The sequence below is a fragment of the Nostoc sp. DedQUE07 genome, assembly GCF_034530975.2.
Classification (GTDB): Bacteria; Cyanobacteriota; Cyanobacteriia; order Cyanobacteriales; family Nostocaceae; genus Nostoc.
The window spans coordinates 1-57,671 of the sequence record NZ_JAVRCC020000021.1; the positions used below are offsets into that span (position 1 = coordinate 1).

Sequence of the window (57,671 nt, forward strand, 5' to 3'; positions counted from 1 at the left end):
TGGATTAACATCGGAGCTTAATCGTAAGTGATTTACCGGACATGATATGAAATCTAGTTTAATCCTGAAACTAATCGTTACACTACTATTCCCAATCATTCTGGTGATATGCCAGAAGGAACATTACGTGCAATTTTAAAGCAAGCTGGTATTGAACCTGAAGATTTTATTAACCGCTCTTAGTAATAAAGGACGTTTATATTCATTTTGATTAAGCTTGTTTTTACTATTCTAACCAAGCTATCAAATCAGCAACTTCAGAAAAATCAAGCAACTCTTCGCCCAACTCCTCTAACTGTTCAGTAGATAAATTTTTAACCTGCTCAACTAATGATACATCAATATCATCAAAGCGCCGTTTAAGCTGACGACTAATCAATTTAAACGCTTCTTTTTGAACGATATCTTGATAAATTACAGACTCTTCCATATTATCTGCAAAAATTTTAGTCCCTCTTCTGCTCGTCTAACCAAGCTACTAAATCAGCAACTTCAGAAAAATCAAGCAACTCTTCGCCCAACTCCTCTAACTGTTCAGCAGATAAATTCCTAACCTGCTCAATTAATGATCCATCACTATCACTAAAACGCCGTTTAAGTAGACGACTTATTAATTTAAACGCTTCTTTTTAAACGATATCTTGATAAATTACAGACTCTTTCATAATATCCTCCCGCAAAAATTGCCGAATCAAATCCTTATCAAACCGCAAACCCACCAGAATTTCTACACAACCCGCAATATTTTGTCGCTCCTCCCTATCTGAAATTGTAGCGACTTGTTCAGCTACTTGTACCAGTAAAGTTTGCGGCGAGTCAGTTCACGTCAAACTTGCTAAAAGTGAAGTATTTACTAGAAATGTTGCTAAGTCTTGCTCCCATAGGCGAACTACACGAATGAAATTGCTTGAGTTTATAAAAATTACAAAAAGCAGCTACTTTTTGATACAAGTAGCTGCTTTGAGAGATAAAAGATAGTAACAAATAAACTATTTAAACGTAGAAAAGTTGGTTGTATAAAAATAAGGTATTAACATCTAAGAATCTTGCCCAATGTAGGATAGAGTAGTCTAACAATCGTATTCTTCTTTCCACGTCGAGAGGTATATAGGGACTTGTTGATAATTGTTGTCTAAATTTACTTGTAATAGATGTTAATTTACAAGCATCACCATATCTCAAATACACAAGCTGATCTCGTATATCCGAACTTAGACTTTTATCATTATCAACTGCATCAATAAAATCTTCTAATCTTTGATTGATATTTTTTCTAGCATAACTTGCTTGTGTTTCTAAGATGTAATTCATGGTGAATGTGATTTATTAAATATTGATATTATAACTGTTATTTTTATACTGTTTATTCATTAGCAGAATATTTGTACTACTATTTTCGCGCCCTTTGTGTTCTAGTCTGCTGCAACGGCTTCACCAACCAAGCGCGTTTCAAACAAAAAAACAGCTGCATCTATTAGGAAGCAGCCGTTTTCACAAATTATGTAACTACAAAGTATTAGTAATCGAAGTCGCCACCGCCAGCACCAGCACCAGCAGGAGCGCTATCTTTAGGTTCGGGCTTGTCAACTATAATACATTCGGTTGTCAACACCATACCAGCGATGGAAGCAGCGTTTTGCAGAGCAGAACGAGTCACCTTGGCAGGGTCAACAATACCAGCCGCTAACAAATCAACAAACTCGTTGGTTGCAGCGTTGTAACCAATATTGAAGTCTTTTTCTTTCACGCGTTCAGCAATAACAGCACCATTCTGACCGGCATTTTCAGCAATCCGCTTCAGAGGTGCGGGTAAGGCACGAACGACAATCAAAGCACCAATCAACTCTTCATCCTTAAGGTTGCTCTTTGCCCACTCTTCCAAGTCGGGAGCCAGGTGAGCCAGAGTTGTACCACCACCAGGAACGATACCTTCTTCTACAGCAGCTTTGGTGGCGTTGATAGCGTCTTCTAGGCGCAGTTTCTTATCTTTCATTTCGGTTTCGGTTGCTGCACCAACTTTTACTACAGCAACACCACCAGAGAGTTTAGCAAGACGCTCTTGTAATTTCTCTTTGTCGTAAGAAGATTCGGTTTCATCGATTTGACGACGAATCTGTTCGACACGAGCCTTAACAGCAGCTTCGTTACCTTCGGCAACAATTGTAGTGCTGTCCTTGGTGATAGTGATCCGGCGAGCTTTACCCAGGCTATCCAGCTTGGTGTTATCTAGCTTCAAACCAGCATCTTCGGTAACTAGTTGACCACCAGTTAAAACGGCGATATCTTCTAATAGTGCTTTGCGGCGATCGCCAAAGCCAGGAGCCTTAACAGCAGCCACGTTGAGTACGCCGCGCAAACGGTTTACTACCAAGGTTGCCAAAGCTTCTTTTTCAATATCTTCGGCGATAATTACCAAAGGACGACCAGCACGAGCTACTTGCTCTAACACTGGTACAAGGTCTTGTACCAAAGCAATTTTCTTATCAGTCAACAGTAGGAAAGGTTCATCAAAAACCGCTTCCATCCGTTCAGCATCGGTAGCGAAATAAGGAGAGATGTAGCCTTTATCAAAGCGCATCCCTTCAGTGATTTCCAACTCGGTGAACATAGATTTCCCTTCTTCTAGGGAAATTACGCCTTCCTTACCCACCTTGTCCATTGCTTGGGCAATCATCTGACCAACTTCTTCGTCGTTACCAGCCGAGATCGCACCAACTTGGGCAATGGCTTTGGAATCTTCCACTGGACGGGCGTGTTCAGCAATTTTTTCTACCAGGAAGCTGGCAGCTTTGTCAATACCACGCTTCAGTGAAATCGCGTTAGCACCAGCTGCAACGTTCCGCAAGCCTTCTTTGACGATCGCATGAGCTAATACGGTAGCGGTGGTAGTACCATCGCCCGCAGCATCATTGGTCTTAGAAGCAGCTTGACGAATCAGAGCTACACCAGTGTTTTCAATGTGGTCTTCTAATTCGATTTCTTTGGCGATCGTTACACCGTCATTGACGATTTGCGGTGCGCCAAACTTCTTTTCTAGGACTACGTTACGACCTTTGGGGCCAAGGGTAACAGCTACAGCCTCAGCCAGGATGTCAATGCCTCGTTCTAAGGCGCGACGGGCGTTTTCGTTGTAGATAATGCGCTTTGCCATAATTTATTGTTAGTTGTCCTTTGTCATTTGTCATTTGTCTTTTGTTCTACCCTTCGGGAAGCCGCCCGGAGGGCATCTACGTCATTTGTCATTTGTCCTTTGTCATTGGCTAATGACTAATGACCAATGACCACTAGATAACAACTGCTAAAATATCTTTTTCAGAAAGCAGTACATATTCTTCAGTGCCGAGCTTGATGTCAGTGCCAGCGTACTTAGAGTACAGCACCTTATCGCCGACTTTAATTTCTAATTCCTGACGGTTTCCGTCGTCATTACGCTTGCCAGGGCCAAGAGCCACTACTTCCCCTACTTGGGGCTTTTCCTTGGCGGTATCGGGCAAATACAGACCACCTGCGGTCTTCTCCTCAGAGGCGCTCACTTTTACGAAAACGCGATCGCCTAAAGGTTTAACTGTAGAAACGCTTAGAGATAAAGCTGCCATAATTATTTTCTCCAGAGTTTAGCACTCTCAACTCCTGAGTGCTAATTTACCGAAAATTGGCGTCCAATGGCAAGAATGCCTTGAGTACGGGTTCCCGAACTAGAAGGTCATAGATGTACTTAAGTATAAATGCTTAATTATTTATACCTTGCGGGTTTTGTTCTGTAAGTTACGAAGAGAGTAGGGAGTGGAGAATTAAGAGTTATGAAAATTCTTCCCTATTCCCCATTCCCTACTCTCCAGTCAACTTTATTTGCAAAGCTTGCAAATTGTTATGGAACTGTAATCAGGGAGCCACTCGATGAGTAACAATACAGTGACAGCGATCCAGTCCAACCATCAAATCCCTAAAAAAACTCAATCTTTGGAACATGAGACCCTGAGTAATTGTGTAGAAAGTTTAGGACTTGCAAAAATTCAGCGAGACATTTTTATTTGCGCTGACCAGGCAATTGCTGCTCAAAACGAGCTAGTCTGGAATTCTGGGATTACTTAAAAAAGCGACTTAAAGATTTAAAACTCGATGAGCCGTACTAAAGTCATTCTATTTGCGTCTATAAAACTAAAGCCAACTGCTTGCGTGTTTCTGGTTCTAGATCCATAATGGTGATTTACCCTGATGGTGTCTGGTATCGCCAAGCAAACCCGGAAGTTACTCTGCGGATCGTCCGAGAACACTGAATAGGTAATAAGGTGGTAGAAGAATATGCGTTTTCAATCCATCTTTTGCCTGAAACTTCCCTAGTTTCTTGTGAACACCTCATAGAGGCTTAACAACGAAAGGATATGGTATAGCAGTAGGCTTTAAGAAAGTGCGGGTTGGTTTTGAGGTAGGGTCATCTTTAAGCCAATACTTACTTGTCAGTCCGAAAGATTATTATTTAATCAGTGTTTTTTACCCCGCCCCTTTCAAAGCGATATATAATAGCGCATTATAGATACTACTGCTATACGTATCCTTGCTGGACTTTTGCTATCGAGCTACTAGTCTATTGAAAGTGCTCGGCATTTTTGAGACTTCGAGACAGCAAAGGCAAGTTAAGTAGGAAAAAGGACAACATCTCGAATAACCCACCATAGAGGATAAATATTCAAGACTTTGATGGACCGAAGCGCGACAAGTGCCACTGCTATGAAAGAGCCCAGCATGAAAGATCACAAACGACTTCTATTGATTGATGATGACCCTAACCTCATCTTGCTGGTGAAGGATTACTTAGAATTCCGGGGATATGAAGTCATCACCGCTGAAAATGGACGTGAAGCTCTGGAAATTTTAGAGCAAGATGTTCCAGACATGATCATCTGCGATGTGATGATGCCGGAAATGGACGGATATACTTTTGTGGAACAAGTCCGGCAAAACGAACGCACCAGCTGGATTCCGGTTCTTTTCCTTTCAGCTAAGGGACAAAGTGCAGACCGAGTTAAAGGTCTGAACAAAGGTGCTGATGTTTATATGGTCAAGCCCTTTGAACCAGAAGAACTCGTAGCGCAAGTTGAGTCCTCGCTGAAACAAACTATCCGTTGGAAAGAACACCAAGCTAAAGGAGGCGAAAACGGTTCCCGCATCCAGGTTCCCTTCGATGTGCAATTAACCCCAACCGAACTGAAAGTAGTCCAGTTCGTTGCTAGGGGTTTAGCTAACCGGGAAATTGCTGAAGAACTAAATGTTAGTCAGCGCACAGTTGAAAGCCATGTGTCCAATATGTTGGGCAAAACCAATCTCCACAACCGCACTGAACTAGCGCGGTGGGCGATTGAAAATCAAATGGCCTAAACAAAGTTAAGAGTTAAAAGTTAGGAGTTATGAATTTTTTAATTCCTAACTCCTAACTCCTAACTAATATTTACCAACCATCTTCTTCAGGGCTGGATTGGTGCAAAACTTCTAAATCCAGTTCATCCAGGTAAGTCAAGGCACTTTCAATCTGGGAAACAGTGCCCCGTAGTTCCAGATCAAAGCAGCTATATTGTGGCACGTTTGCGCTTATCTCGGCAGTAGCAATAATTACTGTGATCCCATAGTGAGAAACCAGTCGTGAAATGACTGGTTCCTCATGCAAGTCTTTAGGAATACGAACCTGGATGCGAGTTTGGGTGCGTCTATTATCTAAAATATCAGTATTATATTTTACTTGTTTATTTGGAATTGCCATTCTAGCTTCCTATTCGACTTCTGGGATGAGGGTTTGGCTTTGTACGACTTCTTTTAACACTAGCGTTACTCATCCTATGCACGCAAACAGTAGCAAATGATTCATAATTCATCATCAAGATTCGATGAGATGAATTATGGATTACTATAAAAGTGCGATCGCATTTAAGTGGATTATAAATTTATTAAGTTATAAGTTAACTTTGTTGAAAGATAAATAAACCTTTTGGAGAATAATTCTACGATTAAATTTTAATCAAGTGTTGCTTTTACTATTAACGTTTAATGCTATTGGAATTTCAATTGTAAATTCCGTTCCATGAGCAAGTTCAGACTTTAGCTGGATATTTCCCTGATGTTTCTCAATAATTTGATGGCTAATTGCTAAACCTAGTCCCGTTCCTTTGTTGATAGGTTTAGTTGTAAAAAAAGGATCGAATATCTTGCTTTGAATCTCGGAATCTATTCCATCACCGTTATCTCTAAATGTAATTATGACTGTTTCTAATTTAGTTACTTCAGTTTGAATTACAATTTGCTTTTGGATCTGATTATCTAGCTCTAGTAAAGCATCAATGCCATTACTAAGGATATTCATGAATACTTGGTTTAGTTGTGCTGGATAACATTGAACTGATGGGAGATTTCCATATTTTTTAATAATTTCAATTTTTGGTTGTAGTCGATGATTTAAAAATAATAAAGTACTTTCAATACCTTCATGAATATTCACAGCTTTTTTCTCTGACTGATCGAGTCGAGAAAAGTTTTTTAGCGATAGCACGATGTCACGAATCCGATCGGTTCCTATCCTCATGGATGAAAGAATTTTTGGTAAATCATCGCTGATGAAATCAATATTAAAGTCACCAAATTTTTCTTCAAATAAAGAATACGAATCTGGATGTTCTTGTTGATATAGTTGGATTAAATTTAAAAGACAGTTTACATGGTTATGCAGATGATTAAAATTACCGTGAATAAAATTAACAGGATTATTAATTTCGTGCGCTAAACCTGCAACCATCCGACCCAAGCTAGACATTTTCTCTGTCTGGATCAATTGAACTTGGGTAGTTTGTAATTCTCGTAAGGTATTTTCTAACTGTTGTGCTTGAAGTTGGGCAGTAGCAGTTGCAGTAGTGAGTGCTTTGAGGTTATTGTAAGCTTTGGAATGATAACGAATGCGGGCAATTAACTCAACTGGATCTGGTAATTTGATTAAGTAGTCATTAGCGCCTTCAGTAAAAGCTTCTGCTTTGAGCTTTGCTTCTTCTTTACTGGATAACATGACTATTGGTACATCACGAGTTACTGGATGAGAGCGAAACCAACGCAGTAACATTAATCCATCGATATCTGGCATGATCATATCCAAAAAGATCACCGTTGGTTCTATGGCGATCGCATCTTGAATAGCCTGAGCCGGATTGCTTGTATAGTGAAGGGAAATATCTGTTTCTGTCGCAACCATCCGACGGAAGGCTTCGCTGATAATTACCTGATCGTCAATTAGCAAAAGTCTGACTGTAGATATTTTGGCATTCAGAATAAATGGGGCAGCTTGTGGAGTTTGTGGTTGACTCCAGTTTGGTGATAATCTTGCTGTCTTTGGAGATATTTCTAAGAGTCCTGTTTCTTGCAGGTTCATTTAGTACCTCTAAATAGGTCTTTGTTTTTAATACTACAAACTAGCCAGTTAAATCTACTAATCGGCCATTGTCGCAATTATATCTCAGTATCGCAATGTGTTAGTGTTTTGCAATACTTCGTAAAGGTGTTTTAAGTATCTGCTTTCATACACATAGGTTTGTTTAAAGTATAAAATAACACTGCTTAATTAAGCATTATGCCGTAAAGTTGATGCAGGCTGATGCGATCGCCTCAACTGGCAAAACCTCTACCGCAGCTTTTAATTCCACTGCTACTTTCGGCATCCCATAAACAATGCAAGTTTTGCGATCTTGAGCAATAGTATGCCAACCTGCTTCGCGCAATTGTTTTAAGCCTTGAGCGCCATCTCCACCCATCCCCGTTAGCAACGCCCCAATCCCCTTTCCAGTCCAATTTTTAGCCACACTCTTGAAGAAAACATCAACTGATGGACTATAGAAAAAATGTAGTGGTTCTTTGTCATAGCCAAAGGTGAGGTTGGGACGCATCACTAAATGAAGATTTGTGCCAGCAAGCAGAACTTTACCAGGCTGTGGTGTAGAACCTGCGATCGCAATTTGCACAGGCAGAGGAATTTGCTCATTCAACCAGGCGGCAAAACCTTGGACAAATTGGGCATCTATATGCTGAACAACAACCACCGCCGCCGGAAAGTCTTGGGGAAATTGGCAGAGAATAGTTTTCAATGCCTGGGGCCCACCAGTGGAAGCCCCGATAACGATTAGAGGTGGAAGTGATTTTGAGTGATGGACAGGGGGCGATCGCCGATGTGAAGATTTGCCAATTAAGCGGGCGATTGTGGCAATTTTATTTATTAACCCATCATCACCTAAGATTGGCGTATTTATGGCATCCAAGGCTCCATAGCCCATTGCTTCAAAAACCTTAGCTGCATAGCGATTAACGCTAGCTGTTACCATCACAATCGCGCAGGGAGATTGCCTCATGATATGCCGTGTAGCTTCTACTCCATCCATACTGGGCATCAGCACATCCATCAAAATCAAGTCAGGAGTATCAGCCGCACACTTGCTCACAGCTTCCGCACCATCGTAGGCAACCCACGCCAGCTTATAACCTGGTATTTTTACCACAGCCCGCCGCAGTACCTCTACAGCCATTAACATATCGTTAGCGATCGCAATTCTCACAAATTATGACATTTCTCCAAAATAACGCGACAAATACAACAGATAAAAACCCAGATTAAATCTAGGATCAGCCCTTTCAAGGTGGTGAAATTTAAAACGAAAATTGGTAATTTCAATATTCAAAAAGCCCAAAATCTCGGCGGAGGATTCAAAATGGTAGGACTGAAACAATGTATCTTTGTTCGTCACCTTGAAAGGGCTAGTCCTATATAATTTAAATGCCTTTGCCATATAGTCAAAACTCCAGTTTATAAAGCATAAGGAGTAACCAATGAAGCACTTTACTCTGTTTACTTTTCTGTATCTAGCAGCGGGAGCTTGCCTAACAGCGATCTTCTTTGGAAATTCTGACATCACTCCAAACATTAAAACAATTCTGCTAATTAATGCTGGACTGTTATACCTTACCTCTGTCCTAAGTACTTTTCCATTTTGGCGCAATCGCGTACTACAAAGCGAAGCGAGACTGCGCGATAAACCTGCTTGGGATCGGAATATTGTGATGATTCTACCAATATTCATCATTGTATTGATGCTTGTTATAACCATCCCCGACCTGGTGAATCACAACTGGACAACTCCGGTAATCGCCAGAGCATCTGTAGGGCTACTAGTCATCCTACTTAATGCAGAACAACTTTTTATTAGAAACCAAATTCGGCAAGAATCCTGATTACTAGACAGACAGTACAAGGAGATGGATAAGATTTTTTGTTAATGCGTAAGTCCTAGATTAAGCCCTTTCAAGGTGGTGAAATTTGAAACGAGAATTGCTAATTTCAACATTCAAAAAGCCCAAAATCTGAGCGGAGGATTTAAAATGGCAGCACTGAAACAACGTATCTTCGTTTGTCACCTTGAAAGTGCTAGTCCTAAAATCTTACTTTCTTAATTACGAATTACGAATTATTATCAAGCCTCTCCAATTAAATCAATCACCGCCTTTAACAGAGTGTCATCATGAAAGCTGCTCTTAGTTAAGTAGTAGTCTGCACCTGCTTCTAATCCTTGCAGTCGGTCTTCTTCCCGGTCTTTGTAAGAAACAATAATCACGGGTGTTTGCTTCAACTTGGCATGAGTTTTGATCTGGCTGGTGAGTTCAAAGCCGTTCATCCGGGGCATATCAATATCTGTCACCACCAAGTCATAATCGCCACTGCGGATTGCATTCCAACCATCAATGCCATTAACCGCTACTTCCGCTTTGTAACCGTTGTTTTCTAAGAGTTTGCGCTCCATTTCGCGGACAGTGATTGAATCATCCACCACTAATACTCGCTTGTAAGTTTTGGTAACTGCCTGATGAGCAGACTGATTTACCTGAGAAAGTTGTCCGCTGGAAAACACCTTCGCAATAGAACGTACCAAATCTTCAACATCGACAATCAACACTGGCGAACCATCATCCATCAGGGCAGCGGCGCTAATGTTGGCGACTTTACCAAGACGGGGATCTAAGGGTCGGACAACCAAATTGCACTCACCGAGAAACCGATCTACAACTAATCCGTAACGATTGAGGCGATCGCTAATCACAATAACTGATAGCGATTCTATATTTACCGCAGGCGAGGCTAACTCTAAAACTTGACTTGCTAAAATCAACTCCACAGGTTGATTATTCATCAGGAAAAATGGGCGATTTTCCGATACAGCAATCTTAGACTTCGATAATATCAACACCTGTTCAATGCGCGTTAGCCCAAAAGCATAGGGTTCGCCAGCAATTTCTACCAACAGGGTGCGAATCACAGATAACGTCAATGGTAACTGCAAGTGAAAGGTCATACCCCTTCCCAACACAGAAACCGCCCGTAGTGTGCCGCCAACTTCCCGCACTGTGCTATGGGCGATATCCAGCCCCACACCTCTACCCGAAATTTCGGTGACAGTTTGGGTTGTGGAGAAACCAGGCAAAAACAGGAATTCCATCAACTCAACTTCGGTAAGTTGGGCTGCCATTTCCGGGTTTGTCAGTTGTTTGCTGATGACAACTTGGCGCAAAAACTCGATATCGATTCCCCGTCCATCATCTGCAACGGTGATAAACAGCATTCCGGCGCGATGGGTAACTTCAATCCGAATAATTCCTTCTTCTGGCTTTCCTGCTGCTAGACGTTCCTGGGGCAATTCAATGCCATGATCGATCGCATTCCGCAGGATATGAGTTAATGGAGCTTCCAGACGTTCTAAAATATCTCGATCTACCAAAGTAGATTTCCCGACGATTTCCAGTTTCACCCGTTTACTCAATTGTCTAGCTAAGTCGCGCACCATTCGCGGAAATCCCTGTCCCCCATCTGCAAAGGAACACATTCGAGTAGCAATAACTTCCTGATATAAGCGCTGGGAAAGGTTAGCAGAACGCTGAGAAAATTGTTCCAGTTCGTTTTGGCGATCGCTCATCATCTGATAACATTCGTGAGCTTTTTGATGAGTTGCGCTCAAGGTTTCCTTAATTTGCCGATCCAGATGATACTTGCCCAATAACTCCTGCAACTTCTCCAGTAAGTTGGACAATTCCCCCTGATTGCTTCTCAGTTTCAGCAAAGAGTTAGCAAATGGTTCTAATAAATTCGCCTCAACTAAAGACTCTCCTGCTAAACCCATTAAGCGATTCAAATTTTCAGTACTCATTCGCACCGCCCGATTTTGGGTGATGCCCAGTTCTTCTAATGGGGATGGGGAAATCAGGGTTGTCTGTTGGTTGTCTTCTAACTGCGCTGTTGTGATTAGGGGATGAATTTCTGTAGAGGTTGCCTCTGGAGTTAGGATATTAGCGATCGCACTTATCAATGATTGAATGCCAACATCTTCTAACAGCTGTAAATTTGGGTTGGCTGTAACCATTTGAGCTATCCGCAAGAGCATATCTACCCCTTGCAGCAATACATCAATGCGATCGGCAGTTAAGGTAACTTTTCCCTCTTGAGCCGCCACAAAGCAGTCTTCCATGACGTGAGCAAGGTTGACAGCCGGATCGATTTGGACAATTCGCGCAGCGCCTTTGATGCAATGGGCTGCGCGCATTAAAGCTGCCAGTTCTTCTTGGGGATCGGGCTTAGTTTCCAGTGCCAACAGGCGATCGTTCAATACCACAACTTGGGCTTTTACTTCCATGTTGAATAAATCAAGCAAGGAAAGATTGCTGACATCAAATTCTTCTAACATTACTACACCTTCCTAGAACACCGATTCATTAATCCTGGAAGAACCTCTCCCTCAACCCCTCTCCTCATAAGCTACGGTGGCGTACACAAGTCTCTTAATCTGCACCTTTGATGCATCGCCCTGCACGTTTGTTGTATTGACTCGCACGTTTGTTGCATCGCCCTGCACGTTTGTTGTATCGACTCGCACCTTTGTTGCATCGCCCTGCACATTTGTTGTATCGACTCGCACCTTTGTTGCATCGACCTACAAAAATTAACCCACCCTACATTCCGCAGCAACTTTAAAAGACTTGTGTACACCACCGTAGCCTACGACGAGAGGGGAGTTTAGCTCCCCCTTCCCTTGTATGGAAGGGTTGGGGGGTTAGGTCTTTGATTACAGCACCTTCCTAGCTAAGGTGGTAAATAACAATTCATCATCCAAATAGCTGACACTGTGGGATCGCTCCATTTGCGCGCCAGGTTGCCAGTGAAATAACCCTTTTGTATAAGTTTGAGTCAGACTCTTAGGCGGATCTTGTAACTCATCCCGGTGAAATCGGTGTACTCCATAAAGCTCATCGACACCAAACACCCAAGTTTTATCTGCCTTTTCCAGCACCACCATGCGCGAATACACTACTGGACTGAGCGTTTGTACTGCTGTATCGGCAGTTTCCAGATTCAACAAATCGCTCAAAGAAATACACAATAGTAATTCGCCTCGGATACTTACCAATCCGCGCAAGATTTGGTTGCTGCGATGCGGTATGGTATGAACCACGTTCGCAGGAGAAATTTCTTTGAAGATTTGGGCAGAAAGTGCCAGCCATTCCCGTTGCAGACGAAAAATCACAACCGTGATTTGAGTTGTGGCTAAAGTATGGGATATCTGGGAATTTTCATCAGTTCTAGATTTAGCCAGTAACTCAGTCCACTGATGGCGATAATCTTCAGGTATGGAGCGCTCTAGCAAATAGCGTCCAGCAGTAGAGTAAACGGGACAATTGCGGCAATGGGTATAAGTGGCTAATTGGGGACAGGAGCGATCGCCCTCAATGCCGATAAAATTCCAACAACGTTCAATATTTAATGGCGTAGCGGGGTTCATAAGGGCTGCTCAAGAGAATTGGTGCAGGGGTATAATGTCTTCTGTTTTCACCTGAAAGCGGGCAATCTCTTGACGCAATCCCTGCGCTACTTGGTTAAGTTGGGTTATGGCATGATTAATTTCCCGCAAGGAATCCGTACTTTGCACGGAGGTAGTACTCAACTGCACCATCGTCTCACTAATTTGTTGCGCTCCCACAGATTGGGTTTCCATAGCCTGGTTGACAAACTCAAATCGCGGATTCAGGTCTTGCACTTGCTGGATAATTTGCCCAACCTGTGTACTAATACTGGCAACATCTTCTATATTCCGCCCAACTTCTGCGGCAAACTTGTCCATCTCCATCACACCTGTAGAGACTGACGATTGCATCTGCTTCACCATCTGCTCAATATCGAGGGTAGCAACGGCGGTTTGATCTGCTAGTCGGCGAATTTCTCTAGCAACGACAGCAAAGCCCAAGCCATACTCTCCAGCTTTTTCGGCTTCGATCGCCGCATTTAACGACAGCAGATTCGTTTGGTCTGCCACCTTGGTAATTGTGACGACGATAGTATTAATGCTATTTGCCTTTTCGCTAATTACTCCCAATCGAGCTGCGATCGCATTAGTGGCTTCTGCTAACTGCCGCATAGTGGTTTCCATCCGCACTATGTCTTTTTGGCTATCATTGGCTGCTGTCGTTGTGATTTGGGAAATAGTCGCAACTTGTTCCATTGCACTGACTAATTCCCTAGAGGTAGCGGAAATTTCTTTAGTAGCGGCAGCCACCTCATTAGTTGAGGCTACTTGCTCAATGAGCGTCCCTTCTAATTGTTTACCTGAAGCTGCTATTTGAGTCGCTGAGGAAGTAACCTGTATGCCTGAATGCTGTACCTGACGAATCAGAGTGTTCAGATTCTGAGTCATAGTTTGGAAAGCTGTTAAGAGTGTATTCATTTCATCTTTGCTGTTGGAGTCAGCCGCAATTTTAGTTGTTAAGTTTCCCAGAGAAATTTGCTCTGCAACTCTAATAACACTAAAAATCTGAGAAGTAATTTGTCGAGCGATTACAAACCCAAGAATAATCGCAGTTATCGGGCCAATAGCAATTCCTACAGAAATCCAGAAAATACTGCGACCCACATTCTGTTCGACTTCTTTTTGTGTATCTGATATGAAATTTTCATTGAAATTTACAACTTTTTTTGCTTGTTTTATAGTTATTTTAAATAATGCTTCTTCCCGTTTTTTTATATCAGAATCAATTTGATTGCGTAACTCAAACACCTTTTGAATATTAACTGGTATAGCTTTTTGTTGTCCTTGAATAATTAATTCAAGCTGTTTTTTCCAAGGATTCTTAACTCCATCTTGATTTATTTTTTGCTCAAATTGTAATAATTGTTCATGGACTTTTTTCCAATTTTCCAAGTTTTCTTTAAGTAAATTATACTCTTTTAATTCTTCTTCAGTGGATGGAGTTGCGTCGTACTGTGCAATACCTTCGTTAATCTGTTTCCAAGCGTTCTGGATTTCAGCGATCGCACTCTCTCTTTCACTAACAGTAATTTCAGGATTAAATAATAATCGTTGTGCGGATTGAATTTGTGTTTGGCCTTCCTTAATCTTCCATACCCCAGACAAGCTGGGGATGTCATTCAAGGTTAGTGAGTTAATTGACTGATTTAACTCGTTGGTAACGAACCATGCCACCAAGGCCATTACGAATACAATCAGTCCTATGAATAAAAATGAACCGATCAACCGTGTTTGCAAGGTGATGTTCTTGAACATTGGATATCCTACTGTTCCTCTGCTGCTGTAAAATTCATTCGTTTATTAGAATTCCCAAATCACAAGCAAGATGAACAGTTTGTATTTTTATTTTTAAACAAATTATTAAGTAGGTAGTTTAGTTCAGAAACTAGATTTTACTGACGATCTAAAAGTATTGAAATATTTCCTCAATTGTTGATTAAATTGATTGCTGAGGAATTAAACTAGAATATTCTGTTTTCACCTGAAAGCGGGCAATCTCTTGACGTAATCCTTGAGCAACTTGATTGAGTTGAGCGATCGCACTATTAATTTCTCGCAGAGAATCGGCTGTTTGCACTGAAGTACTACTCAACTGCACCATCGCATCACTAATTTGTTGCGCTCCCACTGACTGGATTTCCATACCTTGGTTCACAGACTCAAAGTGAGGGGCCATGTCTTGCACTTGTTGGATAATTTGCCCAATTTGAGAACTAATGCTGGCAACATCTTCTACACTTCGTCCAACTTCAGCAGCAAATTTGTCCATCTCCATCACACCTGTAGAGACTGACGATTGCATCTGTTTTACCATCTGTTCAATGTCGAGAGTAGCAACAGCAGTTTGATCTGCCAGCCGGCGGATTTCTCTAGCAACAACCGCAAAACCCAAACCATATTCTCCAGCTTTCTCGGCTTCAATAGCAGCATTTAACGACAGTAGATTTGTCTGATCTGCCACTTTCGTAATCGTGACAACAATGTTGTTAATGTTATTCGCCTTTTCGCTAATTACTCCCAGTCGAGCAGCGATCGCATTGGTGGCTTCTACCAACTGCCGCATAGTGGCTTCCATACGAACCAAATCTTTTTGGCTAGTGCTAGCAGCCGTCGTCGTGATTTGTGAGGTAGTCGCAACTTGTTCCATAGTATTTACCAGTTCCCTAGAAGTTGCAGCAATTTCTTTAGCAGTAGCAGTTACCTCATTCGTAGAGGCTACTTGTTCAGAAATTGTCGCTTCTAATTGTTTACCAGAAGCGGCAATTTGAGTAGCCGAAGTAGTTACCTGAATACCTGAATTTTGCACCTGACGGACAAGAGTATTGAGGTTAGCAATCATGTTTTTCAATGCAGCCATTAACTTGCCAATTTCATCATCTGAGGTAACTTCAACCTGGGTTGTCAAATCACCGGCAGAAACCTGTTCTGCTAGACTAAATGCTGACTGCAAAGAGCGACTCAAGGAAAGACTGAGAATGCGGACAATAACCAGTGAAACAATGAATGCAACAATCATAATACAGAAGAAAGTAGCGAAATTAACGAAATTTGCAAATGCCTGAAATTGACTTGCTTGCTTTTGCCTCTCTTCTAAAAGTTGCCCTTCTGTTTGCAGCATCTCAATAAGCTTTTGTCTGATTGCATCCATAATATTTTTACCTTTATCTGAAAGAATCAGAGCTAGTACTTCTTGCTCTTTACCAGCTTTTTTGAGAGCGATCGTTGTTTCTAACTCGCTCATCTTTTCTTGGGATAACTCCTCAAATTTATCTAAACTCTGGACTTGCTTTTGATTGTCTGAAATTTTTTGTCTTAAATATTTAAATTTATCCTTCAGGTTATTTCTAGCAATTTCATAAGGCTCTAAATATTGTTGTTTGTTTGTAATAATAAATCCTCTTTGGCCAGTTTCAGCATCAACTAAAATTTTTTCAATTTCTTTTAAATCCAATTTAACTGAATAGGTATGCGTTACTAAAGTAGCAGAATTAGCTAGAGAATCGTTTGCTGATTTAGACACAAAACTAGCAATACCTGTTAAGATAACAATGATTCCAAATCCACCAATGACAAATTGATTAATTCTAATTCCTTGTTGCATATATTTTTGATGTTTGACTTTTTCCAAATAGGTGTATTAGGTAAAATGCGGAAGTCAGCTTTTAAAATTGGATAACTATTTCCACCACGCTATACTAAACCACATCTATTTTGAGAACCATATTTTTCAAGTAGTGTGAGTATCTTGCTTCCTGCTGATATTAGCGGACAAGATGTCCGCACTACTCCAAGTTTCCAAATGGATGAGGTTTTAATGTACGTTTCTGGATGGATAAGAATTGCTTGAGGTTTACCCAATTCGCCAATTATATTTTTTGCAAAAGTAAATTTTGCCAGAGGCAGATGAAGGTTATATAGCAAAACAGTTCAGAATGAGCAACAAAACACTTGTAGAGACGGCGATTTATCGCGTCTCGAAAACCCAAAATTGTTGCCAGTAACCCTTAACTAAACCAGATTGGGTTATACGGTTAGGCTCATATAGATATAAGCCTTTATGACTGATTAATTTGTTGTAAATATTTTTGAACATGATGTCAAAAGTCTTTTGAAATACTTGCAATTCTTAGAGTTCCCAGATCGTAAACGAGATTAACAGTTTGCATATTCAATTTTGAAACAAATTATTAAGCGCTATCCTGATTTCACTTCTTCTTTAGTCGGTGAATTCGCTGCCAAAGGATGTTTGCGCTACCATTATTTCCTTGATGTTCTCTGAGTAATGCCAAATGAATAAGTGCCTCTTCATGGGTAGGTTGCAGGTAGATTGCTTTTTGAAAAGATTGTTCCGCCTGCTCATTTTGTGCCATTGCTTGCTGTACCTGACCAAGTAGAAGATACGCTTCAATACTGACCTGATTTTGGTTCAGATAGTCATTGCATAATTTAGCAGCCTCATTCAATTGACCTTGATTAGCTAAGTTTCTGGCTGTTTCTAACAAATTTTCCTTCAGGTCTTTTGGTAATATGGGGTTTTGAGGAGGAAGATTCAATCTCGGTTGTGCGGCAAACTTGGAATGGTTTTTGTTGGGTAGTTGTCGCTTGTTGAGAACATCGATATTTTTGCTTGTAAAGTCTTGTTTGTGAAGATTGGGATGATGATTTTTGCGAATATTTTCGCACGCTGGGGACTTTCGATGAGCAACTACTGAATCTTGACGAACTGAAACAAATTCAGTTTTCGATAATAACCAAGCTTCAGCATGTCCAACAAATAGCAAACCTTGCGGGTTTAGCAACCTTTTTAGAACTCCAATAGTATGTACCTTGGTAGCACTATCAAAGTAAATCAGCAGGTTACGACAAAAGACAATATCATAGGGCGGCGTACCCAATAAAAAATCGGTATCTACTAAGTTACTGTGCAGAAAATTCACCATACATTTTACCTGTTCGCACAGGCGATATCCTGCCTCAGTTGCCTGAAAATAGCCCTCTTGAAACGATTGGCTATTGCCGCGAAACGAGTATTGATGGTAGATTGCTCGTTGCACTTTTAGTAGGCACTTGTTGCTAATATCAACAGCATCGATGTGAATGTTCGTCGGATTTAATCCTGCTTCCAAAAGAGCGATCGCAATGGAATATGGTTCTTCACCCGTTGCACAAGGTACACTCAAAACCCGCAGTACATTTTGGGGATTTTTTGGCAACCACTCAGATAATACGTAATGCTTTAGAAACGCAAAGGATTCTGGTTCTCGAAAAAACCAAGTTTCTGGAACAATTACGCTGTCAATCAGTGCTTCCCATTCCTGGGTAGATCCCTGTAACTTACCTAGATAGTGGGCAATATCCGTGATGCCGCAATCTGCCATGCGTTGATAAATTGCACTAGCGATCGCATCAGCACCAATAGAATTTGCATCTAAACCAATCTTGCTTTTTAGTAAAGCTTGAATAACAGATTGTGCCATTTATAGAGTCTTCAGACCAATCTAAAATCTAGTATTGTGATGACTTTCTGGCAAGAGATTGACTTGCTGCGCTTCTGACAACAAGTACTCAATGCGAAGGCACTGAATCATCCCTCGATCATCTACAATCATTTTGCCCAAATATGGCGCTGTATCTATCTGAATATTGGGATCGACAAATTCAGACTCAGACTGATGTAATGTTTCTACAACTTGTTCTGTCATCAAACCCAAAATATAGGGAGCCTGAAGTTCTGTATTATTACTTCCCCAATAATTGACTAGGACAATTCTAGTACTCAGATACTCACTGGAGGGTTTACCACGCATCAACTGACATAAATCAATTACTGGTACAATGCGTCCGCGATAGTTAAAAACACCAGCGATATGCTCAGGCTGGTGGGGCAAACTTTTGAGTACAACAAGTGGTATTACTTCTATAACCTGTCGGCTTTCTATGGCATATCGCTCATTCCCAATATTGAGAAGTAGCATTAACACTAATTTACATCTCCATTGCTAACTTTGATGTTCCTTGTCGGCTATGCAAGACACCTATCCTACGATGTCTAGTAATAGTAGGTTGGATTGACGCAAGGAAACCCAAGACTAACAAATTTAATTTTTATCAGCAATACATGATACCCATTCTTGAAAGCTGCTATGTATGACAATATCTGTAAATTTATTGCCGAAAACTTCAAAAATTACTTGTAGACGTGATTTATAATCGCCTGGGTTTCAAACTAAAACTCAGTACTTTGTGGTGTACGCGGAAACGGAATTACATCACGAATATTTCTTATACCCGTCATCAATTGCACGAGTCATTCAAAACCCAACCCAAAACCCGTATGGGGAACAGTTCAATAACTATATAAATAAATGATCTGAGAATACCTAATATTTATCAATCATTATCATTGTTCATAATCCTTAACCCAAGGATAGTACATAAAGCTATTGCCAATTCATCTAAATAATTATCATCCAAATGACCAATCACTCTGATAATTCTTGATTTATCAACAACCCGAAGTTGCTCACAAAGCACAACAGAATCTTGGTTTAAACCACCGATGCCAGCAGGTACAAACACATGAGAGGGTAAAATAGCACGTCTAATTTTTGAGGTGAATGGTGCGATAATGGTATGGGGACTAACAGCATTTGCCCGATCAATTTGCACTACTACGACAGGTCTAATCCCTGCTTGTTCTGTACCAATAACAGGATTTAGATCGCACAAAACTACATCTCCTCTTGAGATATCTACCACTGGATTTCTCCACGCGCCAAGCGTTCTTCATAATCTTCTAAATTAGATAAATATTCTGAAAAATCTGATTCTACTATTTCTAACGACTCGCTAAACTGAAGCCATAGTTCCCAGTTTTTACCGCTATGCTTCATTAATAGGAAGTCGATAAAATCACTTACTTCCTGAACTAAAGCTTCTGGCATTTGCCGGATTTTACCAATAGTTTGGTCTTGTATGCTCATGATAAATATTCTCAGATGGATTTCTGTTTATCCACAAAAGTCAAAAACCTGGCGATTAGAAATGGCCAGGTCTAAAATTTAAACTAAAACTCAGCACTTTGGGGTGTACGCGGGAACGGAATCACATCACGAATATTTCCCATACCAGTCATAAATTGCACGAGTCGTTCAAAACCTAGTCCAAAACCCGCATGAGGAACAGTACCATAACGACGCAAATCAAGATACCACCACAAGTCTTCTGGGTTTAATCCTTGCGCTAACACACGGCGTTCTAGAACTTCTAAACGTTCTTCGCGCTGAGAACCGCCGACAATTTCGCCAATTTTCGGTGCGAGAATATCCATTGCGCGGACGGTTTTTTCATCGTCGTTTAAGCGCATATAAAAGGCTTTGATTTGCGCTGGGTAATCTGTGACAATTACTGGCTTTTTAAACTGTTGTTCAGCTAGGTAGCGTTCGTGTTCTGATTGTAAATCTAAACCCCAACTCACTGGATATTCAAATTTAACATCAGCTTTTTCTAAAAGTTTGATGGCTTCTGTATAAGTTAACCGTTCAAACTGATTATTAATAATATTTTCGGCTGTCGCTAACACAGATTTATCAATGCGTTCATTAAAAAATTCCATATCTTCTGGGCAGGTTTCCAACACATATTTAAAAATGTATTTGAGAAAAGCCTCAGCCAAATCCATATCGCCTTCTAAGTCACAAAAAGCCATTTCTGGCTCAACCATCCAAAATTCTGCTAGGTGACGGGAGGTGTTGGAATTTTCTGCACGGAAGGTAGGGCCAAATGTGTAGACGTTAGAAAACGCCATCGCCATAACTTCCGCTTCCAACTGGCCGCTAACTGTTAAATATGTGGGTTTAGCAAAAAAGTCTTGGCTGTAATCTACTGCTTGGTTTTCTGTGCGGGGAATATTCTTTAAATCTAAACTGGTAACGCTAAACAATTCACCCGCGCCTTCGCAATCGCTAGCAGTAATAATGGGTGTGTGTACCCACAAAAAGCCTCTTTCTTGGAAAAATTGGTGAATTGCTGTCGAACAAGCATTTCTGACACGGAAAACTGCACCAAAGGAATTAGTTCGCGATCGCAAATGTCCAATGGTTCGCAGAAACTCAAAGGAATGGCGTTTCTTTTGCAGGGGATATGTATCGGGATCGGCTTCCCCGTAAACTTTCACGGACTCGGCTTTCAACTCAATCCGTTGTCCTTTACCAAGAGAAGCCACTAGTACCCCTGTTGTCTCAACAGCAGCACCCGTATTCAATTTTTTCAATATAGCTTCGTAATCTGGCAAATCCTGATTAATGACGACTTGCAAATTAGCTAGTGATGAGCCGTCATTGACTTCAATAAAAGCAAACCCTTTGGACTCGCGCTTCGTCCGCACCCAGCCTTGCACTTGGAGGGACTCATCAGGTTGGCCACTTCGCAATATTTCTGCAATCCGTCGATTTACCATATTTACCCAGCATAAGACTTTAATATCCAGCCTATGATAACGCCCATTCCACCAAAGCGGACGACTTGCCAGAAAGGTTTTTTGAGGCTACGCCAAGAAAATAACTGGCTTTCTAAGTTCACTTCTAGCCTTTCTAACTGCTGTTGAATGTGCCGTAACTCTGCTTTGATTTCTGGTGTCTGAGATTTATTGTGCTTTAGTCGATCCCTATGCTGTTGCCATTGTGCCTGTTGTTGGCGATCGCGTTGCACTCGATCGTAACGTTCTTTTAAGGATAGGAGCGATCGCTCTACTTCCTCTAATTCTTGTTCAAAATCTGGTTCGGGATTTTCTGCTGACGGCTGTGATTGTTTTGGCGGCTTCATTTACAAGTAGTAAACTAAAATTAAATATTAATCAATTGTCATTAGTCATTAGTCATTTGTAATTTTTCAAAGGACGAAGGACAAAGGACGAAGGACAAAAGACAAAGGACTCATAATTATGTCTCAATCTACTCAGCTGCCTAAAACCAGTCAACTGAATGAATTTAGTACTCTGGAACTAGCTCAAGCCCTCATGGAAAGGCTGACTATTTCCCCTAACGATTGGCATCGCCTCAAGTCTAACCGCAATTCCCGCGCTAATGAACAAGTGGCAGCAGCTATTGTGTATCTTTTAAAGAATCAGCCAGAAGAAGCTCAAGCTAGATTACAACAAGCAGTTGGTTGGTTAGATCGCTCCATTTCTGCCCCTCCCTGTCAAACTCACGGAAAAAGTTAAAAGTTAAGAGTTAGGAGTTATGAATTATTATTCAACTCCTAACTTTTAACTCCTAACTCCTAACTAAGTTACCGCCGCAGAGATAATCCCCGGCGATTTTCCATTTGTTTACAAAGTCTCAATTCTGTGCCTTTTCGGTTCCACTCTACCCGATCAAAAATTTGATGTAGAAGACATAAACCACGACCATTTTCTGACTCATCTGGTGGAAGATAGTCTGTTGGTTCTTCATTACTAGTAGATGAAGGAGTAAAACCACTACCCTGGTCTGATATTATCCACCAATATTGATTATCTATTACGGAAAAACGAACTACAACTGTTTTACTCGGATCGAGATTATTACCATGTTTAGCTGCGTTGACTAGGGCTTCTTGAAGTCCTAGCCGCAGTTCTGCTTGTAATCTTGCTGGAATTTCTGCCAACAATAAGTCTAATATGGGACAAAGGTAGAGGGTTGAGGCAAAACTAATAGTGCCCCAATAACGTCCAACTGGACGGAGTGAAATAGTAATCACAAGAGAAACCCCATAGCTTTCAGTTAGCTAGACATCAGTTTGCTATTACAGTCACCCTGATAAAACTTGAGGTGGTCATGCTGCCTTCAAACTTGCGTCTTTAAAACTAAATTTTGAAAATGCTAGGGAGCATTGGCTCTATAACTATGAATTGCGATTGTTTAGATATATCGGCTGGAAGAAATTTGATAATGAGGTCAGCAAATTAAGAATATGCTGTTAATTTTAGAGAGTATTGGCATACTCTAATTAGTTGCCGATTTATCATTCACACAATCTTCTTCATATTTTTCAGAACCTATGCTACTTGAATTTATTTAAACAAAATGAATTTTTATTTTTCGCTTAATTCAATTTTAGCATCTTTAGTATGCACTAGACTAAAAATTTCAAATTTCAGTTTTTTTGAAGGAATTACTAACCTTGTCAACAATGTGATAACACAAGAAAGGCGGCAGCTTCAACATGAGCAGTTTGAGGAAAAAAATCAGCAGGTTGTACCCGTGTGATGGTATATTGCCCATCTTGACAAAGCAATTTCAGGTCGCGGGCGAGGGTAGCTACTTTACAGCTGACGTAAACGATCCTATATGGTTTCAATTGCCGTAAAGTGTCTATGACTGCGCGATCGCACCCCTTACGTGGCGGATCGAGTATTACTACTTCTGGTATTGTGCCCATTTGGGGAAGCAATTTCTCTACTGCCCCGACAAGGAAAGTCACATTATCAATTCCGTTGCGGTGGGCATTCAAAATTGCTTGTTCTACTGCTGCTGGTTGCACTTCTAATCCTGTAGCAATTCGTACTTTTTTGGCAAGAGGCAAAGTTAAAGTCCCAATACCACAGTAGGCATCAACTAGGAACTCATGCCCTTGAAGATTGAGTTCTGATTGAATTACCTGTAATAGTGCCTCTGCTGTTTCGGTATACACTTGGAAAAATGTATCTGGGCGTACTTGAAATTCCAGTCCAGCAAAATTTTCACGCAGGTGGGGGACTCCAGCAATGCAACGGGTTTCTGATCCAAAGATAGCATTTGTGCGATCGCTATTGCGATTGAGCGACACTCCCACTAACTGCGGATAGCGCTTTAACCATTCCTGGGCTTGGGTTTCAATTCCTGATAAATTCCAGTCCTTTACCACCAAAGTCAGCAACATTTCCCCAGTGTGTCGCCCAATGCGTAAACCGAGATGGCGAATTTTTCCTTGGTGGCGGTGTTCGTCGTAAATTTGCCAACCTTGCTGTTGAATATCCTGCTTAACTTCGGCAAGTAAGGGATTTAATCGCGCATCTTGGACTGGACATTGATTTAAATTAATTAATTGGTGACTACCTTTTTGATAGTAACCAGCTTGTACTTGTCCTGTTGCCGATAGCGAGAGAGGATATGTAGATTTGTTACGGTAGCCCAAAGCAGAAGGGGCAGCAAGTACCGGATCTACTGGTGGTTGGATAAAACCGCCAATACGTTCCAAAGCTTGGATAACTTGATTTTGTTTGGCTACTAGCTGGTAATCATAATTAATATGCTGCCACTGACAACCGCCGCACTTATCCGCCACAATACAGCTAGGTCGGATACGGTGGAGGGATGGCTCCAATAGCTCTTGGAGCTTACCGTGGCCGTATTTTGGTTTAACGTGTACCAAGCGGACAATGGCGCGATCGCCTGGGACAGTATCTGGGACAAACACTACACGCTCATCAGCGCGTCCCACACCATCACCTGTATCACTCAGGTTAGCGATCGTCACTTCAATTAATTCACCCTGTTGCCAAATTATTTTAGTCATTTGTCATTTGTCATTTGTCATTTGTTACTGGGCATTGGGCATTGGGCATTGGGTATTGGGCATTGGGCATTGGGCATTGGGCACTTGTACTGAGCGAAGTCGAAGTATTGGACATTAATTATTAATTCTTCTTCCCCTGCCTCCCCTGCTCCCCTGCTCCCCACTCCCCCAAATAGATAAATTCAATACATAAGTAGCTCCTATCCCTTCACTTGTGTACCTCCAACTCGCTAAACTAACAGATAATATTTCAGGTGATTTCAATAATCATGACTGTAATTAGCCAAGTTATTCTCAAAGCCGACGACGAACTGCGTTATCCCAGCAGTGGCGAACTTAAAAATATCAAAGACTTTTTGCAAACCGGTGTACAACGGACGCGGATTGCGGCTACCTTAGCTGAAAACGAAAAGAAGATAGTTCAAGAAGCAACTAAACAACTTTGGCAGAAGCGTCCTGACTTTATCTCCCCTGGAGGTAATGCTTACGGCGAACGCCAACGCTCTCTATGTATCCGTGATTTTGGCTGGTACTTACGCCTAATTACTTATGGTGTACTTGCCGGTGACAAAGAGCCAATCGAAAAAATTGGTTTGATTGGTGTGCGGGAAATGTACAATTCATTGGGCGTTCCCGTGCCTGGAATGGTAGAAGCGATTAATTCCCTCAAAACAGCCTCCCTTAGCTTACTGAGTGCGGAAGACGCTGCCGAAGCAGCACCTTACTTTGATTACATCATTCAAGCGATGTCTTAAGACAAAGTGTGTGCTGGTTCTAGGAATATACTTCCGGTCTACTAGAGTGAGTGCGAAACATTAGCACTCGATAGGCATAAGATCCCCAATTTGATCGTACCTTCCCCACATTTGGTAGTGGCTGTGGCAAAATCTCTGTCAAGTTACCAACCAGTTGTGGGGAAATTTTATGGATATGGGCATGGGGCATTTGACTAATGACCAATGACCAATGACCAATGACTAAGGACAAATACAAAAAACCGACAGTCCTTGATTAAGACTGTCGGCTATTAAGTGTGTTCCCTATTAATGACTCGGCTAGAGTTCAGTTGTCATTAATTATGCCTAGTTACCGATCGCTGGGGGACGATCTTAATCATCGATATGTGTGATTCTCGTCACTTGATTGTTACATCTAAACTGCATATACCCGAATAATCTCTGAGTGAGACTAGACTCACGTAAGTAAAGGAGCTAGAAATTTCACCAAGATTAAAAAATAAAGTTATCTTTACAGACTAAAGCATTTTGTGTGCTATTGATCTTCATCTTGTCTATCTCATGGTCGAAATAATCCTGTTGAGTGCATTCTGGGGTTTTACTACTCCTCCATCAAAGAAATAAGTTTGCTTGTAAAAAAGGCTGCACAAGCATTTTCTACCAATTATTTACCAAGATGGAAATACAAGTATTTAGTTAGAGTTTAAATTAAAGAGCGATCGCGCTTCAATTAAGAACTGTACTTACAGGGCAAGTAAATCGATAGAATAATGCTCTGTCCCCCCAGAGTGCATTACTTCCATGACTGCAACCTCAAAACCAGCTTTTTCCCCCCAAGAAATTGCGGCTGTTGGTCTTAAACCAGAAGAATACGCAGAAATTGTCCGTCGGCTAGGCCGTCATCCCAACAAAGCTGAACTGGGAATGTTTGGTGTCATGTGGTCTGAGCATTGCTGTTACAAAAATTCTCGACCTCTACTCAAACAATTTCCCACCGATGGCCCCCGCATCCTCGTGGGGCCTGGTGAAAATGCTGGTGTTGTAGATTTGGGTGATGGACTCCAACTAGCTTTTAAGATTGAATCTCACAACCATCCCTCAGCAGTCGAACCCTTTCAAGGAGCTGCAACGGGAGTCGGAGGTATTCTCAGAGATATTTTTACAATGGGTGCGCGTCCCATTGCCCTATTAAACTCGTTACGCTTTGGTTCCCTAGAAGATCCCAAAACTCAACGGCTGTTTAGCGGTGTGGTGGCAGGAATCTCTCATTATGGTAACTGTGTGGGAGTACCCACCGTTGGCGGCGAAGTCTACTTTGACTCTGCTTACTCTGGTAATCCTCTGGTGAACGTTATGGCATTGGGGTTGATGGAAACCTCAGAAATCGTCAAATCTGGAGCATCTGGCTTAGGCAACCCCGTGCTGTATGTTGGTTCCACCACTGGGCGCGATGGTATGGGAGGCGCGAGTTTTGCTAGTGCAGAATTGAGCGATCAATCCATAGACGATCGCCCTGCTGTGCAAGTGGGCGATCCCTTTTTGGAAAAGTCGTTAATTGAAGCTTGTCTGGAGGCGTTTAAAACGGGTGCAGTTGTCGCCGCCCAAGATATGGGAGCTGCGGGAATCACCTGTTCTACTTCAGAGATGGCGGCAAAAGGCGGTGTGGGAATTGAACTAGATTTAGATAAGATTCCCGTCAGAGAAATGGGGATGGTTCCTTATGAATATCTGCTTTCGGAATCTCAAGAACGAATGCTGTTTGTTGCTCATAAAGGGCGCGAGCAAGAATTAATTGACATTTTCCACCGTTGGGGACTTCAAGCTGTTGTGGCTGGTACAGTCATCGCCGATCCTATTGTGCGAATTCTCTTTCAGGGTGAAGTAGCAGCAGAAATTCCTGCTGAGGCTTTAGCGGAGAATACCCCACTGTATAACCGAGAGTTATTGGCAGAAGCGCCAGAATATGCGCGTCAAGCTTGGGAATGGACTGCTGATTCCCTACCTCCTTCCACAACTGCTGGAATAGAACTTCCAGGAGGACTGCAAAGTTGGAATGATATTTTCTTAACTTTGCTCGATACACCCACGATCGCTTCTAAAAATTGGGTATATCGTCAGTATGACCATCAGGTACAAAATAATACAGTAATGCTTCCAGGTGGCGCAGATGCGGCTGTTATCCGCTTACGCCCTTTGGAAGAGGACAAGGGGACAAGGGGACAAGGAGGACAAGGAGACAAGGAAACCCTCAATGCCCAAAGCGGTGTGGCGGCAACGGTAGATTGCAATCCTCGTTATGTTTATCTTGACCCTTACGAAGGAGCTAAGGCAGTGGTGGCAGAAGCTGCACGCAATCTTAGTTGTGTGGGTGCTGAACCTTTGGCGGTGACGGATAATCTGAATTTTGGCTCTCCAGAAAAACCCATTGGTTACTGGCAATTGGCAGAAGCTTGTCGCGGTTTGGCGGAAGGTTGCCGAGAATTGGCGACACCAGTCACAGGCGGAAATGTCTCTTTGTACAACGAAACTCTTGATTCTCAAGGCATCCCACAACCCATTTATCCCACTCCTGTTGTCGGTATGGTGGGCTTGATTCCCGATCTAACCAAAATTTGTGGTCAAGGTTGGCAAGCATCCGGCGATCTGATTTATCTTCTGGGATTGCCTCTAGCATCTCAAATCAGTTTGGGAGCATCTGAATATTTAGCTACTATCCACGATACTGTTGCCGGAAAACCACCACGGGTAGATTTTGACTTGGAACGCCGCGTCCAGAAAGTTTGTCGTGAAGGAATTCGTAATGGTTGGGTACGTTCAGCTCACGATTCTGCTGAGGGAGGAGTGGCGATCGCACTAGCCGAATCTTGCCTTGCTGGCAACCTTGGTGCCGAAATAAATTTAGAAATAGCAGCAACACAGTTAAACCGCTTAGACGAGATGTTGTTTGCTGAAGGTGGTGCCAGAATTTTAGTTTCTGTAGCATCAGCACAACAAGAAATTTGGGAATCATATTTACAGGAACATCTCGGTCAAGAGTGGCAAAAACTGGGTACGGTTGGAAATTTTGAGACGGGTTTGGGGGTTTTCACCACTGATAACCAAATCTTAATCAAAGTTAGTATCGAAGATATGAACGATCGCTATTTCCATGCGATCGCCAAACGTCTCGCCATCCATACCACTACTTCTGAGCGCTGAATGCTGAGTATTTAGACTTCACTCACAACTTTTAGCGTCTCTGAGCAAATTTACGGTACTGTTTTAATGGATGGTTAAAGATTTGTTAAGAACTCCCCAGCCATCTAATAATCCCAGTGACTGACTACCAATTTTAGATTTTGAATTTTAAATTTTGGATTAGGGGCGTTGCTTCTAGTTCATATCTTGCTCTTACTGGGCAAAAAATCTAAAATAGCCATTCTAAAATCCCAAGCCGCATCTTTACACGGTGCGATCAATCCAAAATCGTCAATCGTTCGACTGAGCGTAGCCGAAGTCTCAAATCCAAAATTGATTGACCCCCCACCAGGAGCAAAGCTAGCATGATTTCTATTCATTCTGTCACTTCGGATGAATACCCCGACCAGACCAACAACCCAATCAATAGTCATGAAAATCAACCTGACAAGCCAGAAGAAGCTTGTGGTGTTTTTGGCATCTACGCCCCAGGAGAAAACGTTGCTAAACTGACCTACTTTGGATTGTATGCCCTCCAGCATCGGGGTCAAGAATCAGCTGGTATTGCCACTTTTGAGGGGACAAAGGTACATCTCCATAAAGATATGGGCTTGGTGTCTCAAGTCTTCAATGAATCTGTTTTGGATCAATTGCCCGGTAGTCTTGCTGTTGGTCACACTCGTTATTCCACCACAGGTTCTAGTCGCAAAGTTAATGCCCAACCCGCAGTACTAGAAACCCGTTTAGGTACAATAGCGCTTGCACACAATGGTAATTTAGTCAATACTGTGCAATTGCGTCAAGAGTTGCTTGAGAATAAATGTAACTTAGTCACAACAACAGACTCAGAAATGATCGCTTTTGCGATCGCAGAAGCCATAGATACGGGCGCTGATTGGCTAGAAGGTGGAATTCAGGCATTTCAACGTTGCCAAGGAGCCTTTAGTTTAGTTATTGGCACTCCCGTCGGCGTTATGGGTGTCCGCGATCCTAATGGAATCCGCCCCTTAGTAATCGGTACTTTGGCTGGTAATCCAGTCCGTTACGTTTTGGCTTCCGAGACTTGTGGTTTAGACATCATTGGAGCCGAATACCTGCGAGACGTAGAACCAGGTGAATTAGTTTGGATTACTGAAGAAGGTTTAGCTTCTTATCATTGGAGTCAAAAATCTGAGCGGAAATTGTGTATCTTTGAAATGATTTACTTTGCCCGCCCTGATAGCGTCATGCACAACGAGAGTTTGTACAGCTATCGAATGCGATTAGGACACCAGCTAGCTAAAGAATCTTTTGTAGATGCCGATATTGTCTTTGGTGTTCCTGATTCTGGTATACCTGCTGCTATTGGATTTTCCCAAGCGTCTGGTGTCGCTTACGGCGAAGGACTGATTAAAAATCGCTATGTTGGGCGAACCTTCATTCAACCAACCCAAACCATGCGGGAATCGGGTCTGCGGATGAAACTCAACCCCCTCAAAGATGTACTGGTAGGTAAACGAGTAATTATTGTAGACGACTCGATTGTACGGGGTACTACCAGCCGTAAACTAGTCAAAACTTTGCGTGAAGCAGGTGCAGTAGAGGTACACATGCGAATTTCGTCTCCGCCTGTAACTCATCCCTGCTTCTATGGCATCGATACCGATTCTCAGGATCAGCTAATTGCTGCTACCAAGTCAGTAGCAGAAATTGCCAAGCAACTGGAAGTAGACAGTCTCGCCTATCTGAGTTGGGAGGGAATGCTAGAAGCCACACGAGAAGACACCAATAGTTTCTGTTCTGCTTGCTTCACCGGAGATTATCCCGTGGTGATTCCTGAACAAGTGAAGCGTTCTAAGCTGATCTTAGAAAAGGTAGTGGTATAAGGGCTTCAACAGAAGAACCCCACCCCGCCAAAGCTACGGTGTACACACAAGTCCTTCTCACCCCCTCTAACTCCCCCTTGGTAAGGGGGAGAACCGATTTCCCCCCTTTGCAAGGGGGGATTAAGGGGGGTAAATCCAAGGTTTGGGCTTAATTGACAGGATGTGTGTACACTTCAGCCCCGCAAGCGAGGAGGGGATTAAGGAATGGGGTGTAAGATTAGGATTCTTCTGGGGATGATTCTGATTTTTCTGGCTTGAGTAAAGGGAAAGCGATCGCATCCCGAATACTGGCACAATCGGTTAATAACATCACCAAGCGATCGATCCCAATCCCTAAACCACCTGTAGGCGGCATACCATATTCCAAAGCGGTGAGAAAGTCTTCATCTACACCTTGGGCTTCTAAGTCACCAGCAGCTTTCCGCGCCGCTTGAGCTTCTAAACGTTCTCTTTGATCGATGGGATCGGTAAGTTCTGAGAAGCTATTCCCAGTTTCTCGCCCGACTATAAATAACTCAAATCGTTCTACCAAACCAGGTTGAGAACGGTGCGGTTTTGCTAGGGGCGAAATTTCTACAGGATAATCAATTACAAAAGTAGGTTGAATTAAATTAGCTTCTACTTTCTCTTCAAAGGCTAAATTTAGTAACTTACCAATTGATTGGGCTTCATCTATACCAGGAATACCAGCATTTTTACTTGCTGTTTTTGCTTCTTCTAAACTTTGGAAGGAATTAAAATCCAAGCCCGTAAATTCTTTAACTAAATCGTGCATTGTTACCCGCCGCCAAGGTGGTGTCAAATTTATCGGTTCCCCTTGGTAGGTGATTTCCAATGTGCCGAGTACCTCTTGGGCGACAGTAGTAATAATCCCTTCAGTCAACGCCATCATATCGTTGTAGTCGGCGTAAGCTTGGTAAATTTCAATCGTCGTAAATTCGGGATTATGTCGAGTCGAAATTCCCTCATTGCGGAAAACCCGCCCCAATTCAAACACCTTTTCAAAACCACCCACAATCAACCGCTTGAGATGGAGTTCTGTGGCAATTCGCAGATACAATTCCATTTCTAAAGTGTTGTGGTAGGTGATAAATGGACGTGCATCTGCACCTCCAGTCTCACTTTGCAAAACTGGAGTTTCAATTTCCAGAAAATCTCGCTGTTCTAAATAACGGCGAATACCGGCAGTAATTTGGGCACGACGGCGGAAAGTTTGCCGCACTTCCGGGTTAACAATCAAGTCAACGTAGCGCTGACGATAGCGCTTGGCAACATCCGTTAATCCATGCCACTTGTCGGGTAGGGGCAACAGTGATTTAGTGAGGATAGTATATTGTTTAACGTAGACAGATAACTCGCCCTTTTCAGTCCGTTTAATAGTACCTTTGGCTCCTAAAATGTCGCCTGCATCTGTAAGTTGCTTCAGGTGATTGAAGGCATCGGCATCAATATCTGCCATACCTTCTTGGATACGATTTTTATCTAGATAAAGCTGAATTGTACCGGTTTCATCTTGCAAGGTGAAGAAAGCCAGTTTACCAAAAACGCGACGCGCCATAATGCGTCCGGCTATGGCAACTTCTAAATCGACTTCTTCACCACTCGATAAATCGGCAAACTTTTCTTGCAACTGCGCTGCATGATGGGTAGATTCCCAACGATAGGCATAAGGGTTAGTCCCTAGCTGCTTGAGTTGTTCTACTTTCTCCAGCCTTGCGGCTCGGATATCTTCTTCCGACATGGTAACGAACTAAATAGGGCAAGATTAATTATAGATGCTGCAAAAGTTGAGAGTAACAGATATTTGCACTTTGCAGATGATGATATCGCCTAAAAGTGATGTGCAATCGCTAAAGGAAATACATAATGACACAAACTAGAGTCCGCCTGTGGACTGTAAACGAATATCACCGGATGTTTGAAACGGGTATTATTACAGAGGATGAAGGGTATAATTGATTGATAGGCAAGTTATCCCTATGAGTGCCAAAAATCCCCCTCATGCAGCGACAACCCTATGTGCATCTGATTATCTTAAGCGTTGGCGCAGCCCGCCGCAGGCATCGCTAGCAGAAGTTGCCTTAGTTCGGGTGCAAGATCCCATTTAGTTGAGCGAATACTCCGAACCTGAGCTAGATATTGCTAGTTAGCCGAAGTGAGCCAGTTTCCCTCCTGCCTCAGGTCACTGAGCGTAGTCGAAGTGCTGCTTCCTAACTCCTGCCTTTCCCGATAATAGAATTTAATGATCAAAACTTATTTTACCTACAATAAAAAGTGCGATCGCACGATCGCACTTTATCCAAAAGACCGTCAGAGAAAATATTATTGATATTTTATCTGACAAAAGCTCAAAATTTTACTCTACAAGCAAAACCTTTATTGCTTTACCATTTTTAGCGAATGCCTAGATGAAATAGCTTTCATTTTCAAGTTAGTAAATTGGACGATCGCCTTTACAAAATCTTGCTGTTCTGGTTGCAAATTTAATTTTTCTAGGGCTTGCTTGATATTATTACCAGCACGAAGATTGTGAGTAAGTTGGGCACGTTGGGCTGAGTTTAACACTGCCTCAATTTCCCTGTTTCTTCTTTGACGCACAGCTTGGAGTTCTTGGCGCTGTAAAGGAGTCAGGATAATCTCCGACGAAGTGGAGTAGTTTGCAGTTTTGGTAGTTTGGGCGAAAATAACGCTAGAAGTAGTATTGATTTGAACGGGTGCAGCTAAGGCAATTCCCGGCATGAAGAGCACAAGAGCAAGAATACTAGCGAACATAGACAGCCGTTTTGTCAAGTAAATTGCCATATTGAGAAATGCCTAGTACACTGTGGCAGAAGTTTGCTTACCTTTAACAAGTTGCTTAAACAACTTGTCTTAATTAACCTCCAAAACCAGGAATTAAACGCTTGAGGGCACGACCGGCAACATCGCCATAGCGCAGTTCTCCACACAGAATCTTACCCATGATTTTCGCACCGGAAGGACGCTTAACACCAACTTTGTAGCCAATGCCAGGAAAGCGATAGAATGCTCCACCTAATTTTTGTGCCCAAGCCATCTCAGTACCCCATTGTTCATTAATGGCTTCGCTATATTTTTCTAAAGCGTTGGTATCACCAGAAAGTGCCTCATTAATGGCTTCTGCTGCAATTAAACCGCTAAAAATTGACGGACGAATGCCTTCTGCCGTCATCGGATCGACTACACAAGCTGCTTCCCCAGCTAAAACTGCATTTTGAGTATGCAACTTTTGGTTGCCATCCCACAAGCAAAGAGGATAACCATATTGCTTGCCAGTTTTGATATCTACATTAAACGATCGCGCGTACTCATCTAAAATTTTCTTAAAATCCTGGGGTTTGCCGCCGACAAATGTACCGACACCAATGGAATAACCGTCCGCCTTCGGGAAGTTCCAAATGTAGCCGTTTTTCACCAAGCCAAACTCGAAATGAATTGTAGATTTATCCTTGACATCTGCAATAACTTCTGCTTCCAAAGCTCCTGCTAAACGGCGTTTACGGTCTTTGAAGCCGAGCCATTTTGCCATTGGCCCTTTAACACCATCAGCCGCGATTAAGTAGCGACCTGTAACTGAGCCATTAGCTGTGTTAACTTGCCAGTAGTCGCTTTGAAACTCAATACCTGTTACTTCCGTATTATCTCGTAGTTCAGCCCCTTGCTTTTGCCCTTGCTGCACTAGGAAATGGTCAAAAATATCTCGTCGCACCATCCAGACTGGTTCTTTGGTGGCGATTTTTGCTTCTACGGGGTCGCCCAAATTCCAGGTAAAGCGAAGGGAGTCGGCTTTTACAGAAATTACTGGGCTAAAATCAAAGTCGAACCATTGAGCGATCGCTGGAGATACACCACCACCACAAGGTTTATATCTTGGCAGAGATTCTTTTTCCAACACTAATACTGAGCGACCTTGTTTGGCTAAATGATATGCAGCTGTTCCACCAGCTGGCCCAGCGCCGACGATGATGCAGTCGTACATATTGAATTTTGGCTCCAGAATTAGTTTATTTTCTATTGAGTAGGGGCAATTGATGAATTGTTCCTACTTTAATTATTCATGTCTACTTACTTACTCGATCAATTTTTCTAGAATTTATGCAATAACTTAAGAAATGATAAAGGCTGAAGAATTTATCCATTATCCTTCAGCCTTTATACTTAAGACTTGAGACTTTAAACAGTCGTGATGTCTTTTTCTTTTTCTGCCAACAGTGCATCTATTTTGGCAGTATACTCATTTGTCAATTTTTGCAACTTGTCTTGTTGGTCTTTTGATTCATCTTTGGAGATTTCAGAGGCTTTCTCCTGTTTGCGAATGGCGTCTATAGCATCGCGGCGAATGTTACGAATAGCAACACGACCCTCTTCAGCATACTTGGATGCCATTTTGACAAATTCTTTACGGCGTTCGCTGGTTAAAGGCGGAATATTCAACCGGATTACAGAACCGTCGTTACTAGGTGTTAAACCCACATCTGAGAGGGAAATAGCCTTCTCAACGATGTTTAGGGTGTTGCGCTCGTAGGGTTGAATTAAGATTGTCGTAGCATCTGGCGTGCTAATATTTGCCAGTGATTTCAAGGAAGTAGGCGAACCGTAATAGTCCACCAATACCTTATCTAATAGACTCGCATTGGCGCGACCAGTGCGAATCGAGTTAAAAGCTCGTTGAGTTGCCTCAACGGTTTTTTGCATCGTACTTTCAGCTTCAGCTAATTTCACAAGAACCTCCCACAAGGGTGCCGATGGATTCTCCCAAGACTGCTCGGTGGATATTTCCTCGCACCGTTAGGTCAAATACCAGAATTGGGATATTATTTTCTTTACACAAGGCGATCGCAGTACTATCCATCACCCGCAAATCTTGGGCTAAAACGTGCGCGTAGGTAAGGCTATTGTAGCGCTTGGCGTCTGGATAAATTTGAGGATCGGCATCATATACTCCATCTACTTTGGTGGCTTTAAAAATCACCTCAGCATCGATTTCTGCTGCTCTTAATGCCGCAGTTGTATCTGTAGTAAAAAAGGGATTTCCAGAACCAGCACCAAAAATTACCACCCGTCCTTTTTCAAGATGACGGATGGCACGACGACGAATATATGGTTCTGCTAATTCTTGCATAGCGATCGCGGTTTGCACCCGCGTCTGTACTCCTATGTGTTCTAGCGAATCTTGCAGCGTCATGGCATTCATTACCGTGGCAATCATCCCGATATAGTCAGCGGTTGCCCTGTCCATCCCCGCCGACGCTGCTTTAACGCCACGAAAAATATTGCCGCCGCCAACAACTATGGCGATTTGAGTACCAGTGGCTATCACCTCTGCTAATTCTTGTGCTATTCCTTTGACTACTTCTGGATCAATGCCATAGCCCATGTTGCCCATTAAGGCTTCACCGCTCAGTTTGAGTAAAACCCGTCGGTAATTCGTTCCCATGAAGTTACGCTTTATCAAAAAAGTTGCAATTGCCTCCAATTTAAGATAACAGTTACAGGGACTATCTATGTCTAGTTACGCCAAATCAATGTAGTACCTACTGGTTCTGTTTGTGGTATGGCTATTTCTTCACCTTTAAACAGAGAAGCGATCGCAGTTCTCAAATAATCCTCTCCCACTGGTAATGGTTCTTGGGGATGATTATCAATTTTACCTTTATAGCGGACTATACCGTTAGTATCTATGAGAAAGGCTGTTGGTGTTTTTGTTGCGCCGAAACTGCCGGTCACATCTTGCGTTGAGTCCCACAGGTAGGGGAAATTCAACTGGTGACGTCGGGCAAAAGCTTTCATATTTTCAAAGCTTGACCTAGTGTCGTAGTCAACATTACTACCATTGAGTCCAATTAGTGTGAAGCCTTTTGGGGCAAATTCGGCTTGAATGTTTTTTAGTCTGCCTAAATACCGATCGACATAAGGGCAGTGGTTACACATAGAAATAACGCCGACTGCTCGGAACTTCTCAAGATAACGCCTGAGATGGTGTACTTGACCATCAATTCCTGGCAATTCAAAATCTGGTGCGTAGCTCCCAACGGGAGTATCAATTGTTTCTAGTAGATTCATGATTTCTGGCCCGCAGAACTAGGAACAAGAAAAATATTGTTAAATTCAGCGTCAGTTTCCAGTTGCAAACCACCCCTTAGCCGATGCCTCATATTCGCCAATCTTATAGACCAAATTTGCGATCGTAAATTGTAAAACTACTGAATCTAGCACTGATGCTAATTCACTCACATCTAAAAAATAGCCCAAATATTACTCATATTAGAAACGTTATGATTTTTAATACTGACATCATCTCAGTTGTGAGTAAATTACCTCTATCAATAAGATGAAAACTTTCTATACTGGATAAAACTATCAGCTTAGAAGCTTTTGTGGTATATGTATAGGCTATCACTAGAGCCAAAGATTTATTTTGAAAATCTGATAAATTTTCTGCAAATTCAAAACAATTTTACTTGTGCTTTGCTGCTAAAAAGCTTTTAGCATTCTTTACATCAAATTTCCCATGACAACCTCAAGTTCAAAAACAGCACTTAACTCTACAAAAACCTGGATTTGGCAAGATTTTCCGATCTGTTACCAAACCCAAGGAACTACTGGGCCAGCTGTTGTCCTGGTGCATGGATTTGGTGCTTCTTGGTGGCACTGGCGAAAAAATATTCCGGTATTAGCGGAAAATTGCCGTGTTTATGCGATCGATTTGATTGGTTTTGGCGCTTCCGCAAAACCTGAACCTGGTGAAAAAATTGCCTATACTCTAGAAACTTGGGGACAGCAAGTAGCAGATTTTTGCCGTGAAGTGGTGGGTGAGCCAGCTTTTTTAGTTGGAAATTCCATTGGCTGTATTGTCGCCATGCAAGCAGCAGTAAGCAACCCAGATATTGCCTTGGGAGTTGCTTTACTCAACTGTTCTTTACGGCTGTTGCACGATCGCAAACGGGTAACTTTACCTTTATCTCGTCGTTACGGAGCGCCTCTACTGCAACGCCTGTTGTCTATCAAACCAGTTGGCGATTTCTTTTTCAATCAACTCGCCAAACCGAAAACGGTGCGGAAAATTCTGCTGCAAGCATACTCGAATCCTGAGATAGTGACAGATGAGTTGGTAGATATTTTGATGTCACCAGCAAGCGATCCGGGGGCTGGGGCTGTGTTTCTTGCTTTTACTTCTTATTCTACAGGGCCACTACCAGAAGACCTTTTACCACTGTTACCCTGTCCTGCGATTATCTTGTGGGGAACGGCCGATCCGTGGGAACCAATTAAATTAGGGAGAGAATTAGCTAACTTTGGGCAAGTAGAAAAGTTTATTCCTTTAGAGGGAGTGGGGCATTGTCCGCAGGATGAAGCGCCGGAGTTAGTCAATCCGATTTTACTCGATTGGATTTTGGAGCGATCGCAGTCATAAACTCGGCTCAATTTTCACGTAATGGATGGTGTTGAATATAATCAAAAAGATTTATTTTTTGTTAATTGAGCCGATACGAAAAATTGGCAATAGGACTATGGTCTTAATTAAATTAAGAGTTTGACTTAGCGATAAAGCCCTCTCTAATAGGAGGGCTTTATTATAGTTCTTGAAGTTTTAGTCCAAAAACTTTTAATACCAATTCAATTAATGATTGCAACACATCCTTGGCTAAAGACGCGATTCATCGCGTCTCTACAAAGAGTCTATTTGTCCCATTCTTTTTTCAAATTGGTATAACTACTTCTTCTTATCTTCATCTAGTGCTTTTTGGATAGCTTGGCGACAAAATTCAGGAGGATCGTCCTTAGCCTTTACCTCTTCCTTCATTTCCTTAGAGACTCTAAAACTCAATTGGTCAGTTAATGGCTTATCTCCCTTTGGTTGCGCTGGTTCAAAATTTTGAGGGTTCCCTTTAGGATTAGGCATTGTTGAGAGATGTAAATATAGGTTGATACTAATGAAACCATTAGAATAAACTTTTAAATCGGTGGTGTTCTCACCTTGTAAATGGTTCACCACCGATACCACTTTTACAAATGGGTAACTCTATTTTATGTTCACAAGGTCAGAACTCGAAATCAAAACTATTGCTGAATTGAGAGACTTGTGTAGGCGTTACGGATTGAAGCCTACTGGGAACGGAGGGTACAAGACCAGTTGGATTGTTACCTTAATGGCATTCCCACAGATAGCACTCGCTCAACTAAGGCAAGGAAGAGGGTTGAAGTCACCAGGTTTTAGCGTTATTCAATTTCTTGAAGGTGTAGTACGATGAGATGAACTCACCCACAGATGAGCAAGCGGCGCTGATTAAGCTGACAATGGAAGGAAAGGCTATGAGCTACCCTGACAGATACGACCAAGAAAGCTTGCTTAACTTGCACAAGGCTAAGATGTATCTTGAAATTGCGATCGGACTGCTAAACCAGTAAGTCAGTTTTGAGGGTTTGTAGTAAGCACTTTAGTGCTTAGAAAATAAGGACTAAAGTCCTTACTACGAACTTCCTTACCCGTATTAGACTCAATTGAGAAGCGCTACATTTATTAACTAACAATAAATTTTTGGCACTGTCTCTTATTTGCTCAACTAGGAATAGGAGTCTAGGCAATTACTAATTCAGAACTAACTGACTTAAAAAGAAGGCAAGGGCTGCACTACCCAAAGGAACTGTCAAATTGTCAATACCCAAAAATGAAACAGCTTCTAAACCAGTAGCGATAACTGCAACTAACAGTGATACTGCCCAAGTTTGCCAACTGTTTCCTTGAGTTCCAACTAAAATCAAACTACTGACAACATAGCTAACAAGCATCATAGTTAGGGAGCCTTCCCAACTTTTTTCTGTCCCAAAAACTTTATACTTATGTTTACCAAAGCGTTGCCCAATTAAGGCTGCTAATCCATCTCCCCAAGTCATCACCAAAATTCCGAGTGCTGCGTATTGGGGTTGTTGTAAATACCAGAACCAGGCAACTAAAATGCCGAAACTGATAGAGTAAAAAAATGTCCCTAAGCTTTGCCGTCCAACGCTATTAATACCAGGAAGAATTGGTAATCGGTAGGATAATAAGGTGATTGCACTCGCTAAAATAGAAGCTGTAATCCCTACACTGGCGGGAATATCTAGCCACCAGGCGATTAAAATCACGTTACCAGTGCCTATATGAACTATCTTCCGCACGATTTCTGGCTTGTCGGCAAAGCGGTTTACCACCCCTGCAATCAGGAGGATGAGTAACACCCAAATTGCAGCGATGCCTTCGGCGGGCACAGCCAACGCAATTTGCAGCCAGAAAACCGGAATTGAGGTGAAGTCAGAAAATGTAATTAGCAAAGATGCGACAAAATGAAAAGTTTTACCCCTGTTACTAATTTATAAGATTTGGGTAGCTGCAATGAAATTATTATTTATTTGGCTGATTCGGGGCTACCGAATGTTTATCTCGCCGTTGTTTCTCCCGACTTGTCGCTTTCAACCAACTTGTTCGATGTATGCTATTGAAGCTATTGAGCGATTTGGAGTGTTGCGTGGTAGCTGGATGGCAACTCTGCGAATTTTGCGCTGTCATCCGTTTCATCCGGGTGGTTACGATCCAGTGCCAGAGGTGGTGGAAAAGGTGAAGGAGGAGTAGTTTTGTGCAAATGGTGGGGAATTGAGGTTGGATTTTAAACGGAGAGGGGCGCAAAGGGAAGCGCAGAGGGACGCGGAGAATGAGAAGAGGGGTAAATTATTAAAGGATGTGTTGGTGGGTATAGCTATTTGGGGAGATGTCAACAGATGAGGTTGTCATCTAGCGTGGGAAGGTTGAATAATTTAATTTAGACTTACGATGATTAATCCTACTGCAATTTCTATACCTGAACCACAAATTCCTACTCCAGGGCCGAGTCCGCTACCTAGTCCCAATCCTGAGCCGAATCCGCTACCTAGTCCCGAACCTGTACCGGGACCAGCGATTCCTCAACCGTTACCGGGGCCTGTACCAGAACCAGTACCTGCTCCTATTCCTCAGACGGTTCCAGGGACAATTCCCCAAACCATACCGGAACCTGTTTAGATTACCTTGGTAATGTAATCCAAAATCTCAAATCTAAAATCCAAAATGCTAAGAGCCGGAATTGTCGGACTTCCCAACGTCGGAAAATCTACTTTATTTAATGCTGTAGTTGCTAATGCCAAAGCTGAAGCAGCTAACTTCCCTTTTTGCACGATTGAACCGAATGTCGGCGTTGTCGCAGTACCGGATGAACGGTTAAATGTTCTTGCTAAGATTGCCAGTTCAGCACAAATCATCCCGGCGCGGGTTGAATTTGTAGATATTGCCGGTTTAGTTAAAGGCGCAAGTCAGGGTGAGGGACTAGGGAATCAATTCCTATCCCACATCCGGGAAGTTGATGCGATCGTCCATGTGGTACGTTGTTTTGAAAATGATGATATTATCCACGTTGCTGGTTCTGTTGATCCAGCGCGAGATATTGAAATCATTAATATAGAACTGGGTTTATCAGATTTAGCACAAATTGAGCGGCGCATTGATCGTACTCGTAAACTAGCTCGTACCAGCAAAGATGCACAGTTTGAAATCACAGTCTTAGAAAAATTAGCTGCGGCTTTAAATGAAGGTAAATCGGTGCGTCAGGTGAGCTTGAATGAAGAAGAAGCAGTAATTATTAAAGGATTAGAACTGCTCACTTATAAACCGATTATCTACGCCGCGAATGTATCTGAAGATGAGTTGGCGACTGGTAATCATTTTGTCGAAACAGTGCGGCAAATTGCAGCTACAGAAAATGCCCAAGTTGTGATAGTTTCGGCTCAAGTTGAAGCTGAATTAGTGGAATTACCAGAGGAAGATAAAGCTGATTTCCTCGCGTCTTTAGGTGTGGAAGAAGGCGGTTTGAAATCATTGATTCGGGCAACTTACACGCTTTTAGGTTTGCGGACATATTTCACTAGTGGCCCCAAAGAAACCCGCGCTTGGACAATTAATGCCGGAATGTCTGCACCCCAAGCTGCTGGTGTAATCCACAGTGATTTTGAGCGGGGATTTATTCGCGCCGAAACTGTTGCTTATAAAGATTTAGTATCAACTGGTTCGATGAATGCTGCGAAGGAGAAAGGGTTGGTTCGCAGTGAAGGGAAAGAGTATGTTGTGCAGGAAGGGGATGTAATGTTGTTCCGATTTAATGTATAGATGTAATTAATGAGTGGCCGTTATCGAGAAGATAATGGTCAAGTTACGCTAAGTTGCGATCGCCATAAATATGCAAGGCGATCGCAAATAAACCAGCAATCCTCCAAATCTATCTAGTAGCTACTTCCACCCACAATATAGCCAAGCTGTGAGTATCGGTAAAATGAGTCTGTTAACGGATGCTCAATCATATCAAATCTAAACAATTTGCACCTACTTAATAAAGCAGCATTTTGTACCCACAGTTAACAGGATACTTACGCAATTATTTAATTCATGATAGTACTTTATGCAAAGAAAGCAACAATTCGTTGACAGTATAGGGCTTTGACAAAAATGTATTGACACCAATAGCTGCTACTGCACTGAGCTTCTTGTCAGACATAAGGCCACTGCTGGCAATAATTTTGACTTGGGGGTTAATTTTTTGCAAGGTACGTATGGCTATTAAACCATCCAGTGAGGGCAGCATAATATCCATGAGGACAGCACTAATTCTGTCTCTATTTTGAGCATATAGCGCGATCGCTTCAATGCCATCATTGGCAACTAAGATTTTGTAGTTGTAAGCTTCTAATGATGTTGTCGTAATCTCTTGAATGGCGGCTTCATCATCGACAACCAAAATCAATTCTCCATGTCCTGTCTGTGGTGGCAAATTTTCGGGGCTAATTGTTTCCATTCCCCCCACTGCTGGCAAGTAAACTTGAAAGCTAGTGCCACTTGCCAGTTCACTATACACATTTACAAAACCTCCGTGACTTTTAACGATTCCCAATACCGTGGAAAGTCCTAAACCAGTGCCCTGTCCGACATCTTTTGTAGTAAAGAATGGCTCGAAAATTCTATCTAGCATTTGTTTCGGAATCCCAACTCCAGTATCGGAGACAGTAATCACTATGTAAGGCCCCTCTTTGGCTTCTAGGTTCATGCGGGCATAATTTGCGTCAATCAACATATTTTCGGCAGAGATACTCAAAGTACCACCATTGGACATAGCATCGCGGGCATTAACGCAGAGGTTCATCAGCACTTGATGCAGTTGAGTACTATCTCCAGAAACCATCCACAAATCTTGCGGTACATTAGTGCTGATTTCTATCGATTTGGGAAAGGTCTCTTTAAGAATCTTGGCAATTTCTACAATTATATGTTTGAGTTGCAAAGTGATGTGCTTCCCTTCTACACCCCGCGCAAAGGAAAGTACCTGTTTGACTAAATCAGCACCGCGTCTAGCGTTAATTTCTAAAATTTCTAGGAGATGACGAGTCCGCTCATCTGCATTAGGAAATTTTAGCGGTAGCAGTTGCGCTCCTGCCAAAATCGGTGTCAGGATGTTGTTGAGGTCGTGAGCAATACCACTAGCTAAAGTGCCAATACTTTCCAGGCGTTGAGCGCGAAATAATTGGGCTTCTAGGTGCTTTTTCTCGGTAATATCTGTGTCAACGGTGAGAATTGATTTGGGTTTTCCTTGTTCATCGCATACCAGAGTCCAACGACTAGCCACAAGGACTTCTTTGTTCATTTTAGTAAGTTTTGTTAATTCGCCCTGCCACTTCCCTTTACTAATAGCTTGCAATAGAGCCGCTTCAATTTCCGGTGAAGGTTCGTCATACAAAAGTTCGCTAGCATTTTTACCCCAAGCCTCTGTAGCTTGCCAACCGTAAAGTGTTTCTGCACCTTTATTCCAGAAGATAATTTGATTGTTTAAATCTCGGACGCAGATAGCATCTGTGGTGACATCTAGTAATGCTGCTTGTTCGCGAATTTTTTCTTGTGCCAATTTGCGGTCGCGTAATGCAGCTTGTCGTTCGCTAATATCTATACTGGCGCATGTCACTCCAACAATTTCTTGGGTTTCATTCCGTAGTGGCTCGACAGTTAAATCGTAATATCGCGTTGTATCTTTGATGGTAATTGATACTTCTTCTCGCGTTCCAATGCCTGTAGTCAGCACTCCACGTTTAATTGCGACGAGACGTTGAGCATCTTCTATTGGGACGATATCTAAGTCTTGCTTGCCCAATATTTTCTCAACTGTCAATCCAGATGGCGGATTGTAAACCCAGGTGTACCGCAAATCTCTATCCTGGTTATAGACAAAAATTGGAGAATTTTTCAGAGCAACCCGAAATCGCTCCTCACTCTGCCGCAGTGCGTTGTCTGCCTGCTGACGTTCGATGGCATAACGCATAGATCGCACCAGCAAGTCGCCAGTTACTTGCCCCTTCACTAAATAATCTTGCGCTCCTTTTTGCATTGCCCTAGTTGCCAGGGTTTCATCATTTATACCCGTCAGCACAATAATTGGAGTTGCTTTTGCCTGATTATGAGCCATGACAAAAGTTTGTAATCCCTGGCTATCTGGCAGCGAGAGGTCTAACAAAATTACATCAAAAATTTCGTTTGTTAAGTAGTTGAGTGCTTCATAAAGCCGTTCAACGGGCATCAACTCAACTATAACTGTGGTAACTTCTTTGAATAACTCTTGTAACAATAAGACATCACCAGGGTTGTCTTCTACTAACAAGACTTTAATAATATTTTTACCTGCCATTTCCACTACTCCGGTGGCAGTTTTACGATCGCAAACCAAAAATTTTCTATTGATTGGACAATTTTAACGAATTGATCGAAATCTACTGGCTTAGTTATATAACAGTTAGCAAAAAGGTTATAGGCTTTGAGGATATCTTCTTCAGCCTGGGAAGTAGTCAAAACTACTACAGGAATTCGTTTGAGGTTTTCATCTCCTTTTATTTCTGCTAATACCTCTCGTCCATCTTTTTTCGGAAGGTTAAAATCGAGCAGTACAATATCTGGATGAGGTAATTTAGCATATTTTCCCTGTTTTCGCAAGAATGCCATTGCCTCTACACCATCCTCGACTACGTTTAAATGAATTGAGATTTTACTATCTTCTAGGGCGATGCGTGTAAGTTGGACATCGCCAGGATTATCCTCTACTAACAAAACCTCAATAGGCATAATCGCTGTTATGGTGTTTACCATTGCTTACCTACTCTATCTGGAATTGTGAAGTAGAAAGTCGAGCCTTGACCCAGTTTCGACTCAACCCAAATCCGGCCACCGTGGCGTTCGATAATTTTCTTACAAATTGCCAGACCAATTCCAGTACCTAGATACTTGTCCCTACCGTGCAAGCGCTGAAAAATTATAAAAATACGTTCACTATATTCGGATTCCAAACCAATTCCATTATCACGCACCCAGAACAACCATTCATCCTCCGAGGGGGTAAAATTTAAATTTTTTCCATCTAATATATTTGTATCTCTCTTACTTACTCCAATGTGAATTAATGGCTGTTGACGATCGCAAAATTTGATCGCGTTGGCAATCAGGTTTTGAAATACTTGTGTTAATTGGGTAGGATCGGCTATTACTTCAGGTAGAATATCATAAGTGACAACTGCTTTACTATCTGCGATCGCCACTTGAAGATTAGCAAGCACCTGTTCTAAGACAACACTACAATCAACTGGCACAAAAGGCTGTCCACGGGTGCTGACGCGGGAATAGTTTAACAAATCGTTGATTAGGGTCTGCATCCGGCTGGCCCCATCTACTGCATAGGTGATAAACTGATCCGCATTGGCATCCAGTTGATTTTTGTATCTCCGCTCCAGCAATTGTAAATAACTAGTTACCATCCGCAATGGCTCTTGCAAATCATGGGAAGCTACGTAGGCAAACTGTTCTAATTCCGCATTAGAACGAGTAAGTTCCTGACTTTGCTGGGTTTCTTTTTCTAATAGTTTTGCCTGAGATAAAGCAATCCCAATTTGGTTCGCTAATTGCTGTAACAAATCCATTTCAAACTGATTCCACTGTCGAGGTGCGCTACACTGATGAGCTAGCAATAAGCCCCAAATATCCTCCCTGACAATAATCGGCACTACAAGGTTAGCCCTGACAGCAAACTGCTGAAGAAATTCTCGATGGCATGGTTGGATATGAGCAGATTCAATGTCTTCAAGGGCGCTTACTCTTCCCTGGCGATATCTTTCTATATAGTCTTCTTTGAAGCAGGGGTCAAAAAGATTTTTTCCTAGAATTACCGGCCAACCAGGCAGCACTGCCTCTTGTACCACTGTTCCCGAACCGTCAGGTTCCAGTCGAAAAATTAATACACGGTCAGCTTGTAGTAGTTTTTGTACCTCTGTGACAGTGGTTTGAAGAATTTCATCTATTTGTAAAGATTCTCGAATTTTCAGGGTGATTTCGGCAAATAGTTGCGATCGCAGATTTTGCCGCTTTAATTCTTCATCTGCCTGCTTGCGATCTGTGATATCAGTATAAGAACCAACCATCCGCACTATATCACCCAATGCGTCCCAAAGTGCCTGTCCTCGATCTAGAATCCATTTATAGCTGCCATCTTGGCACTGGACTCGATATTCACAGACGTAAAACGGTGTTTTCTTGGCAAAGTGGTCTTGGAAAGCCTGAAGTACCCAATCTCGCTCATCGGGATGGATTCGTTTTATCCATTCATCCCAATGGTTGGAAACTTCGTAGTCTTTATAGCCGAGCATTTCCTTCCATCGAGTTGAGAAGAACACTTCATTAGTCTTGAGGTTCCAATCCCAAATACCATCATTATTACCGTGTAATGCTAATTGCCAACGTTCTTCACTTTCTCGTAGTGCTGCTGCTGTTTTCCGTCGTTCAGTAACATCTTGAAAATAAACAGACAAGCCGTCTTTAGCTGGATAGGCATGAACTTTAAGCCACTGCTGCTGTGGCAGATACAACTCCTCAAATTCGACACTAACCTGTTCTAAGACTGCCCTGCGATATTCACAATCAAATGTTGTGCCGATAATTTCTGGAAACACCTCCCAGATATTTTTACCCAAAAGCTGATTGTGAGTTTTTTGCAACAGCCGTTCTGCTTGACCATTAATATAGGTGAATTGCCACTTTTGATCTAGGGCAAAAAAACCATCAGTGATACTTTCGAGAAGATTGGTGATGCGGGTTTTGGCGGCTTCAGATTGGGCGCGGGCTGCTTGCTCGTGTGCCACTAGTTTCTGAGTAACTTTAGATACCTCACTTACATGACGCCTGAGTTCGAGTTGGTCAATTACCAGGCGACTCAAACCCACAAATGCCTCCACTTGTTTTTGGCTTAGTTGTCGTGGAACTTGGTCAATCGCGCACAGAGTTCCCAACATATCTCCCTTCGGAGTAATTAAGGGTACACCTGCATAAAACCGTATATATGGATAGCCAGTTACTACCGGATTACTTGCCAACTTTTCATCAGCTAGGGTATCAGAAACCACTACAACATGACGCTGCTCTTGGCAAAGATAAGATAATCCAACACTCCGGGGCATTTCTGATACATCTAAACCTATTTTTGCCTTAAACCATTGACGGTTTTCATCAATAAAATTTACCAAGGATATGGGAGTGCCACAAATAAAGGCCGCTAACCGAGCAAGATTGTCATAAGCTTCTTCGGGTTCTGTGTCAAGAATTTGATACTGGCGGAGGGCTTCTAACCTCGCTATTTCTGTATCAATATGTCTAAATTTCATTAACTTTTTTTAAAAAAATCTAAATGTTATATCCAGTCAGCAACATGATTATCTCAAGAATAGCTTAAGTTTTTTTAATAATTATTAATACTTTCCTCACCTTTGGCTGTTCAGGAAAGTTTGTTAAAAGCGATTCTTAAAGGATGTTTGAAAAGTATTTTTCGTAACATCTAAGCCTTAAAAGCCTAACTCTCCCAGCCCCCTTTGCCTACAAGATAATCGGCGTTTCAAAGTCTCGCTCCGTTTCAGGGAGAAATTTGAAGAGGGGTTTTAAGTATACTTTACAACTTTTTCAACAAGCTTTTATCAACCACTGCCTGTCTACGCCACAAATTTATTGCGTAGGCGTAGTCCGTCGTAGACATCGCCCTAATCCTAGTGTAGACAAGTTTAGGACTAATTGTATTTACTGTGCATGATTAGATTTAGTTATTAGACATAAGAGATTTAGTGAGTTTACCGGAGTAATTTACCAGTCGCACTAAACCATTCTAGGTCGATGCGATCGTCTTCTACTGTGTCGAAATTCTCAGGAAAACTGGCTTTTACATTAATGCGAAATTTATCTACATCAGCATTAATGCACAGCGGCTAATTGTGAGATATCGCTCTAGTATTTCCAATACATGGCTAAGGGTATCCTCAATTAGCTCAATCAGTCTACTCCGGATGTATAAATAAACTCTACTAGAAAGCAGCAAATGTATCAAATTTGCAGACGAGAGCGAGTAGCCTGAAGTATATTTTTACTCTACTTTTTAAGTTATTAATCTTTAAGTACGTATTTATACGGCTAAATAATCGCTCAATTTTTGAGTTGTGGTGATTTCGCTGAGGTTGAATTTTTGCTCAAGAATTACACTCTTGTTGCAGTAAATCTGCTTAATCCTATTTTATTATTTGCCGACAGGATAAGAAAGAAAACTTTTTTGACTATCTATATTTACTGAAACACTGTTGAATCCATTCATCAAATCAAATAAATCCAAAGACTAAGTATTAAATAATGGTTAATTTTCGACATTAGCCAATGCTCAATAGGTTGAATAGCCAAAAAAAATATTTTGAAACCATTGAAAAATTCAAATCGAAGAACTATCAATATCTCCCTAATGAGATTCAGAAAACATATCAAAATTCTTGGTATTTGTTTGTTGTTTTCAACAATTTTATACAAAATTGTATTTATTAAATTATCTGCGATCGCTCTAAGCATAGACAGGCATAGTATTGATTTAATCGCTAATCATAACAAGTCATTAATAAATTCAGATCGAAAAATAAATAACTTGCAAAGCCAAGAACTGTTAAAACAGGCTTTAAGAAAGTCTAACTCTAACTTAGAGAAGCCAAAACAGTTACGCAAATTCACCATTGCTGACGTTATCCCGATTGAAGAATACAAAGAAAAGCCTCCCCAGCTACCTGAAGAAGACCGAGAAAAGCCTCAACCAAATACAATTCAGCCATCAACAAATTCAAATCCGTCAAAACCATACACACCCCAGCAACAAATATTAATAGAAAAACTACGCCGAACAAAAAAGCAACCACAAGCAATCCAAAAGACAATAATTCTTGATGCCCTAACATTTAGTGCCAACAAGTATCCTTGGATTATTAACCCTACAGATAACCTTACTTTTTCCACTGAATTATTTAAGCCAAATAAAAATCAAAATTATATAGATACGGATATAAGAGTAAGATTTTCTGGAGAGAATCAGATTATTGATAAATTTACTTATGCCAAATTTCCCAAGACTGACCAGTTTTACTGGGTTCTCGATGGCAATAGAATAGTAGTTGAAACGAAAGGCTCCCAAGTCGGTATCATCTCTCAAGGAAGACAAACTAATACTTATATCACCCAAAATGTTACCTCACAACAGGCATTTTGGGGATTGCAAACTCTGTTCGCTATACCTACAGATTTTCAGAATTTATTTGGAGACGTTGATACTCAAAATTTTTCCATAACCTCAATAGTTGGACAATTGGTAAATCTTGAAGGGATACCTGCTGGCAGAGTTACCATTAATAGTGGAATTGACTCAAACAATCCTAATGTCACAGTTTTAAGAAATCCTATTCCAGCTATTGGTAGTGGTTCTACTTTGAGTATTAATGGTGGACAAGCTTTATTTCAAGCTTTAGATGCTGCCAATGCCCCCAAAATTTTGCAAGGCTTTCCAACGACGAATATACAGCCTTTACTAGATGATGGAAATGTCAAACTCAAGATAGGCGAAATCATTCCTAATAGTGCCCTAGAAGCCACTGGTATCTCCTGGGGAAATATCTTGACAGGAGAAGGTTTTGGTTTTAATGCTCCTATCTCTTCCTTACCAGGTATTAAGGTTGCTCAACTTGGCAAATTTGATAACTATGATTTATTAAATGTAGCAGTCAATCCTTTTCTTTCTCAATCGGAGAAAGACTTTCATTATTTTAACTCTTTAATGTGGTTATCTTTAGGGAGAAGACAACCTGTATTTCAGACGCTATCTCAAACTCAAGAAAGTTCAGATTGGCATAGGCTATATGTTAGCCGTCCTCATAATCGCAGTTTAATTCAATACGATCCAGTTGCAGTCAAGGCTACTTATTCTAATATTTTTTCTGCTCCAGGATTATCTCTGACAGCTAAATTCAGCGATACTAGTCTTGATGCTATTCAATCAGTAAATTCTACATTAGGTTTGTTATTAGGTGAAGTTTTTGAAGCTATTCAAATTGATAATATTCAACAAGGTCTACAAGAAGCTAGACAAAAATTTAAGGATGGAGAAGGCTTTACTTCTTTAAGTACAACTGCTACATCTGAACAAAGAAGACAAATTAATAACAGGCTGAATCGCACTTTATCTTATGCTAATGCATCTAGTGGACTAGAGCAGGTATCTGGAACTTATACATTTCCTAGTCAAGTCACTCATCAGAACTCTAGTATTTTACAAATAAGAACGGGAAACCACAAACGAGCAGTTCAATTTCTTGGAAGAGATATTTCTATTTTAAAGGAAGGTAATACATTCTTTTCTGATTTAAGGCTTTCTAATAAAACTTTTGGCCCTCTGACTTACATTGGTATTCCGATTCCTTTAACTGATACTTCTATTGATCCTATTAACCAATCATCTGCTGCCGAAGTAATTTTGACAAGTCCCCAAGGACAACAATTTGTACAAAAATTTAATTCCTCAGATTCGACAATAGTACCAATTCAAGCGCGAGCAGCCGATTTAGCATTCGATTATATGGAACTCACTAGAGTTGACAAAATTGGTGTTACTTTTAATAGCTTTAACGGTTATCTTTCATTGCCGACAGTTGAATTATTAGCAGCAGGTTCTTCTGGAAATTTTAATTATAGTGCTAATGTAGGAACATGGTTTAATATAGATGCTAACTCAGCCCCAGGCGTTTCTAATAATAATTTAGGAATAGAAGAACCAACATTAGGTTTCTATACTAATATACTTCTTAACTATATTAAAACTGATGTGCGGTTAAATTCAGCCAAAAGGCCTGTAGCTATTAACACTCACGTACCATACTTGAGAGTTGATTGGAATAGTGCTTCTAATAAAAATAATCCTTTTTCTACTTATTTAAGTTATTTATATCAGCATCAAGAAAGGAATTTTGGTTTTTCTTTAGCTCCTGGCATTGCTTTTGTTGAGAATAATAGCAATGGTGAATTTCTAGGTCTTTTTAATGGAGAATTTAGTACTAGTCATGGTTTGAACCTCAAGACAAATTTGGAGATGGGTAAAGAGTTTTTCTTTCAATTTCAGGGTTTACACAAAATTAGCAAAAATCTTTCTGCTGGCGTTTATTTTAAAAATTATGCTATTAATAATGTAGGTTTGAGCAGCCGAGTTTCTGGCTTCAATTATGGAGTTATTCTAAGACATAATTTTCCAGATAATAGTGTGTTTATAGAAACTCAAATTGGTACAGGTGATAATGGATTTGACTTACAGCTTCAAGGTGGTTATCGATTTTGATAGCATCGGAAAATATCCCCATATTCTCAAATAATATAGGGATATAAGGTTTATAATTTGTCAATTCTGTTTAATCTAAACCACCTAAGCCATTATTACCACCGACTGCTCGGATTACAGTTGTTAAATCTTCAACAGAAGTAGTATTTTTTAATAAGTTTGCTGTTGTATCAATAAATGAGTTTGGGTTAGAGAGTGTAGTAGTTTGAACTAATCCTGGGCTTATAGTCAGACTAGTTATCGTTTCGTCATTTCCACCTGCGATACCTCCATAAGTAGGAGAAATTGTTACACCTCCGTTAAAGTAAGAGCCAGAAGGTAAAGTTACCTCGCCACTGACACTGAGAAAAGTGCCAGAAGGTCTAATAAGAGTAACAGCACCACTAGCAGTAGCTTGTTGTGCGTTTGCTGGTGCGGCTAAAAAGTTTCCTACACTTATTAAGCCTAATAGACAGATACTTCCTCGAAGACTTATAGGTAATTTTTGGGATAAGCTATTCATGTTTTATGAACTCCTCATGTTCTTCGCCTTAGCTTGTTTCCAGATTTTGCTTGATAGTGCAAAATTAACCTCGACTAGCAAAAGTAGAGGCAGAACCTTTTATTATTGGGCTTTTATTCTTTCAGTGTATAAAAATATAAAACCTTTGTTGGGAGCGTTTTGTGAAAAATGGACATTTTGAGGCTTCGTATTTTTACGCAAGCTCTCTATTCAATATTTAGTGAGAGTTTCAGGGTTTATATTGATATCAATAAAGCTATGTAAAGGATTGATGAGGAGTTAGATGGCAATTCAATAAAGGACTAAAATCCTAGTTTTCAGTAGGGGCAATTCATGAATTGCCTTTACTGAGTTTAAACGTAAAACCTTTTAAAACCTCGCTTCCAGTCTCTAGCTGGAAATGCTTGTCATTGCGGCTCTACCTCAATACTTGAGGTGGACAAAATATGCCTTTCCAGTCAAGAGACTAGGAACAAGATAATGTCTCAAAGCATTCTTGCTTACCAGCCTTCACGTTTAGTTGACACCAATGACTCTAGCTATGCCTCTCTACGAAAGACCCATATAACAAAATTCCCGACTTTTTGAAAAAGTCGGGAATCTGAGCCACAAAATAAATATAGGGAACAGATATAGCATTGCTATTTCTCCTCCCTATGATCTATTAATTTATTCAACTGTTCTGTCAGTTGTTAAAATTTTTGTAAGTACTTACGAAGCAAAAATTCAATCTACTCTAAACCGCCACCAACACCAGCTGCTCTGACAAGGGTTGCTAAATCTTCAACAGTTGTAGGAGCATTGGCTGCAATAGCTGCTGCAATAGCTGCTGAAATTGTGGTGGGAGGTGTGACTGAAGATGCCGCACTAGTTGGAGTTAATGTGAGACCTGTGACAACTTCTTGGTTTGTACCTGGAGCAGAATTACCATTAACGACAACATCTAGTGCGGTAAAGTCTGTACCTGGAGCTGCAACCAACTCACCACTGACGCTGAGAGAAGCACCTGATGGTCTAACTATTGTAACTGCACCACGAGCAGAAGCTTGTCCTGCACTTGCTGGTGCAGCCAGGATATTACCAACACCAACCAAACCTAGCAGACAAATGCTTCCTTTAACGATCGCAGAAATTTTCATGATTAACAAACTCCCCGTGTTGTTTTTCTTTACGTTATCAATATAACCATTGCCTGCCAGAAATATCTCAGAGATTATACTGAAATTTTTTAAAATTGCAGAGGTCACAAATTAAAAAAACTAATAGATGGAAGTATTGGTGTAGCTCTGAATAAAAGCTTCAAATACCTTATAAAAATAGAGTTGCAGTCAGGCTTATGCATAATAAATGCCTGTATAAAAGTTGTAGTAATGATTACCAAATTTTTGATGTTGGAAAGCCAAATCCATCAAGGATTGGAGGTAAGCCTTTAGACTGCTTACAACACTCCAATACTCTGTAAATACTGCTTAATAATTCGTTAAAACTTGTCAGATATGGCTATGTCATATCTTTGCTAAATCTTAAGTGCATCTTTATAGGTAATATGCTGTGGGCAACGATTTGAATCCCAGTCCGATCGCAGTTATTGTATGGATGCAATATTTTCAAAGGGCAGATAACTATACGCCAACACCATATTCCATAAAATTGAAAACGGCTATAAAATCTAGTTATAGGTTAGGTGGTTAGGGTGGTTATCTGGAAGATAGCCAAGGCGATGTCTACGACGGGCTATGCCTACGCGCAAAACACCCAAAAATTTCTTAGGAATGTTGGCTTTCGTGCCTACACAAGTTAATTTTTGAGTCTTTGACTACAGTTATTTAAATACCAATAGATTTTTGAAAGTTATGATGTCTGTCCTTTCCCAGTAGCGAGGTAGATCGTAAGCGCAGCAAAAAATTGCCTTAGCGTTACCCTCAAGCACCATTTAACTTACTATATTTATTGTCCCCCAGTTGAATGGGCTACATCTGACTGCCTTTAGGTCATTATGGCAAAATCTAAAAAAAGCGCTACCCCCATCAATCTCAGCGATCCACAATATTATCTTAACCGAGAGTTAAGCTGGTTAGAATTTAATGCCAGGGTATTACATGAAGCCTGTGACGATCGCACCCCACTTCTGGAACGTCTTAAGTTTTTGGGAATATTTAACTCTAATTTAGATGAGTTTTTTATGGTGCGCGTTGCTGGCTTAAAGCAACAAGTAGAGGCAAAAGTTAGCCTGTTAACTCCCGATGGTCGCACACCACAACAACAGCTAGACGATATTAGGTCTGCCCTCACTCCCCATGTCAACAAACAGCACCAACATTTTGAGGAAGTGCTTCGTCCTTTACTAGTAAATCATGGCATTCATATTCTGAATTACATAGATTTAAATCAAAAGCAGCGGACTCATCTCAACAGCTATTTTGAGGAACAAATCTTTCCAGTTTTGACTCCTCTGGCTGTCGATCCTAGTCATCCCTTTCCTTTTATTTCTAATCTCAGTCTGAATCTGGCTGTTGTCGTCAAGAACCCAGACACCGAAGAAGAATTTTTTGCCAGAATCAAAGTCCCTAGTGTTCTCCCACGATTTTTACCGATACCGCCTGAGTTGGGAGATCAGAATAGCGAAAAACCTGCCCATTGGACTGGAGTACCTTTAGAACAGGCGATCGCTCATAACTTGGAATCACTATTTCCGGGGATGAACATTCAAGAATATCATCCGTTCCGCATTACCCGTGATGCCGATTTGGTCTTAGAAGAAGATGAAGCAGATGATTTGTTGTTAGCGATCGAACAGGAATTGCGAAAACGGCGCCTGGGTGGAAGTCCAGTCCGGCTAGAAATTCAATCCCAGACTCCAGAAATAGTGCGATCGCGATTATTACATGATTTGGAATTAGCAGAAAGTGATGTTTACGAGGTAGATGGTCTTTTGGGACTGCGGGATTTAATGTACTTTATGTCCTTACCATTGCCGGAACTCAAAGATCCACCACGCCAATCTGTTGTACCGTTACGCCTGCAAAGGTTGAGAGAACCGAGTTTAGACCCAGATGCGCTGGAGACAGACGAAGGAAAAGACTTTTTTGCTGTAATTCAAGAAAAGGATTTACTAGTACACCATCCCTATCAATCCTTTTCGGCTACAGTTGTGCGCTTTATTACCTATGCTGCCTACGATCCGAATGTCTTAGCCATCAAGATGACCCTTTACCGGACTTCTGGTGACTCGCCCATCGTCAACGCCTTAATTGCCGCTGCTGAAAATGGCAAGCAGGTATCTGTGCTGGTGGAATTAAAGGCACGATTTGATGAGGAGAATAATATTTACTGGGCAAAACGCCTAGAAAGAGTTGGAGTTCATGTTGTCTATGGTTTAGTCGGGCTAAAAACCCATAGTAAAACCGTCATGGTGGTACGGCGCGAAAAAGACCGGATACGTCGCTACGTACATATTGGGACTGGTAACTATAACCCTAAAACAGCACGACTCTATACAGATTTAGGATTGTTTAGTTGCCGTGAAGAATTGGGTGCTGACATTACAGATTTATTTAATTTCTTAACTGGGTATTCCCTGCAAAAATCTTATCGAGAAGTGCTGGTTGCGCCTGTGAATATGCGCGATCGCTTTTTGGCATTAATTCACCGCGAAATCGAAAATGTTCAAAATGGATTTTCTGGACGGATTGTCGCCAAAATGAATTCCCTAGTCGATCCAGAAATTATTGCCACTTTATATGAAGCTTCCCGCGCCGGAGTGCAAATCGACTTAATTGTTAGGGGTGTTTGTTGTTTACGCCCAGGAATCAAAGACATTAGTGAAAATATTCGCATCATCAGTATTGTTGGTCGCTTTTTAGAGCACTCTCGGATTTATTATTTTCATAACAATACACAGGAGGAAATCTATATTGGCAGTGCTGACTGGATGCGCCGCAACCTGGATCGCCGAGTCGAAGTAATTACCCCAGTAAAAGATCCAGATATTGCTAAAGATTTGCAAGAAATTATGGGAATTATGCTCGCAGATAATCGCCAAGCTTGGGAATTACAAGCTGATGGTACTTACATTCAACGGCGTCCTTATGATGATTCTCCAGAAGCTAATTCACAAAAAATTCTCATGAACATGGCATTACGCTCAACTGGTGTAGTCCCAACCTGATTGATAAAAAAATAAGTTACTTATACCTTGACAACTAGCTCAAATTAGTTTTTTTTGGAAAAATTGAATTTTTTGAGCAGTTGTCTAAGTTGTTTACATAGCTTCACACAAGTTATTCAACCATAGGATAGAGTCAGTGCTGGCACTTGTTCTCATAAACTGGAGGGGTTACTCTGAATAAATTTGTTTTTCCCGTCAATGTTAATGTTATCCTGCGAGCTCTCTACCTTGCGTGTTTTAGTAGTTGATGACCACGAACTGACTCGTTTAACGTTACAATTGGTTTTTTCTTGCCAGGAAAATATTCAAGTAGTAGGTTTAGCCAGTAATGGTGAAGAAGCTATAGAAATGGTTAAACGTTGCCATCCTGACGTAATTGTTCTAGATTTACAGATGCCAGTCATGGATGGCTGGAGTGCGTCCAGTCACATTAAAGCTATATCTCCGAACACCCAGATACTTGCTTACTCCTCAGTGGAAGACGTAAATTTTCATGGGCAAAAGGCAATGTCTAGCTTTGATAACGTTTGCAAGAAAGATGTACCTACAAGCGAACTTATTGCCTTGGTTAGGCAGCTAGGTCAGCGTGCAGGAGATGGTTCAGTGGCAGGATAAATAATCCAGTGATTATTGCTTCGCCAACTCAAGCTTAGTTCAATTTTGGGGATTTGAAGACATGATACTACTGAAGAACGTCGGTCTAGCCGGAAGTTGAGGTTAAACCGACGTAAATTTTAATAATTTTTACTCTGCCGGAATGGTGCGTGTAAATTCATCAATTAATTCATCCAGTTCTTCCAAAGCCTGATTTACATCTATTCTCAAAGTTCCCAGGTTTGGTTGCTCCAGTAAGCTTAATAAGTAATCGCGTTTATTTTGAACTGCGACAATTCGTTCTTTTATAGTCTGTATATCCATTATTTTTTTCCTATCTTTAGCTACCTTTAAATTTAAAGTTAACGCAAAATCTAATATTCTGGGACACTATACACCCTTAGTAGTCAACTTAGTGCCACTTGCCTTCCCTGCGTGATGCTGTGCGAATATGGACTAAGGATAAATTGAGTGTTTGAAAACCACAAAGACAAAGGTGGATAAAGTCTCGTTTAAACGAAGCCAGTGTTTTGAGCGACAATGCCTGACTTATTCGCTCTTGGTGTGTTCCCTTCCCACTCTTGAGCAACTGGCGTGCGGTTTCTAACCATCTTAATATGGCAATTTAGGGTTAGTTGAACACTAGCACCTGGTGACAATGTTCTTTCCTAATTTGTTGCTCATAGCCGATGATAATAAAACTAAGGTATTCAGACTTTATCCTAATTTAAGCTCATGCTACGCCAAATCTCTTTGGGAACACTCGGTCTAACTATCGGCGGCATATTAACCATCATTGGCTTTGTCGCCTATGCTGATAATAATGCCACACTCAATCTTGTCGGATTTTTTTACGGGATTCCTCTACTATTGGGAGGACTGGCACTAAAAGCGAATGAACTTAAGCCAGTACCATTTACCCAAACTACGTCACCATCAGCATTGAGACTGCGCCAGCAGCAAGCAACTGATACGCAAAATAAAATTCGCAAAGACATCACCCGATATTGCTACGGTCAAGATGCTCATCTAGATACAACACTTTCTTTTCTGGGTTTGAGTCCCACTGACCAGGAGCGGCCAACAGTGACAGGGATACGAGAAACGGAAGTTAATGGGAGCTATGCCCTAATTTTAGAATTTGATTCACCGCTAATACCGATTGATGTGTGGCAAAAAAAGCATGAAAAAATGACCAATTATTTTGGCCCTGGTTTGGAAATTCAAATAACGCAGCCATCTGAAAATACAATTGAGCTAGCGCTAATCAATACTCAAAAAGAATCACTAGTCAGTAGTCAATAGTCAAGAGCAAAAATTATCGTTACCCAAATTTCATACCTTTATGACTTGTTGTTACCCATATTTTTGCAACAGTCAAAATAATTAATAGTTCATAATTATAATTAGTGGTATCTGTAGGCTCCATGCTCTTATTAACCACGGAATTTTTGAT

At 41.4% G+C, this 57,671-nt stretch carries 49 protein-coding genes and 4 pseudogenes; 18 read left to right on the forward strand and 35 right to left on the reverse strand.

From position 1 onward, the window contains the following. Positions 1-72: 72 nt before the first annotated feature. Positions 73-183, forward strand: a pseudogene (locus tag RMZ95_RS17275) (type II toxin-antitoxin system HicA family toxin); the annotation flags it as partial. Between the two features lie 43 nt (positions 184-226). Here the strand turns inward: RMZ95_RS17275 and RMZ95_RS17280 are convergent. The 4 genes and pseudogenes from RMZ95_RS17280 to groES all read right to left on the reverse strand — a co-directional run bounded on the left by RMZ95_RS17280 (position 227) and on the right by groES (position 3,596). Beyond that, on the reverse strand, positions 227-430 hold the full coding sequence (locus tag RMZ95_RS17280; RefSeq protein WP_322686728.1) for a DUF4351 domain-containing protein: 204 nt from the start codon (positions 428-430) through the stop codon (positions 227-229). A gap of 16 nt (positions 431-446) precedes the next feature. Next, a pseudogene (locus RMZ95_RS17285) lies at positions 447-896 on the reverse strand (DUF4351 domain-containing protein); the annotation flags it as partial. A gap of 620 nt (positions 897-1,516) precedes the next feature. Continuing rightward, complete coding sequence (gene groL, locus RMZ95_RS17290; protein ID WP_322686727.1) at positions 1,517-3,151, reverse strand: chaperonin GroEL; 1,635 nt, start codon at positions 3,149-3,151, stop codon at positions 1,517-1,519. Between the two features lie 133 nt (positions 3,152-3,284). Continuing rightward, the gene (gene groES / locus RMZ95_RS17295; protein WP_094348596.1) at positions 3,285-3,596 is read right to left on the reverse strand and encodes a co-chaperone GroES; all 312 of its coding nucleotides are present in this window, start codon (positions 3,594-3,596) and stop codon (positions 3,285-3,287) included. 301 nt (positions 3,597-3,897) lie between these two features. On the opposite strand from groES, the gene RMZ95_RS17300 reads away from it, so the two are divergent. After that, on the forward strand, positions 3,898-4,092 hold the full coding sequence (locus tag RMZ95_RS17300; RefSeq protein ID WP_322686726.1) for a hypothetical protein: 195 nt from the start codon (positions 3,898-3,900) through the stop codon (positions 4,090-4,092). 606 nt (positions 4,093-4,698) lie between these two features. Further along, positions 4,699-5,376: a response regulator transcription factor gene (locus tag RMZ95_RS17305; protein WP_012407592.1), complete on the forward strand. Its 678-nt coding sequence runs from the start codon at positions 4,699-4,701 to the stop codon at positions 5,374-5,376. A gap of 70 nt (positions 5,377-5,446) precedes the next feature. On the opposite strand, the gene RMZ95_RS17310 is transcribed toward RMZ95_RS17305, so the two are convergent. From RMZ95_RS17310 to RMZ95_RS17320, 3 genes are all read right to left on the reverse strand, one after another. Then, positions 5,447-5,755 carry an NIL domain-containing protein gene (locus tag RMZ95_RS17310; RefSeq protein WP_322669699.1) on the reverse strand — a complete coding sequence of 103 codons (309 nt, stop codon included), beginning with the start codon at positions 5,753-5,755 and terminating at the stop codon, positions 5,447-5,449. Between the two features lie 255 nt (positions 5,756-6,010). Beyond that, entirely contained in the window at positions 6,011-7,405 is a 1,395-nt protein-coding gene (locus tag RMZ95_RS17315) for an ATP-binding protein (RefSeq protein ID WP_322686725.1), read from the reverse strand. Positions 7,406-7,601: 196 nt separating this feature from the next. Further along, positions 7,602-8,579 carry a chemotaxis response regulator protein-glutamate methylesterase gene (locus RMZ95_RS17320; RefSeq protein ID WP_322686724.1) on the reverse strand — a complete coding sequence of 326 codons (978 nt, stop codon included), beginning with the start codon at positions 8,577-8,579 and terminating at the stop codon, positions 7,602-7,604. Between the two features lie 271 nt (positions 8,580-8,850). On the opposite strand from RMZ95_RS17320, the gene RMZ95_RS17325 reads away from it, so the two are divergent. Further along, complete coding sequence (locus RMZ95_RS17325) at positions 8,851-9,252, forward strand: hypothetical protein (RefSeq protein WP_322686723.1); 402 nt, start codon at positions 8,851-8,853, stop codon at positions 9,250-9,252. Positions 9,253-9,491: 239 nt separating this feature from the next. On the opposite strand, the gene RMZ95_RS17330 is transcribed toward RMZ95_RS17325, so the two are convergent. The 12 genes and pseudogenes from RMZ95_RS17330 to RMZ95_RS17385 form a co-directional block, all read right to left on the reverse strand. Continuing rightward, entirely contained in the window at positions 9,492-11,750 is a 2,259-nt protein-coding gene (locus tag RMZ95_RS17330) for a hybrid sensor histidine kinase/response regulator (RefSeq protein ID WP_322686722.1), read from the reverse strand. Between the two features lie 51 nt (positions 11,751-11,801). Further along, a complete protein-coding gene (locus RMZ95_RS17335; RefSeq protein WP_322686721.1) occupies positions 11,802-11,981 on the reverse strand; it encodes a hypothetical protein in 180 nt (59 codons plus the stop codon). A gap of 147 nt (positions 11,982-12,128) precedes the next feature. Then, a complete protein-coding gene (locus RMZ95_RS17340; RefSeq protein WP_322686720.1) occupies positions 12,129-12,842 on the reverse strand; it encodes a chemotaxis protein CheW in 714 nt (237 codons plus the stop codon). Between the two features lie 9 nt (positions 12,843-12,851). After that, a complete protein-coding gene (locus RMZ95_RS17345; RefSeq protein WP_322686719.1) occupies positions 12,852-14,618 on the reverse strand; it encodes a methyl-accepting chemotaxis protein in 1,767 nt (588 codons plus the stop codon). 181 nt (positions 14,619-14,799) lie between these two features. Next, positions 14,800-16,464: a methyl-accepting chemotaxis protein gene (locus RMZ95_RS17350; RefSeq protein WP_322686718.1), complete on the reverse strand. Its 1,665-nt coding sequence runs from the start codon at positions 16,462-16,464 to the stop codon at positions 14,800-14,802. A gap of 604 nt (positions 16,465-17,068) precedes the next feature. Then, on the reverse strand, positions 17,069-18,340 hold the full coding sequence (locus RMZ95_RS17355) for a CheR family methyltransferase (protein ID WP_322686717.1): 1,272 nt from the start codon (positions 18,338-18,340) through the stop codon (positions 17,069-17,071). A 21-nt stretch (positions 18,341-18,361) separates the two neighbouring features. Next, positions 18,362-18,838, reverse strand: coding sequence for a chemotaxis protein CheW (locus tag RMZ95_RS17360; protein ID WP_322686716.1), 477 nt, complete (start codon positions 18,836-18,838; stop codon positions 18,362-18,364). Between the two features lie 251 nt (positions 18,839-19,089). Continuing rightward, positions 19,090-19,209: pseudogene (locus RMZ95_RS17365) on the reverse strand (amino acid--tRNA ligase-related protein); the annotation flags it as partial. A gap of 44 nt (positions 19,210-19,253) precedes the next feature. After that, positions 19,254-19,622 carry a type II toxin-antitoxin system PemK/MazF family toxin gene (locus RMZ95_RS17370; protein WP_322669709.1) on the reverse strand — a complete coding sequence of 123 codons (369 nt, stop codon included), beginning with the start codon at positions 19,620-19,622 and terminating at the stop codon, positions 19,254-19,256. Continuing rightward, entirely contained in the window at positions 19,616-19,846 is a 231-nt protein-coding gene (locus RMZ95_RS17375; RefSeq protein ID WP_229456950.1) for a DUF2281 domain-containing protein, read from the reverse strand. Before RMZ95_RS17375 ends, RMZ95_RS17370 begins: the two co-directional genes overlap by 7 nt. 83 nt (positions 19,847-19,929) lie before the next feature. After that, entirely contained in the window at positions 19,930-21,321 is a 1,392-nt protein-coding gene (asnS, locus tag RMZ95_RS17380) for an asparagine--tRNA ligase (protein ID WP_322686715.1), read from the reverse strand. A 2-nt stretch (positions 21,322-21,323) separates the two neighbouring features. Beyond that, entirely contained in the window at positions 21,324-21,686 is a 363-nt protein-coding gene (locus tag RMZ95_RS17385; protein ID WP_322686714.1) for a hypothetical protein, read from the reverse strand. A gap of 118 nt (positions 21,687-21,804) precedes the next feature. On the opposite strand from RMZ95_RS17385, the gene RMZ95_RS17390 reads away from it, so the two are divergent. After that, the gene (locus tag RMZ95_RS17390) at positions 21,805-22,083 is read left to right on the forward strand and encodes a DUF6439 family protein (protein ID WP_322669712.1); all 279 of its coding nucleotides are present in this window, start codon (positions 21,805-21,807) and stop codon (positions 22,081-22,083) included. 68 nt (positions 22,084-22,151) lie between these two features. Here the strand turns inward: RMZ95_RS17390 and RMZ95_RS17395 are convergent, their stop codons facing one another. Further along, complete coding sequence (locus RMZ95_RS17395) at positions 22,152-22,601, reverse strand: anti-sigma regulatory factor (protein WP_322669713.1); 450 nt, start codon at positions 22,599-22,601, stop codon at positions 22,152-22,154. A 426-nt stretch (positions 22,602-23,027) separates the two neighbouring features. Continuing rightward, a complete protein-coding gene (gene rlmD / locus RMZ95_RS17400; protein ID WP_322686713.1) occupies positions 23,028-24,398 on the reverse strand; it encodes a 23S rRNA (uracil(1939)-C(5))-methyltransferase RlmD in 1,371 nt (456 codons plus the stop codon). A 269-nt stretch (positions 24,399-24,667) separates the two neighbouring features. Between rlmD and RMZ95_RS17405 the strand changes: the two genes are divergently transcribed. From RMZ95_RS17405 to purF, 3 genes are all read left to right on the forward strand, one after another. Continuing rightward, complete coding sequence (locus tag RMZ95_RS17405; RefSeq protein ID WP_094348587.1) at positions 24,668-25,153, forward strand: allophycocyanin subunit alpha-B; 486 nt, start codon at positions 24,668-24,670, stop codon at positions 25,151-25,153. Positions 25,154-25,936: 783 nt separating this feature from the next. Further along, positions 25,937-28,333, forward strand: a complete 2,397-nt coding sequence (gene purL, locus RMZ95_RS17410; protein WP_322686712.1) for a phosphoribosylformylglycinamidine synthase subunit PurL — start codon at positions 25,937-25,939, stop codon at positions 28,331-28,333. A gap of 344 nt (positions 28,334-28,677) precedes the next feature. After that, positions 28,678-30,177 (forward strand): amidophosphoribosyltransferase, encoded by a 1,500-nt coding sequence (gene purF / locus RMZ95_RS17415; RefSeq protein ID WP_322686711.1) that lies wholly within the window; start codon positions 28,678-28,680, stop codon positions 30,175-30,177. A gap of 217 nt (positions 30,178-30,394) precedes the next feature. Here purF and lysS read toward each other — a convergent pair whose 3' ends face one another. Beyond that, positions 30,395-31,918, reverse strand: coding sequence for a lysine--tRNA ligase (lysS, locus tag RMZ95_RS17420; RefSeq protein WP_322686710.1), 1,524 nt, complete (start codon positions 31,916-31,918; stop codon positions 30,395-30,397). A gap of 238 nt (positions 31,919-32,156) precedes the next feature. On the opposite strand from lysS, the gene RMZ95_RS17425 reads away from it, so the two are divergent. Further along, on the forward strand, positions 32,157-32,285 hold the full coding sequence (locus tag RMZ95_RS17425; protein WP_322686709.1) for a hypothetical protein: 129 nt from the start codon (positions 32,157-32,159) through the stop codon (positions 32,283-32,285). Positions 32,286-32,553: 268 nt separating this feature from the next. Here the strand turns inward: RMZ95_RS17425 and RMZ95_RS17430 are convergent, their stop codons facing one another. The 5 genes from RMZ95_RS17430 to RMZ95_RS17450 all read right to left on the reverse strand — a co-directional run bounded on the left by RMZ95_RS17430 (position 32,554) and on the right by RMZ95_RS17450 (position 36,258). Beyond that, positions 32,554-32,979 (reverse strand): hypothetical protein, encoded by a 426-nt coding sequence (locus RMZ95_RS17430; protein WP_322686708.1) that lies wholly within the window; start codon positions 32,977-32,979, stop codon positions 32,554-32,556. 73 nt (positions 32,980-33,052) lie between these two features. Next, positions 33,053-34,174 (reverse strand): geranylgeranyl reductase family protein, encoded by a 1,122-nt coding sequence (locus RMZ95_RS17435; protein WP_322686707.1) that lies wholly within the window; start codon positions 34,172-34,174, stop codon positions 33,053-33,055. Positions 34,175-34,368: 194 nt separating this feature from the next. Beyond that, on the reverse strand, positions 34,369-34,917 hold the full coding sequence (gene frr, locus RMZ95_RS17440) for a ribosome recycling factor (RefSeq protein ID WP_322660513.1): 549 nt from the start codon (positions 34,915-34,917) through the stop codon (positions 34,369-34,371). Further along, on the reverse strand, positions 34,904-35,632 hold the full coding sequence (pyrH, locus tag RMZ95_RS17445; protein WP_322686706.1) for a UMP kinase: 729 nt from the start codon (positions 35,630-35,632) through the stop codon (positions 34,904-34,906). The genes frr and pyrH overlap by 14 nt, the downstream gene beginning before the upstream one ends. Before the next feature lie 71 nt (positions 35,633-35,703). Continuing rightward, positions 35,704-36,258: a thioredoxin family protein gene (locus RMZ95_RS17450; protein ID WP_322669723.1), complete on the reverse strand. Its 555-nt coding sequence runs from the start codon at positions 36,256-36,258 to the stop codon at positions 35,704-35,706. Positions 36,259-36,706: 448 nt separating this feature from the next. Between RMZ95_RS17450 and RMZ95_RS17455 the strand changes: the two genes are divergently transcribed. After that, the gene (locus RMZ95_RS17455) at positions 36,707-37,609 is read left to right on the forward strand and encodes an alpha/beta fold hydrolase (protein ID WP_322686705.1); all 903 of its coding nucleotides are present in this window, start codon (positions 36,707-36,709) and stop codon (positions 37,607-37,609) included. Positions 37,610-37,909: 300 nt separating this feature from the next. On the opposite strand, the gene RMZ95_RS17460 is transcribed toward RMZ95_RS17455, so the two are convergent. Continuing rightward, entirely contained in the window at positions 37,910-38,191 is a 282-nt protein-coding gene (locus tag RMZ95_RS17460) for a hypothetical protein (protein WP_409882898.1), read from the reverse strand. 257 nt (positions 38,192-38,448) lie between these two features. Between RMZ95_RS17460 and RMZ95_RS17465 the strand changes: the two genes are divergently transcribed. Continuing rightward, positions 38,449-38,604, forward strand: a complete 156-nt coding sequence (locus RMZ95_RS17465; protein WP_322660519.1) for a hypothetical protein — start codon at positions 38,449-38,451, stop codon at positions 38,602-38,604. A 180-nt stretch (positions 38,605-38,784) separates the two neighbouring features. Here the strand turns inward: RMZ95_RS17465 and RMZ95_RS17470 are convergent, their stop codons facing one another. Next, on the reverse strand, positions 38,785-39,507 hold the full coding sequence (locus RMZ95_RS17470; protein ID WP_322686703.1) for an SEC59/DGK1/VTE5 family protein: 723 nt from the start codon (positions 39,505-39,507) through the stop codon (positions 38,785-38,787). A 61-nt stretch (positions 39,508-39,568) separates the two neighbouring features. Between RMZ95_RS17470 and yidD the strand changes: the two genes are divergently transcribed. The 3 genes from yidD to ychF all read left to right on the forward strand — a co-directional run bounded on the left by yidD (position 39,569) and on the right by ychF (position 41,368). Further along, positions 39,569-39,805 (forward strand): membrane protein insertion efficiency factor YidD, encoded by a 237-nt coding sequence (yidD, locus tag RMZ95_RS17475; protein ID WP_179068601.1) that lies wholly within the window; start codon positions 39,569-39,571, stop codon positions 39,803-39,805. A 198-nt stretch (positions 39,806-40,003) separates the two neighbouring features. Further along, positions 40,004-40,231, forward strand: a complete 228-nt coding sequence (locus tag RMZ95_RS17480) for a hypothetical protein (RefSeq protein ID WP_104905863.1) — start codon at positions 40,004-40,006, stop codon at positions 40,229-40,231. Between the two features lie 45 nt (positions 40,232-40,276). Then, the gene (gene ychF, locus RMZ95_RS17485; protein WP_322686702.1) at positions 40,277-41,368 is read left to right on the forward strand and encodes a redox-regulated ATPase YchF; all 1,092 of its coding nucleotides are present in this window, start codon (positions 40,277-40,279) and stop codon (positions 41,366-41,368) included. Positions 41,369-41,642: 274 nt separating this feature from the next. On the opposite strand, the gene RMZ95_RS17490 is transcribed toward ychF, so the two are convergent. From RMZ95_RS17490 to RMZ95_RS17500, 3 genes are read right to left on the reverse strand one after another with little or no spacing between them, the layout of a single operon-like run. Beyond that, complete coding sequence (locus RMZ95_RS17490) at positions 41,643-43,925, reverse strand: response regulator (RefSeq protein ID WP_322686701.1); 2,283 nt, start codon at positions 43,923-43,925, stop codon at positions 41,643-41,645. 5 nt (positions 43,926-43,930) lie between these two features. Further along, the gene (locus RMZ95_RS17495; RefSeq protein ID WP_292814634.1) at positions 43,931-44,380 is read right to left on the reverse strand and encodes a response regulator; all 450 of its coding nucleotides are present in this window, start codon (positions 44,378-44,380) and stop codon (positions 43,931-43,933) included. Continuing rightward, positions 44,374-46,938 carry a GAF domain-containing protein gene (locus RMZ95_RS17500; RefSeq protein WP_322686700.1) on the reverse strand — a complete coding sequence of 855 codons (2,565 nt, stop codon included), beginning with the start codon at positions 46,936-46,938 and terminating at the stop codon, positions 44,374-44,376. The genes RMZ95_RS17495 and RMZ95_RS17500 overlap by 7 nt, the downstream gene beginning before the upstream one ends. Before the next feature lie 1,289 nt (positions 46,939-48,227). Between RMZ95_RS17500 and RMZ95_RS17505 the strand changes: the two genes are divergently transcribed. Next, positions 48,228-50,951: a hypothetical protein gene (locus RMZ95_RS17505; RefSeq protein WP_322686699.1), complete on the forward strand. Its 2,724-nt coding sequence runs from the start codon at positions 48,228-48,230 to the stop codon at positions 50,949-50,951. Positions 50,952-51,021: 70 nt separating this feature from the next. Here the strand turns inward: RMZ95_RS17505 and RMZ95_RS17510 are convergent, their stop codons facing one another. Continuing rightward, positions 51,022-51,453, reverse strand: a complete 432-nt coding sequence (locus RMZ95_RS17510; RefSeq protein WP_322686698.1) for a hypothetical protein — start codon at positions 51,451-51,453, stop codon at positions 51,022-51,024. 731 nt (positions 51,454-52,184) lie between these two features. Next, positions 52,185-52,592, reverse strand: a complete 408-nt coding sequence (locus RMZ95_RS17515; protein WP_322686697.1) for a hypothetical protein — start codon at positions 52,590-52,592, stop codon at positions 52,185-52,187. An 857-nt stretch (positions 52,593-53,449) separates the two neighbouring features. Between RMZ95_RS17515 and ppk1 the strand changes: the two are divergent. Beyond that, a pseudogene (ppk1, locus tag RMZ95_RS17520) lies at positions 53,450-55,659 on the forward strand (polyphosphate kinase 1). A 160-nt stretch (positions 55,660-55,819) separates the two neighbouring features. Then, positions 55,820-56,236, forward strand: coding sequence for a response regulator transcription factor (locus tag RMZ95_RS17525; RefSeq protein WP_322669733.1), 417 nt, complete (start codon positions 55,820-55,822; stop codon positions 56,234-56,236). Between the two features lie 129 nt (positions 56,237-56,365). Here the strand turns inward: RMZ95_RS17525 and RMZ95_RS17530 are convergent, their stop codons facing one another. Then, complete coding sequence (locus RMZ95_RS17530; RefSeq protein WP_322669734.1) at positions 56,366-56,539, reverse strand: hypothetical protein; 174 nt, start codon at positions 56,537-56,539, stop codon at positions 56,366-56,368. A 411-nt stretch (positions 56,540-56,950) separates the two neighbouring features. Here RMZ95_RS17530 and RMZ95_RS17535 point away from each other — a divergent pair, with 411 nt between their 5' ends. Next, positions 56,951-57,520 (forward strand): DUF2854 domain-containing protein, encoded by a 570-nt coding sequence (locus tag RMZ95_RS17535; protein WP_322669735.1) that lies wholly within the window; start codon positions 56,951-56,953, stop codon positions 57,518-57,520. Positions 57,521-57,671 lie beyond the last annotated feature (151 nt).

Bases quoted from the DNA above. Each gene is read 5' to 3' on its own strand.
- RMZ95_RS17280 (WP_322686728.1), bottom strand. From the start codon at position 430: ATGGAAGAGTCTGTAATTTATCAAGATATCGTTCAAAAAGAAGCGTTT.
- groL (WP_322686727.1), bottom strand. From the start codon at position 3,151: ATGGCAAAGCGCATTATCTACAACGAAAACGCCCGTCGCGCCTTAGAA.
- groES (WP_094348596.1), bottom strand. From the start codon at position 3,596: ATGGCAGCTTTATCTCTAAGCGTTTCTACAGTTAAACCTTTAGGCGAT.
- RMZ95_RS17300 (WP_322686726.1), top strand. From the start codon at position 3,898: ATGAGTAACAATACAGTGACAGCGATCCAGTCCAACCATCAAATCCCT.
- RMZ95_RS17305 (WP_012407592.1), top strand. From the start codon at position 4,699: ATGGACCGAAGCGCGACAAGTGCCACTGCTATGAAAGAGCCCAGCATG.
- RMZ95_RS17310 (WP_322669699.1), bottom strand. From the start codon at position 5,755: ATGGCAATTCCAAATAAACAAGTAAAATATAATACTGATATTTTAGAT.
- RMZ95_RS17315 (WP_322686725.1), bottom strand. From the start codon at position 7,405: ATGAACCTGCAAGAAACAGGACTCTTAGAAATATCTCCAAAGACAGCA.
- RMZ95_RS17325 (WP_322686723.1), top strand. From the start codon at position 8,851: ATGAAGCACTTTACTCTGTTTACTTTTCTGTATCTAGCAGCGGGAGCT.
- RMZ95_RS17330 (WP_322686722.1), bottom strand. From the start codon at position 11,750: ATGTTAGAAGAATTTGATGTCAGCAATCTTTCCTTGCTTGATTTATTC.
- RMZ95_RS17340 (WP_322686720.1), bottom strand. From the start codon at position 12,842: ATGAACCCCGCTACGCCATTAAATATTGAACGTTGTTGGAATTTTATC.
- RMZ95_RS17345 (WP_322686719.1), bottom strand. From the start codon at position 14,618: ATGTTCAAGAACATCACCTTGCAAACACGGTTGATCGGTTCATTTTTA.
- RMZ95_RS17350 (WP_322686718.1), bottom strand. From the start codon at position 16,464: ATGCAACAAGGAATTAGAATTAATCAATTTGTCATTGGTGGATTTGGA.
- RMZ95_RS17355 (WP_322686717.1), bottom strand. From the start codon at position 18,340: ATGGCACAATCTGTTATTCAAGCTTTACTAAAAAGCAAGATTGGTTTA.
- RMZ95_RS17360 (WP_322686716.1), bottom strand. From the start codon at position 18,838: ATGCTACTTCTCAATATTGGGAATGAGCGATATGCCATAGAAAGCCGA.
- RMZ95_RS17375 (WP_229456950.1), bottom strand. From the start codon at position 19,846: ATGAGCATACAAGACCAAACTATTGGTAAAATCCGGCAAATGCCAGAA.
- asnS (WP_322686715.1), bottom strand. From the start codon at position 21,321: ATGGTAAATCGACGGATTGCAGAAATATTGCGAAGTGGCCAACCTGAT.
- RMZ95_RS17385 (WP_322686714.1), bottom strand. From the start codon at position 21,686: ATGAAGCCGCCAAAACAATCACAGCCGTCAGCAGAAAATCCCGAACCA.
- RMZ95_RS17390 (WP_322669712.1), top strand. From the start codon at position 21,805: ATGTCTCAATCTACTCAGCTGCCTAAAACCAGTCAACTGAATGAATTT.
- rlmD (WP_322686713.1), bottom strand. From the start codon at position 24,398: ATGACTAAAATAATTTGGCAACAGGGTGAATTAATTGAAGTGACGATC.
- RMZ95_RS17405 (WP_094348587.1), top strand. From the start codon at position 24,668: ATGACTGTAATTAGCCAAGTTATTCTCAAAGCCGACGACGAACTGCGT.
- purL (WP_322686712.1), top strand. From the start codon at position 25,937: ATGACTGCAACCTCAAAACCAGCTTTTTCCCCCCAAGAAATTGCGGCT.
- purF (WP_322686711.1), top strand. From the start codon at position 28,678: ATGATTTCTATTCATTCTGTCACTTCGGATGAATACCCCGACCAGACC.
- lysS (WP_322686710.1), bottom strand. From the start codon at position 31,918: ATGTCGGAAGAAGATATCCGAGCCGCAAGGCTGGAGAAAGTAGAACAA.
- RMZ95_RS17425 (WP_322686709.1), top strand. From the start codon at position 32,157: ATGAGTGCCAAAAATCCCCCTCATGCAGCGACAACCCTATGTGCATCT.
- RMZ95_RS17430 (WP_322686708.1), bottom strand. From the start codon at position 32,979: ATGGCAATTTACTTGACAAAACGGCTGTCTATGTTCGCTAGTATTCTT.
- RMZ95_RS17435 (WP_322686707.1), bottom strand. From the start codon at position 34,174: ATGTACGACTGCATCATCGTCGGCGCTGGGCCAGCTGGTGGAACAGCT.
- pyrH (WP_322686706.1), bottom strand. From the start codon at position 35,632: ATGGGAACGAATTACCGACGGGTTTTACTCAAACTGAGCGGTGAAGCC.
- RMZ95_RS17450 (WP_322669723.1), bottom strand. From the start codon at position 36,258: ATGAATCTACTAGAAACAATTGATACTCCCGTTGGGAGCTACGCACCA.
- RMZ95_RS17455 (WP_322686705.1), top strand. From the start codon at position 36,707: ATGACAACCTCAAGTTCAAAAACAGCACTTAACTCTACAAAAACCTGG.
- RMZ95_RS17465 (WP_322660519.1), top strand. From the start codon at position 38,449: ATGAACTCACCCACAGATGAGCAAGCGGCGCTGATTAAGCTGACAATG.
- yidD (WP_179068601.1), top strand. From the start codon at position 39,569: ATGAAATTATTATTTATTTGGCTGATTCGGGGCTACCGAATGTTTATC.
- RMZ95_RS17480 (WP_104905863.1), top strand. From the start codon at position 40,004: ATGATTAATCCTACTGCAATTTCTATACCTGAACCACAAATTCCTACT.
- ychF (WP_322686702.1), top strand. From the start codon at position 40,277: ATGCTAAGAGCCGGAATTGTCGGACTTCCCAACGTCGGAAAATCTACT.
- RMZ95_RS17490 (WP_322686701.1), bottom strand. From the start codon at position 43,925: ATGGCAGGTAAAAATATTATTAAAGTCTTGTTAGTAGAAGACAACCCT.
- RMZ95_RS17495 (WP_292814634.1), bottom strand. From the start codon at position 44,380: ATGGTAAACACCATAACAGCGATTATGCCTATTGAGGTTTTGTTAGTA.
- RMZ95_RS17500 (WP_322686700.1), bottom strand. From the start codon at position 46,938: ATGAAATTTAGACATATTGATACAGAAATAGCGAGGTTAGAAGCCCTC.
- RMZ95_RS17510 (WP_322686698.1), bottom strand. From the start codon at position 51,453: ATGAATAGCTTATCCCAAAAATTACCTATAAGTCTTCGAGGAAGTATC.
- RMZ95_RS17515 (WP_322686697.1), bottom strand. From the start codon at position 52,592: ATGAAAATTTCTGCGATCGTTAAAGGAAGCATTTGTCTGCTAGGTTTG.
- RMZ95_RS17525 (WP_322669733.1), top strand. From the start codon at position 55,820: ATGTTAATGTTATCCTGCGAGCTCTCTACCTTGCGTGTTTTAGTAGTT.
- RMZ95_RS17530 (WP_322669734.1), bottom strand. From the start codon at position 56,539: ATGGATATACAGACTATAAAAGAACGAATTGTCGCAGTTCAAAATAAA.
- RMZ95_RS17535 (WP_322669735.1), top strand. From the start codon at position 56,951: ATGCTACGCCAAATCTCTTTGGGAACACTCGGTCTAACTATCGGCGGC.